Origin of the sequence: Anabaena sp. CS-542/02 (assembly GCF_028331085.1) — a bacterium.
In the GTDB taxonomy this organism is placed as follows: Bacteria; Cyanobacteriota; Cyanobacteriia; order Cyanobacteriales; family Nostocaceae; genus Anabaenopsis; species Anabaenopsis arnoldii.
On record NZ_JAQMTM010000143.1, the window covers coordinates 1 to 46036 of the forward strand.

Annotated in this window: 47 protein-coding genes; 20 read left to right on the forward strand and 27 right to left on the reverse strand. The window is 41.2% G+C overall.

The annotated features are described in order from the left end of the window. Positions 1-1446, forward strand: a 1446-nt coding sequence (locus tag PN447_RS14940) for a Calx-beta domain-containing protein (protein ID WP_271763822.1), incomplete at its 5' end; no start/stop codon positions are given. A gap of 189 nt (positions 1447-1635) precedes the next feature. Here the strand turns inward: PN447_RS14940 and PN447_RS14945 are convergent. Then, complete coding sequence (locus PN447_RS14945; protein WP_271763823.1) at positions 1636-3186, reverse strand: ATP-binding protein; 1551 nt, start codon at positions 3184-3186, stop codon at positions 1636-1638. Between the two features lie 190 nt (positions 3187-3376). Between PN447_RS14945 and ilvA the strand changes: the two genes are divergently transcribed. Then, positions 3377-4897, forward strand: coding sequence for a threonine ammonia-lyase, biosynthetic (gene ilvA, locus PN447_RS14950; protein ID WP_271763859.1), 1521 nt, complete (start codon positions 3377-3379; stop codon positions 4895-4897). A gap of 30 nt (positions 4898-4927) precedes the next feature. Here ilvA and PN447_RS14955 read toward each other — a convergent pair whose 3' ends face one another. Next, the gene (locus PN447_RS14955) at positions 4928-5701 is read right to left on the reverse strand and encodes an N-acetylmuramoyl-L-alanine amidase (RefSeq protein WP_271763824.1); all 774 of its coding nucleotides are present in this window, start codon (positions 5699-5701) and stop codon (positions 4928-4930) included. Between the two features lie 483 nt (positions 5702-6184). On the opposite strand from PN447_RS14955, the gene PN447_RS14960 reads away from it, so the two are divergent. Beyond that, a complete protein-coding gene (locus PN447_RS14960) occupies positions 6185-7165 on the forward strand; it encodes an aldo/keto reductase (protein ID WP_271763860.1) in 981 nt (326 codons plus the stop codon). Between the two features lie 70 nt (positions 7166-7235). Here PN447_RS14960 and PN447_RS14965 read toward each other — a convergent pair whose 3' ends face one another. Next, positions 7236-7439, reverse strand: coding sequence for a hypothetical protein (locus tag PN447_RS14965; RefSeq protein WP_200988967.1), 204 nt, complete (start codon positions 7437-7439; stop codon positions 7236-7238). Between the two features lie 94 nt (positions 7440-7533). Here PN447_RS14965 and mnmE point away from each other — a divergent pair, with 94 nt between their 5' ends. From mnmE to PN447_RS14985, 4 genes are all read left to right on the forward strand, one after another. Continuing rightward, the gene (gene mnmE / locus PN447_RS14970; protein ID WP_271763825.1) at positions 7534-8925 is read left to right on the forward strand and encodes a tRNA uridine-5-carboxymethylaminomethyl(34) synthesis GTPase MnmE; all 1392 of its coding nucleotides are present in this window, start codon (positions 7534-7536) and stop codon (positions 8923-8925) included. Between the two features lie 135 nt (positions 8926-9060). Continuing rightward, positions 9061-9831, forward strand: a complete 771-nt coding sequence (locus PN447_RS14975; protein WP_271763826.1) for an SDR family NAD(P)-dependent oxidoreductase — start codon at positions 9061-9063, stop codon at positions 9829-9831. A 29-nt stretch (positions 9832-9860) separates the two neighbouring features. Then, positions 9861-10193, forward strand: a complete 333-nt coding sequence (locus PN447_RS14980; RefSeq protein ID WP_271763827.1) for a hypothetical protein — start codon at positions 9861-9863, stop codon at positions 10191-10193. 94 nt (positions 10194-10287) lie between these two features. Further along, the gene (locus PN447_RS14985; RefSeq protein ID WP_271763828.1) at positions 10288-11193 is read left to right on the forward strand and encodes a lysophospholipid acyltransferase family protein; all 906 of its coding nucleotides are present in this window, start codon (positions 10288-10290) and stop codon (positions 11191-11193) included. Positions 11194-11205: 12 nt separating this feature from the next. Here the strand turns inward: PN447_RS14985 and PN447_RS14990 are convergent, their stop codons facing one another. After that, a complete protein-coding gene (locus tag PN447_RS14990) occupies positions 11206-12585 on the reverse strand; it encodes a hypothetical protein (protein ID WP_271763829.1) in 1380 nt (459 codons plus the stop codon). Positions 12586-12682: 97 nt separating this feature from the next. On the opposite strand from PN447_RS14990, the gene PN447_RS14995 reads away from it, so the two are divergent. Next, complete coding sequence (locus PN447_RS14995; RefSeq protein ID WP_271763831.1) at positions 12683-15811, forward strand: alpha-mannosidase; 3129 nt, start codon at positions 12683-12685, stop codon at positions 15809-15811. 32 nt (positions 15812-15843) lie between these two features. Here the strand turns inward: PN447_RS14995 and psbN are convergent, their stop codons facing one another. Next, positions 15844-15975, reverse strand: coding sequence for a photosystem II reaction center protein PsbN (gene psbN, locus PN447_RS15000; protein ID WP_200988972.1), 132 nt, complete (start codon positions 15973-15975; stop codon positions 15844-15846). A 191-nt stretch (positions 15976-16166) separates the two neighbouring features. On the opposite strand from psbN, the gene psbH reads away from it, so the two are divergent. The 3 genes from psbH (at position 16167) to pth (ending at position 17478) form a co-directional block, all read left to right on the forward strand. Next, positions 16167-16370: a photosystem II reaction center phosphoprotein PsbH gene (psbH, locus tag PN447_RS15005; protein WP_200988973.1), complete on the forward strand. Its 204-nt coding sequence runs from the start codon at positions 16167-16169 to the stop codon at positions 16368-16370. A 162-nt stretch (positions 16371-16532) separates the two neighbouring features. Continuing rightward, positions 16533-16805, forward strand: a complete 273-nt coding sequence (locus PN447_RS15010; protein WP_271732655.1) for a TatA/E family twin arginine-targeting protein translocase — start codon at positions 16533-16535, stop codon at positions 16803-16805. Positions 16806-16839: 34 nt separating this feature from the next. Then, entirely contained in the window at positions 16840-17478 is a 639-nt protein-coding gene (pth, locus tag PN447_RS15015; RefSeq protein WP_271763832.1) for an aminoacyl-tRNA hydrolase, read from the forward strand. A gap of 118 nt (positions 17479-17596) precedes the next feature. On the opposite strand, the gene rpsU is transcribed toward pth, so the two are convergent. Both rpsU and rsmI read right to left on the reverse strand, forming a co-directional pair. Beyond that, positions 17597-17773, reverse strand: coding sequence for a 30S ribosomal protein S21 (rpsU, locus tag PN447_RS15020; protein ID WP_200990068.1), 177 nt, complete (start codon positions 17771-17773; stop codon positions 17597-17599). A gap of 172 nt (positions 17774-17945) precedes the next feature. After that, positions 17946-18806, reverse strand: coding sequence for a 16S rRNA (cytidine(1402)-2'-O)-methyltransferase (gene rsmI, locus PN447_RS15025; protein WP_271763833.1), 861 nt, complete (start codon positions 18804-18806; stop codon positions 17946-17948). 33 nt (positions 18807-18839) lie between these two features. Between rsmI and PN447_RS15030 the strand changes: the two genes are divergently transcribed. The 4 genes from PN447_RS15030 to PN447_RS15045 all read left to right on the forward strand — a co-directional run bounded on the left by PN447_RS15030 (position 18840) and on the right by PN447_RS15045 (position 22194). Further along, positions 18840-19736 carry a sugar kinase gene (locus tag PN447_RS15030; RefSeq protein WP_271763834.1) on the forward strand — a complete coding sequence of 299 codons (897 nt, stop codon included), beginning with the start codon at positions 18840-18842 and terminating at the stop codon, positions 19734-19736. A gap of 20 nt (positions 19737-19756) precedes the next feature. Then, positions 19757-20608, forward strand: coding sequence for a 3'(2'),5'-bisphosphate nucleotidase CysQ family protein (locus PN447_RS15035; protein WP_271763861.1), 852 nt, complete (start codon positions 19757-19759; stop codon positions 20606-20608). Between the two features lie 201 nt (positions 20609-20809). Continuing rightward, complete coding sequence (locus PN447_RS15040; protein WP_271763835.1) at positions 20810-21142, forward strand: RNA recognition motif domain-containing protein; 333 nt, start codon at positions 20810-20812, stop codon at positions 21140-21142. A gap of 290 nt (positions 21143-21432) precedes the next feature. Next, positions 21433-22194 (forward strand): hypothetical protein, encoded by a 762-nt coding sequence (locus PN447_RS15045; RefSeq protein ID WP_271763836.1) that lies wholly within the window; start codon positions 21433-21435, stop codon positions 22192-22194. Positions 22195-22217: 23 nt separating this feature from the next. Here PN447_RS15045 and PN447_RS15050 read toward each other — a convergent pair whose 3' ends face one another. The 4 genes from PN447_RS15050 to PN447_RS15065 all read right to left on the reverse strand — a co-directional run bounded on the left by PN447_RS15050 (position 22218) and on the right by PN447_RS15065 (position 25562). Next, entirely contained in the window at positions 22218-23105 is an 888-nt protein-coding gene (locus tag PN447_RS15050; protein ID WP_271763837.1) for a hypothetical protein, read from the reverse strand. A gap of 9 nt (positions 23106-23114) precedes the next feature. Continuing rightward, entirely contained in the window at positions 23115-23627 is a 513-nt protein-coding gene (locus PN447_RS15055) for a hypothetical protein (protein WP_271763838.1), read from the reverse strand. A gap of 17 nt (positions 23628-23644) precedes the next feature. After that, on the reverse strand, positions 23645-24298 hold the full coding sequence (locus PN447_RS15060) for a class I SAM-dependent methyltransferase (RefSeq protein WP_271763839.1): 654 nt from the start codon (positions 24296-24298) through the stop codon (positions 23645-23647). A 127-nt stretch (positions 24299-24425) separates the two neighbouring features. Continuing rightward, positions 24426-25562: a cob(I)yrinic acid a,c-diamide adenosyltransferase gene (locus PN447_RS15065; protein WP_271763840.1), complete on the reverse strand. Its 1137-nt coding sequence runs from the start codon at positions 25560-25562 to the stop codon at positions 24426-24428. Positions 25563-25808: 246 nt separating this feature from the next. On the opposite strand from PN447_RS15065, the gene fraC reads away from it, so the two are divergent. Both fraC and fraD read left to right on the forward strand, forming a co-directional pair. Beyond that, positions 25809-26354: a filament integrity protein FraC gene (gene fraC, locus PN447_RS15070; RefSeq protein ID WP_271763841.1), complete on the forward strand. Its 546-nt coding sequence runs from the start codon at positions 25809-25811 to the stop codon at positions 26352-26354. Positions 26355-26399: 45 nt separating this feature from the next. After that, the gene (gene fraD / locus PN447_RS15075) at positions 26400-27443 is read left to right on the forward strand and encodes a septal junction protein FraD (protein ID WP_271763842.1); all 1044 of its coding nucleotides are present in this window, start codon (positions 26400-26402) and stop codon (positions 27441-27443) included. Positions 27444-27466: 23 nt separating this feature from the next. Here fraD and PN447_RS15080 read toward each other — a convergent pair whose 3' ends face one another. Continuing rightward, positions 27467-28348 carry a carbohydrate ABC transporter permease gene (locus PN447_RS15080; protein WP_271763843.1) on the reverse strand — a complete coding sequence of 294 codons (882 nt, stop codon included), beginning with the start codon at positions 28346-28348 and terminating at the stop codon, positions 27467-27469. Between the two features lie 24 nt (positions 28349-28372). Here PN447_RS15080 and purN point away from each other — a divergent pair, with 24 nt between their 5' ends. Then, a complete protein-coding gene (purN, locus tag PN447_RS15085; protein WP_271763844.1) occupies positions 28373-29014 on the forward strand; it encodes a phosphoribosylglycinamide formyltransferase in 642 nt (213 codons plus the stop codon). 87 nt (positions 29015-29101) lie between these two features. Here the strand turns inward: purN and PN447_RS15090 are convergent, their stop codons facing one another. The 6 genes from PN447_RS15090 to PN447_RS15115 all read right to left on the reverse strand — a co-directional run bounded on the left by PN447_RS15090 (position 29102) and on the right by PN447_RS15115 (position 33753). Next, positions 29102-29698: a CPBP family intramembrane glutamic endopeptidase gene (locus PN447_RS15090; protein ID WP_271763845.1), complete on the reverse strand. Its 597-nt coding sequence runs from the start codon at positions 29696-29698 to the stop codon at positions 29102-29104. Beyond that, positions 29691-30767: a DUF3326 domain-containing protein gene (locus PN447_RS15095; RefSeq protein WP_271763846.1), complete on the reverse strand. Its 1077-nt coding sequence runs from the start codon at positions 30765-30767 to the stop codon at positions 29691-29693. Before PN447_RS15095 ends, PN447_RS15090 begins: the two co-directional genes overlap by 8 nt. Continuing rightward, positions 30764-30952 (reverse strand): hypothetical protein, encoded by a 189-nt coding sequence (locus PN447_RS15100; RefSeq protein WP_271732676.1) that lies wholly within the window; start codon positions 30950-30952, stop codon positions 30764-30766. The genes PN447_RS15095 and PN447_RS15100 overlap by 4 nt, the downstream gene beginning before the upstream one ends. A 99-nt stretch (positions 30953-31051) precedes the next feature. Further along, complete coding sequence (locus PN447_RS15105; RefSeq protein ID WP_271763847.1) at positions 31052-31372, reverse strand: 2Fe-2S iron-sulfur cluster-binding protein; 321 nt, start codon at positions 31370-31372, stop codon at positions 31052-31054. A gap of 456 nt (positions 31373-31828) precedes the next feature. Beyond that, complete coding sequence (locus PN447_RS15110; RefSeq protein WP_271763848.1) at positions 31829-32716, reverse strand: hypothetical protein; 888 nt, start codon at positions 32714-32716, stop codon at positions 31829-31831. Between the two features lie 5 nt (positions 32717-32721). Then, entirely contained in the window at positions 32722-33753 is a 1032-nt protein-coding gene (locus PN447_RS15115) for a DGQHR domain-containing protein (RefSeq protein ID WP_271763849.1), read from the reverse strand. Positions 33754-33956: 203 nt separating this feature from the next. Here PN447_RS15115 and acnB point away from each other — a divergent pair, with 203 nt between their 5' ends. Beyond that, positions 33957-36566: a bifunctional aconitate hydratase 2/2-methylisocitrate dehydratase gene (gene acnB, locus PN447_RS15120; RefSeq protein ID WP_271763862.1), complete on the forward strand. Its 2610-nt coding sequence runs from the start codon at positions 33957-33959 to the stop codon at positions 36564-36566. A gap of 131 nt (positions 36567-36697) precedes the next feature. Here the strand turns inward: acnB and PN447_RS15125 are convergent, their stop codons facing one another. The 3 genes from PN447_RS15125 to PN447_RS15135 form a co-directional block, all read right to left on the reverse strand. Next, on the reverse strand, positions 36698-38533 hold the full coding sequence (locus PN447_RS15125; RefSeq protein WP_271763850.1) for an AAA family ATPase: 1836 nt from the start codon (positions 38531-38533) through the stop codon (positions 36698-36700). Between the two features lie 70 nt (positions 38534-38603). Next, entirely contained in the window at positions 38604-40487 is a 1884-nt protein-coding gene (locus PN447_RS15130; protein WP_271763851.1) for an ArsA family ATPase, read from the reverse strand. Between the two features lie 42 nt (positions 40488-40529). Next, on the reverse strand, positions 40530-41210 hold the full coding sequence (locus tag PN447_RS15135; RefSeq protein WP_271763852.1) for a GvpL/GvpF family gas vesicle protein: 681 nt from the start codon (positions 41208-41210) through the stop codon (positions 40530-40532). Between the two features lie 301 nt (positions 41211-41511). Between PN447_RS15135 and PN447_RS15140 the strand changes: the two genes are divergently transcribed. After that, positions 41512-41808: a hypothetical protein gene (locus PN447_RS15140; RefSeq protein ID WP_271763853.1), complete on the forward strand. Its 297-nt coding sequence runs from the start codon at positions 41512-41514 to the stop codon at positions 41806-41808. A 57-nt stretch (positions 41809-41865) separates the two neighbouring features. On the opposite strand, the gene PN447_RS15145 is transcribed toward PN447_RS15140, so the two are convergent. The 6 genes from PN447_RS15145 to gvpC all read right to left on the reverse strand — a co-directional run. After that, the gene (locus tag PN447_RS15145; RefSeq protein ID WP_006197963.1) at positions 41866-42165 is read right to left on the reverse strand and encodes a gas vesicle protein GvpG; all 300 of its coding nucleotides are present in this window, start codon (positions 42163-42165) and stop codon (positions 41866-41868) included. A gap of 80 nt (positions 42166-42245) precedes the next feature. Continuing rightward, positions 42246-42986 (reverse strand): GvpL/GvpF family gas vesicle protein, encoded by a 741-nt coding sequence (locus PN447_RS15150; protein ID WP_271763854.1) that lies wholly within the window; start codon positions 42984-42986, stop codon positions 42246-42248. A 44-nt stretch (positions 42987-43030) separates the two neighbouring features. Then, positions 43031-43495, reverse strand: coding sequence for a gas vesicle protein K (locus PN447_RS15155; RefSeq protein WP_271763855.1), 465 nt, complete (start codon positions 43493-43495; stop codon positions 43031-43033). A gap of 148 nt (positions 43496-43643) precedes the next feature. After that, complete coding sequence (locus PN447_RS15160; protein WP_271763856.1) at positions 43644-44063, reverse strand: gas vesicle protein; 420 nt, start codon at positions 44061-44063, stop codon at positions 43644-43646. A gap of 148 nt (positions 44064-44211) precedes the next feature. After that, a complete protein-coding gene (gene gvpN / locus PN447_RS15165) occupies positions 44212-45192 on the reverse strand; it encodes a gas vesicle protein GvpN (RefSeq protein ID WP_271763857.1) in 981 nt (326 codons plus the stop codon). A gap of 581 nt (positions 45193-45773) precedes the next feature. Continuing rightward, on the reverse strand, positions 45774-46036 hold a 263-nt coding region (gvpC, locus tag PN447_RS15170; protein ID WP_271763858.1), incomplete at its 5' end, for a gas vesicle protein GvpC.

Sequence of the window (46036 nt, forward strand, 5' to 3'; positions counted from 1 at the left end):
ATAGGGAACACTAATGTTACCAGCAATGCTAACTGGACGGTTACATATACAGGAACCAACCCCCCTAACGCCGCCGACTTTGGCGGAACTCTCCCCACAGGTAGAGTCACCTTTGCAGCGGGCGAAACATCTCAAGAAATTACAGTCAATGTCAGTGGTGATAGGGTAGTAGAACCGGACGAAACCTTTACCGTTACCCTATCCAACCCCAGCAACGCCACTATTACCACAGGTACTGCTACCGGGACAATCCTCAATGATGATGCGAGCCTAGACATCACCCCCACCAACGCCATCAGGTTAGAAGGTAACACGGGAACCACCCCCTTGACCTTCACAGTTACCCGCACAGGAAATACTAATATAATCAGCACTGCTAACTGGGCGGTAACAGGTACAGAATTCAACCCCGCCAACGCCGCCGACTTTGGGGGAAATCTTCCCACGGGTACTGTCACCTTTGCTGCAGGGGAAACATCTCAAGAAATTACAGTCAATGTCAGTGGTGATACCGTAGCAGAACCAAATGAAACCTTTACTGTTACCCTATCCAACCCCAGCAACGCCACCATTACCACTGCTACTGCTGCGGGGACAATTCTCGATGATGATTTAACAAATCCCCCTCAACTGGTGATTAACCCTGAAAGCAACAAGGTTACACCAGGAAGGGGAGATATCACCTTAAACTATCGTCTTGATAACTTTAACGATTCTCAGATATCTTTTGCCGGATTTTCAATTTACTTTGATAGTTCTGAACTGAATATTAACACTGGGGATGTTAATCTGTCTAGTTCTGTGGGGACTATAGTTAGCAAAACCATCATTGATGACACAGCAGATGCTGATAATGACCCTAACACTGATAAGGAATTGATTCTGACTATCAGCCCTCTTGAGTCTACTAACAGTGATAGCGTCTTTGTGAATATTCCCTTTACCACCACAGCTGGTTTTGATGGGGAAAGTAGAGTTAACTTTGCTGCTAGCAGTGGTAACCCTGGTGTGGATGTCTTAGGAGTACCTTCGGTCACAGTCAGTGGACTTGCTGCGGATATTGACGGTAACGGTAGGGTAACAGGTGCTGATTTATTGTTTATTAGCCAATATCTGCTGTTACGGAATAATCCGAATGTGGATGCGATTTTACAAAGTTCTTTTAATCTGTTTAGCACTGAAACCGTGGGAGCTACAAATACCACCGGTGCTGCTTTGAGGAATGCGATTACTAATGGGGTGAACAGATTAGCCTTTGACGTTGATAGTAATGGTCAAGTCACAGGGGGGGATATTTTCTTAATTAACCAAGGGTTGTTACTGAAGAATAACTCTAATGTCAATGCCATTCTGCAAACTACCTTTAATCTATTTACCAGTGAACTCACAGGACCGAGAAACACAGGAGCCGAAATTAATGCTTTTATCTCTGAGTTGCTGGGGTAAATAAGTAACTGTTGACGGTTGACGGTTCACGGTTGACGGTTGACGGTTGACTGTTGAGGGGTCAGGGTTTAAGAGCTACGACCACGGGGAGCCAGGGGTTAGAAACCCCTGTCTAATAGCTAAAGTCGGATAAATCCGACTGGGTGTTAACTGTTGACGGTTGACCCTCAACAGTCAACAAATCCAAACCTACCCCCGAATAACTGTAATATTTCTACCTTGAGGACTCACGGCTATTTCGGTGGTAGTGCGATCGCTAATGGGGGGTAAATCAGGGCGGCGGTCAAATATTACTAACCATCCTGTATTTAGATTGAGTCCTGATAAATACTTATCTAATTGTATCAATCCTTGGGGTAAGGGGTCTGGTTTACCCTGTTTCCATACCTTTAATTCCATCCCTAAGACTACATCCCCATACCTTAAACATATATCCATCCTCCCGGAGCCAGTGGCGTATTCCCGCTCTAAGCTACCACCACCATTGACGACACGGTGTAAAAATGCCATTAATACTAAATGAGGGGCTATTTCTGGGTAAGGGGTACTTTTAAATAATGGTTCCCCGTGTTGTCGCCAAAAGTCTAGAAATGACTCTAACAATGCTATTGCATCGAGTTTACCAGTAGGTGTTAACCAGGTGGGTTTAACAGATGTTAAGGAAGCAATTGTGACATTGGCTAAAGTTTTAGGAAAAACTTCTCTGTAAATAGGATTAGCAATTTCAATTCCACCACCTCTATCCCGGTTACATAAACCTAAATCTAGGACATAGCGTAAATCATCATCAGGAACATTGCCTAACTCGTCACCGGCTAACATGGGTTGAATAATTGCTTTTACCCTATCTTCTCGCAGTCGCTCGGCCAGACTATCTAGATGGGTGTCTTGCCTTTGAATTAGTATATCCTTGGCTTGATTGATTAAATCTACTGTGATGGGAATATTCACATCTTCTGCTAAATACTCTGTAACTTGACGGGCGATCGCATTAACTAACCAAGGTTGACCCTGGGTTAAATCATAGGCGTGGTGAATGGCTGCGGGGGTAAAGATTTGCCCTGTGGCTTGAGTATGTTGTTCGTATAGACTTTTGACATCTTCTAAAGTAAAATTACTTAAGGTTATAGACTCTACCTTGATATTAAAAGGGCTAGAGGTATTTAACCTATCACTACCACTAGAGGCTACCTTATAATCACGTACATCCCGCATCCCGATTAACGCCACACATTGGGGGAAACCTTGGGGACGATTGGGATAACCATCGCGAATTTGTCGTAATATAGCAATTAAGGTTTCATTAGCTAAAGCATCGATTTCATCAATAAACACCACTAAAGGAAGGGATGAAACCTTTGCCCATGATTCTAATGCTGCTCCAATCCGTCGCCCTACAGGAGCATCAGGCCATTTAGGGGGTTGTAATTCATTGGGTAGCCTGTAACTAATAGCGCCCCGCCAAGCGTCTAAAATGGCTAATTCGGCAATATCTGGTTTATCTGGAAAAGCCGCCCCCACCTCTACAGATACCATGACGGCGGTGTACTTACCACTGGCTGTTAATTCCTGTGCTAGGGTGAGCATGGCAGTAGTTTTACCGGTTTGTCTGGGTGCATGGATGACAAAGTAATTGCGCTGCGCAATCAGGCGTTTTAACTCTGGTAAGCGTTCACTGGTGGGTAGGGTATAGTGTATATCTGGTTGACAAGGGCCAGCAGTGTTAAACCATTTAGTCATAAAAGTTTAAGTATAGGTTGATTTGATTATAACTCCCATGATTGTTGACGGTTGACGGTTGACAGTTGACTGGGATAGATGACTAGGCTATCCGCTTCATAGAGAATTGGTATTAAACCTCAGAGTTTTCTGCCACCTAGGTACACAAGTAAAGGTAAAATTAAGAATCTATCTTCAAGTCACCGCATCTATAAGCCCCATGTATTGCGATTACCTGGTACAAATTCTGACTGCTCGTGTGTATGATGTTGCCCAGGAAACCCCCCTGGAATATGCCCCAAATCTCTCAAAACGACTGAATAATAATCTCTTGCTGAAGCGGGAAGATATGCAGTCAGTGTTTTCTTTTAAGCTGCGGGGTGCTTATAACAAGATGGTAAATCTGGCACCAGAACGGCTAGATCAAGGTGTAATTGCCGCATCTGCGGGTAATCATGCTCAGGGTGTGGCTTTGGCTGCTAGTCGGTTAGGTGCGCGAGCAATTATTGTCATGCCGGTGACTACCCCCCAAGTTAAAATAGATGCGGTGAAAGCTAGGGGGGGAGAGGTGGTATTATATGGTAATACCTATGATGATGCCTACGCTTATGCTCGTGAGTTGGAGGCAGAAAAAGGATTGACTTTTATTCATCCCTTTGATGATCCTGAAGTGATTGCTGGACAGGGGACAATTGGGATGGAGATTTTACGGCAATACCAGCAACCCATCCATGCAATTTTTGTGGCTATTGGTGGCGGTGGTTTGATTTCGGGAATTGCAGCTTATGTTAAACGATTGCGTCCGGAAATTAAAATCATCGGTGTTGAACCTGTGGATGCTGACGCTATGTCACAATCGCTGAAGGCGGGACATCGTGTACGTTTACCCCAGGTGGGTTTATTTGCTGATGGGGTGGCGGTACGAGAAGTGGGTGAAGAAACTTTTCGTTTATGTCAGAATTACGTAGATGAAGTTATTTTAGTAGATACAGATGATACCTGTGCGGCGATTAAAGATGTGTTTGAGGATACACGTTCAATTTTAGAGCCGGCGGGTGCATTAGCGATCGCAGCTGCTAAAGCTTACGCTGAACGAGAACAAATTCAGGGAAAAACCTTGATTGCTGTAGCTTGCGGTGCTAATATGAACTTTGACCGTCTGCGGTTTGTGGCGGAACGCGCCGAATTTGGCGAACGTCGTGAGGCTATTTTTGCAGTAGCTATTCCCGAAGAACAGGGTAGTCTGCGGAAATTTTGTCAATGTATAGGCGATCGCAATCTGACTGAATTTAATTATCGCATAGCCGACGAACAAGAAGCCCATATTTTTGTCGGTGTACAAATCCAAAACCGTGCTGATGCAGTCAAAATGGTAGAAACCTTTGAAACTTATGGTTTTAAAACCATTGACTTAACCGATGATGAACTGACAAAATTACACCTGCGCCACATGGTGGGTGGACATTCTCCCCTAGCTCATAATGAATTACTCTACCGGTTTGAATTTCCCGAACGTCCCGGCGCTTTAATGAAATTTGTCGGTTCTATGAGTCCTAACTGGAACATTAGTATGTTCCACTACCGTAACAATGGGGCAGATTACGGGCGAATTGTGGTAGGAATGCAAGTACCTCCCCAGGAAATGCAGGAATGGCAAGCATTTTTAGATACCCTTGGTTATCGTTATTGGGATGAAAGCCAGAATCTGGCGTATAAACTGTTTTTGGGGTAGCTTTCTGTCTACCCCAAATATAAGACAATTTTAGGCTTTTAATTCCGCGTGTTCTTCAAAGATAAAATGTTCATCTCGTCCCTTGATACTGTCGTCTGGCCATTTGACCCAATAATGTCTTTCTTCCAAACGAGCATCTAAAAAGGGATATTCCCCCGGAACAATATTTTCTAAAGTTTCTGGGAGTAAGTCTGAGGATTGATCTGTAGAAGGTTTGAGGATGGTTGGCTGTTTAATGATTAACGTACCAGGTAAACTGGTATCCTCTGGGGGAGGTGGAGGAGCATCTTTACCCACTAAGCCAACTTTGATCGCTTCGGCCATTTTTTCGGCATCAAACAGATCCATATCGGCTTTAGAATCAATAAAGCAACATTCTACTAGAATCGCCGGCATGGAAGTATTCCTGATGACAAAAAAAGCGGGTTTGCTTTTAACTCCTCTGTCCTTAAATCCTAGTTTGACAATTTCATTGAGCACTCGGCGAGCAATAGCTTGAGAAGCATTGCTAATGGCGAAAACTTCTGAACCTCTGGGAGCATTTGTAGGGGAAAACGCGTTGAAATGTATAGACACAAAGATGTCTACTTGATTGGCGTTAGCTTTATTAACTCGTTGACGAAGAGAATCACTTGATGAGGTGGCGGTACTAGGAGTGCAATTGATCACACTGTGACCCAATGCAGTTAATTTTTGCATCAGGCGAGTGCCTACATCTTTAGTTAGGACATCCTCTCTTTTTATACCTACTGCACCAGTATCACGGGGAGGGCAGTTGTGTCCTATGTCAATTCCAAATTTCATACGGGGATTTCTTTAAAGGCTAATCAATCACGGTTTATTGACACTCTCCGGGCTGAATCCGCAGAGATTCTTGGTTCAACGAGTGCAATTAGATTAGACACCTTGCGGTACTTAACCCAGAGGTGGTTCTCTCCTAAGCGCGTTAACTTTCCGAGTGCTCCTCGGTAGTTGGATTACTCCAAGAATTTGTTTGACTTAAATTCGCTTGTAGGCTTACTAGTATATGTAAATTTTTATCATACATATATTTTATTTTGAAGCCCGCCTTATACTTATAGCCATTAAAAAGACTAATGTCATCTATCTAAAGATAGATATTAGATAAATATTTTTCGTATCTAGGGTTACTATTTGATAGCATACCGTGACCTAAACCATAAAAAACTCAGTACACAGGCGACACAAGATAATCAATCGATCGCCTTTTCGGTGTTCTCCTCCATAATGAATTGTGATAGCCATAGAAGTTTAGAAACAGTCAATATGCACAGCAGCGAAAAACTATCTCTCCCCCTGATGGGTTGCGGTACTTGGGCATGGGGTAATCAACTACTCTGGGGATATAATCAAAGCATGGATGCACAGTTACAAGCTGTGTTTAACCTGTGTGTGAGCAGTGGTGTAACTTTGTTTGATACAGGTGATTCCTACGGAACTGGAAGATTAAACGGACGCAGTGAGTCACTCCTGGGACGATTTACCAAAGAATATCAAGGTGCAAATCAAGATCATATCTGCATTGCGACCAAGTTGGCGGCTTATCCTTGGAGATGGACAGCTCAATCAATGGTCAAAGCTTGTCAGTCATCGGCTCAACGCTTGGGTAAAAATGTTGATTTAGTGCAGATGCACTGGTCTACAGCTAATTATGCACCTTGGCAAGAATCAGGTTTGTTAGATGGTTTAGCTGATTTATACGCACAAGGATTAGTTAAGGGGGTGGGCTTATCTAATTATGGACCAAAACGTTTACAATTTGTCTATAAAAAATTTGCGGCGCGGGGCGTTCCCATTAAGACTTTACAAGTCCAGTATTCTTTACTATCTACCTATCCGGTGACGGAATTAGGTCTCAAAGATGTTTGTGATGAATTGGGGATAAAATTAATCGCCTATAGTCCTTTAGCATTGGGGATATTAACTGGAAAATATACAGAAACTGGGAATTTACCCCCTGGTATCCGGGGTTTATTATTCAGACAACTATTACCAGGAGTGCGATCGCTGGTGGAATGTTTGCGGGAAGTGGCAAAATCTAGAAATAAAACTATGTCTCAAGTAGCAATTAACTGGTGTATTTGTAAGGGAACCATTCCCATCCCCGGTGCGAAAAGTGTGGAACAAGCACAGGAGAATATTGGTGCTTTAGGATGGCGGTTAGACTCTGGCGAAATTACCGCATTAGATCAAGCTGCAGCCAGCACAGATAAAAAAATGGTACAAAATATATTTCAAACACGGTAAAAATATTGGTAGAGACGCACGTAATCACATCTCTACCCACAGGCTTAATTGCGGAATCTATGATTTACCCTCAGCTATCGCTATCAGGAAAAACCCATTGAGGTGGTTCCATGATTTTCTTGCGCAGGCGTTCTTCTGCGATCGCCAGCATTTGGTCTAGGGAAGTTTCTTGAATAAATTTGCTTGTGGCTTCTCTAAATTCGATATTGGGGCAATTATCCCCTAAAACGCAGCCGTTAACGCAGGCTTCGGCACAATTGATTTTTTGTTCCATAGTCAATTCCTCTCTAGTGAAAATATATGATCTAAAACTCTTGCTACTCTAAGAGCATATATATATATACAATTTTTTGCTAAAAAGGGCGCTTATGTCGGAACTCTTAGCTATTACTGGAACCATCGCCGCCATCGCTACGGCTGTGGTTCCCCAACAAGGTAGCGTTACTATTGTACGGGTATCTGGTTCCCAAGCAATGGCGATCGCTCAAACCCTATTTTACGCTCCTGGGGGTCAGGTTTGGGAGAGTCACCGCATTCTTTACGGTTATATTCGTCATCCCCAGACCCAACAATTAGTAGATGAAGCTTTGTTATTAATCATGACAGCACCCCGTTCTTATACTCGCGAGGATGTGGTAGAATTTCATTGTCATGGTGGTATGATTACAGTGCAGCAAGTCTTACAACTGTGTTTAGAACAGGGTGCTAGACTGGCTCACCCAGGAGAATTTACTCTCCGGGCTTTTTTAAATGGACGACTAGATTTAACCCAAGCCGAAAGTATAGCCGATTTAGTGGGAGCGCGATCGCCCCAAGCTGCTCAAACTGCTTTAGCTGGTTTACAGGGAAAATTGGCTCATCCCATCCGACAGTTACGCGCTGACTGTTTAGATATTCTCGCAGAAATTGAAGCCCGGATTGACTTTGAGGAAGACCTACCCCCTCTGGATGATAAAGGCATCATATCACAGATTAATCAAATTGCTGCCGAAATTAGTAAATTATTAGCCACTAAAGATCAAGGTGAACTGCTGCGAACAGGTTTAAAAGTGGCGATTGTGGGACGACCAAATGTGGGTAAGTCCAGCTTATTAAATGCTTGGAGTCAGAGCGATCGCGCTATTGTCACTGATTTACCAGGTACTACCAGGGATGTAGTGGAGTCCCAGCTTGTGGTGGGGGGGATACCTGTACAAGTCCTGGATACAGCTGGAATTAGGGAAACCGTAGACCAAGTAGAAAAAATTGGCGTTGAGCGATCGCGTCGTGCAGCTAGTGCTGCTGATTTGGTATTATTCACCATTGATGCTGCTGCAGGATGGACTGAGAATGATGAGGAAATTTACCAACAAGTAAAAGACCGTCCCTTGATTTTAGTGGTTAATAAAATTGACTTACTAGAAACTACATCTATTGTATCTAGTAACTATCCTGACAATCTTGAGGAAATTGTTACCACAGCAGCGGCTAAAAATCAAGGAATTGATGCTTTAGAAACAGCAATTTTAAAGATAGTTCAAACCGGAAAAATACAAGCTGCTAATTTAGATTTAGCGATCAACCAACGACAAGCCGCAGCTTTAACTAAAGCCAAAATATCTTTAGAACAAGTGCAAATGACAATAGCTGCACAATTACCCCTAGATTTCTGGACAATCGACTTACGAGGCGCAATTCAAGCATTAGGAGAAATTACCGGAGAGCAAGTTACAGAATCTGTATTGGATAGAATTTTTAGTAAATTCTGTATTGGTAAGTAAATCTTATGGTGTGGGTAGATTACCCCCTTTTACCCTACAGATTTAATCCCAGATAATCCTGAGAAAGTTACCAACGATAAACACAGATGGTGTAAAATACCTTATGTTAATCCTCCATTCATCAAGATGAAATAAATGGCTTTTGGAAATTATCTTAATGCTGCTAATGCCTTAATTGTTGGTGCTAGTCAGGGGATAGGTTTAGGTTTTGTGAAAAATTTATTGGAAGATAGTAGAATCAAAAAAATTTATGCAACCTATCGTCAAAGAGAAACAGCAGGGGAATTAATCGCTTTACAAAACCAATATCCTGATAAATTGACTTGTTTATCTATGGATATTACCCAAGAGTCCCAAATTGTCGCAGTTATCCAACACATCAAAGCCGAAGTCAACCGGTTACACTTAGTAATTAACTGTGTCGGAATATTACACGACGACACCTTACAACCTGAAAAAAGTTTAAGACAAATTAATTCAGAAAATTTACTGCGCTACTTCCAAGTTAATAGTATTGGTTCTATTCTACTGGCTAAACACCTGTTACCCTTATTCCGCCATCCTGAACCCAGCGTTTTTGCGAGTATTTCTGCTAAATTAGCTAGTATTGGCGACAACGAACTGGGTGGTTGGTATGGTTATCGTGCTTCTAAAACCGCACTGAATATGTTTATGCGGACAGCAGCAATTGAGTATGGGAGAAGTTCCCCTAAAACACTATTAGTTACTTTACATCCTGGGACAACAGATACAAGTCTATCCCGTCCGTTTCAAACAAATGTCACCAAAGACAAGTTATTCTCTGTAGAACGCACGGTTCAGCAACTATTACAAGTGATTTCACAACTGGAAGAAGGCGACAGCGGCCAATTTTTCTCTTGGGATGGAAGTAGGTTACCTTGGTAGCTGAAATTAACTGATGCTGAGGAAAACCCATGAAATTTTTTATTCCCGCTGCTAATGACCATACCAGAGCCGAGGATGTTTATCACAAGATTGCTCAATTCGCCCAAGCTCCAATTACTCAAAAGCGGATTTGGAAGTTAAGCTGGGTTGAGAACGGTGTCAAGATGGAATCTGAAGTGGGTAGACCTTTACCATTTCCATATCTCACCGGTCAAGAGCTAGTTTTAGCTATTTTTGATTGTGAAAACCTGTATAAAATTTGTACTCTCACTCATGGAGCAGTCAAGGGAACACCTGTGTTAGTGGTAAAAAACTCCCAATGCTCAGTAGTCTATTTTTCCCCTGATATCAATAGTAATTAAATCGGGAGGTTAACTTTTATTTGAATATCAAGAATTATGATCTATTCATGAATTCAAAGAGGGTTTTATTAAAATTCCTACTAACAAGTATTTTGTGCAAGACTCAGCTGATTTAACCCCCGCAACGATTGAGCGGGTAAAAGAAGGTGTAGCTGCTGCCAGCGATCGCGCTGTACGGGATATAATCAAAGAAGTTCTTCAGGGTCTGGAAGTTATTAGTCAAGGACATCCAGAAACTAGAGTTCATGCGCTGGTGCGTCGTTGCGTATTACGAACTTTCATCCATACTTTGTTTCGCGTACGGGTGGAAAACCTTGAGAGAATACCGGAAAAACCAGCTATCCTCGCAGCGAACCATCTCCACCATATCGACCCCTTACTACTGCTCGGGGAACTCCCCACCCATCCCCACTACTATGTCCTGGGTGATGCTCGGACTCTTTATAATAAGTGGTGGAAGCGTTTTATATTGGGCTTTGTGGGTGGTGTCATTCCTTTAGAACGTATCTGGAAAGAAGAAGTCGCAGTCATAGAAGCAAGCAAGCACCAACGACAAGACCTTTTAGAACTAGCTCAAGCAATTGAGGAGAATGTACCCACTGGGGAGGATATCCCCACCCTGCGAAAAATCAACCGCATTGTCCAGGGTTTGTTATCCCGTGGTAACGGACTAGTTGTATTTCCCGAAGGACGCTTAGGAAACATAGAGGGTCAGTTACATCCTCTGAAGCGAGGAACAGTAATTTATGCTTTGCGGGCTGGTGTACCTATAGTACCAGTCGTAATAATTGGTACACAAGACCTGTATTTAGGCAAAAAGTTAACTGTGCGCTTCGGGGAACCATTATATTTTGACCAAACTTCTAGAATCAAGCGTCAGGAAGTAGATACAGCATTAGAAACCTTACAAAACGCTTTACTGAGTCTGTTACCCACTGACTATGTAGAACCAAAAGGAATTAAGATTTTGCGTCATTTTCTCAATCATATGTTCTGGTAGTTCAGGAGAAGATCACTCCCCGCGCCATAAGTTTTGTAAAGACTGCAAAACTTTAACAATGATTTCCTCAATCCATAGTATAATTTTATCTAGCCACTCTAGTAGTTTCTCTAAAGGGTGCTTGTCATAACCAATAAAAGTTGCGGGAACTTCTATCCAGTCTGGCGCAAATTCCCGGTTATGGTACTGATTGTCAGTTGTAGCTGGGGAATTAACCCCTGGAGAGGTTTTTACAGACCTTTGCAACCAAGGAGATTTGGTATGGATCTGAATATCAGACCAACTTGGGGAGATCACTGTCGGATCATTACTAAACAAATCATGGAAATCTAACCAGGAATCTCCGACTAAATCTTCTGAACCAGGGTATTTTGCCAGGATTTTTTCCGGTGATTTTTCCAGTTTTTTATGTTTATTTTCCCCAAAAAAGTAATTAATTGCAGCTGCAATTAAATCCCTAATATTCAGTTTATTAGTTTCTAAACTATCAGCATTGACTGCTATATCCTCTGGTTTGCCATAAATCAATATTTTTAGCTCAGTTTGAGCAATTGCGACCATCTCTTGGCTGCGCTTTTGTATAGGTAACAAAGCCTTGGTTTCCCATTTAGCCACAGATGTATCCAACCAGGCGATTAATTTATTAGTTAGAAATGAATTATTTGGTCTACCTTCCGGCAACGCTGGTATATTTGCTTTACTTATGCCGGTAATTGTTGCTAAAATAGATTTTTTAATCTTGCTAATTAATTGACTCTGTGGTTGGTTTTCAGGTAACTGCCCTGGTTGTTGAGAATTTTCTAATTCAAAGATTATCCTGGCGGCTAATTTTGCTTGTTGGTCAGGTGTGAGAATATCTAAAATTTTATTCTCAGTAGTAACAATTACCAAATTACGACTTACCAAGTGTGTAGCAATTCCCAGAATAACCTGATAGGGTGGGGTGGTTATCCTCCTACTACCATTCCCTAGCCATATGTTACGTTCATTTATAGGTAACGCCACGCTATCGCCATCAGAAAATTTTATGGGTGGGGTAGGGAGATAACGCCCAAGTTCCGACCGGAAAAACCGGAAAAATCTCACAGGTGCAGATTCAGAGTCAGAAGGTAAACTTCTCACTGCTGCTAAGACTCGTTCAATGGGTGCGTCAGATTTAGGCTCTTGCGGTTGTAACTTCAGTCTGGGTGGTGATTTAGCCTCTAAAGTTTTATTTGCTAATTCTGTGGGATGAAATAATTGGTAGAGGGGGTAAAGCAATATTTCCAGACTCCACTTACTTGCAACTTGCAAATGTCGGAAGGTGTGATCCCACTTTTGTGTCAACCGCCGAGTTTGCAGGTGGACAAAATTTAGTAGTCTACTTTGATAACGACCCAGAGAACCAGACATAATAAATAATGGTGATTTGCTTTTTTTGAGTCTTGTTGAGTGGTGAGACTCCCCCCCCAAGAATAATATATGTAGTTAACCTGATTTTATCGAAAATATGACCCTCCCCATGTCAAAATCTCACACTGAATTTATTTTGGCAACTATTGAGCAACTGCGCTCTTATTCTCAGGTAAATGTCCAGTCAGGTTGGGTAGGTTGGGAATGTGACTGTCAGATTACTGAAATTGATATATCTAAACTCTCAGATGGGAACCCTGTAAATCTCAATGCTAAAGCCCATATTGCTTGGACAAGGGGTAAAAAGGTGCTGTGGTTGCTGCAAAAGTTTGTAGTTCCCGAAAAGTTACAGGGTTATTCTGTAGCGGGTTTGTCTTTACGCTTGGCTTTGGTGTGGTGGGCCGATGTGGCTGAGATTTATGTGAATGGGGAGTTAGTGCTACAGGGAGATTTATTTGATTGTTCCCCCAGGGTGCTGCTAAGTCAAGGGGTGAAGGCTGGGGATGAATTTGTTGTGACTATACGTTTAGTCAGTCCGGGACATGATGATGGTGCTTTGGTGCGATCGCATCTAATTTATGAGTCTAATGATCATGATCATCCAGATCCGGGTTTTATGGCTGATGAGTTGGCGGTGGTACAGCTGTGTTTAACAAAGTTAGCGCCGGAACGGTTGGTTACTTTGGCTGAAGAATTGGCAACGGTAACAAAAGGCACATTATGCCCACACTTGCCCCTAGAGGAGTTACGGGAAGTTTATGGGCATTTAGCAGGGTTTATCAGCAGTTTAAATCCTAAAATCTATTTATTAGGTCATGCTCATTTAGATTTAGCATGGCTTTGGCCTGTGAGGGACACTTGGAAAGCGGCGCAAAATACTTTTGAGTCGGTTTTGCGGTTACAGGCTGATTTTCCAGAGTTGATTTTTTGTCATTCTACCCCAGCCCTTTATGCTTGGGTAGAGGAACATCGCCCAGATTTGTTTAGGCAAATTCAAGCCCAGGTAGCAGCTGGACGCTGGGAGGTTGTGGGGGGTTTGTGGGTGGAACCGGAATTAAATTTGATTTCCGGTGAGTCTATTGTACGTCAGCTGTTGTATGGTCAGCGTTATATCCAAGCTAAGTTTGGTAAGTTGTCCCCGGTAGCTTGGTTACCGGATACTTTTGGTTTTTGTGCGACTTTACCCCAGTTTCTAGTAAATGCTGGTGTTGAGTTTTTTGTAACTCAAAAGTTACGCTGGAATGATACTAGCCAATTTGATTATGACGCTTTTTGGTGGCGATCGCCTGATGGTAGTCAAATCTTTAGTATGATGTCCGCACTTATCGGTCAAGGTATTGACCCGGTACAAATGGCAACATACGCTGATGAATGGCAAAGCAAAACCGGTTTTAAACAGTCCCTGTGGCTTCCCGGTGTGGGTGACCATGGCGGCGGTCCTACCCGTGATATGCTAGAAACTGCCCAACGCTGGCAAAGGTCTGATGTTTTCCCAGATTTAGAGTTTACCACCTCAGAAAAGTATTTACAGCAAATCCAGGAGCAATCTAGCAATTTCCTACCTACTTGGAATGACGAACTATATTTAGAATTTCATCGCGGTTGCTACACTACCCATGCAGACCAAAAACGGTACAATAGACGTTGTGAAGATTTATTATACCAAGCGGAATTATTTGCTACTTTAGCCTCCCTTAGCTGTGGGGTGACCTATCCCCTTGACATCGAAAGGGCTTGGAAACAAGTTTTATTTAACCAGTTTCACGATATTTTACCTGGTTCCTCCATTACCCAAGTTTATCAAGATGCACTCCCAGAATGGCAGCAAGTAGAAACAGTAGGAACAAAGATATTACAAGAATCTTTATTAGCGATCGCCTGCCAAACCATTCTACCCCCTCCCCCACATCCCGAATCACAACCGATATTTATATTCAATGCTCTCAATTGGCAACGTTCTGAGGTTGTCTGTGTCACACTACCTGAATCTCACCCACAATGGCAAGTCTACAACCTTTCAGGACAGCCAATTACTTCTCAAATATCAGCAGACAGAAAACTGCTGTTTCTAGCTCCTGAAATTCCCCCCGTAGGTTACCGCATTTTTTGGCTTTCCCCCACATCCCTAACACCCCAACACCCCAACACCCCCGACTGGACTTTAGAAAATGAATTTCTGCGGGTGATAATTAATCCCGACACCGGAGATTTATCTAGTGTATTTGATAAAATGCATCAACGAGAAATTCTAAATGGAGCCGGTAATCAACTACAAGCCTTTAAAGATAGCGGACAATATTGGGATGCTTGGAATATTGACCCCAATTATGCCCAACATCCCCTACCACCCACACAACTAAAATCTTTAGAATGGTTAGACCAAGGCCTAGTACAAAGTCGTGTCCGGGTGGTGCGTCAATTAGGTAAATCGGAATTTTGCCAAGATTATATTTTACAAGCTGGTTCGCCATTGCTAAAAATTGCCAGCACCGTTAATTGGCAAGAAAATCAGGTAATGGTAAAAGCAGCCTTTCCTGTAAATGTAGAAGCTGATTTTGCAACTTATGAAATTCCCTGCGGTGTCATTCGTCGCCCTACTCACCCCCAAACACCCGCAGAACAGGCTAAATGGGAGGTTCCCGCCTTGCGTTGGGCTGATTTAACTGGGGAAACTCAGGTAAATGTAAATAATGTAAATAATGTAAATATTTATGGTGTCAGCTTGCTTAATGACTGTAAATATGGTTACGATGGTAAAACCAATCAATTACGTCTTACCCTGCTACGCAGTCCCAACTGGCCTGACCCAAAAACAGACAGAGGACTACATAAATTTACCTACGCCCTATATCCCCACGTCGGTAGTTGGGAAACAGCCCAGACAGTTCACCGTGGGTATGAGTTGAATATTCCCTTACAAGTAGTTATCAATCCCCCCACTACTCAGGATGCTACACCCTCACCCGGTGAAAGTGTCAGTTTCCTCAATTTATCCGCAGCCAATTTAATCTTAATGGCCTTCAAGCCCTCTGAGGACAACCCCCAGCAATTCATCCTCCGGTGTTATGAATGTCAGGGAGACACAGCGCAGTTAAGTTTACAGAGTCGTTTAGGGCTAAGTTTGGGAAATGCTGTAGATTTGTTAGAAGCGAAATCATCCCAGCCGCAACACTCAATCATAGAACCTTGGAAAATTGCCAGTTTTGAGGTGAACAGTGAACAGTGAACAGTGAACAGCCTGCGCACTGTTCCCTCACTCTAGTCTTCGTGGTCTTCAAAGGGGTCTGCTAACTGCTTACTAGGAGGACCGAAGGAAATGTAAATGGCATAACCCGTGATGGCAACTAAGGCAGCGCCAACGGAAATACTAACAATTGTTGCGGTGTCCATAAATGAAGGATTAATTATGAGTGCTATTATGGTTAAATTTGGCCTGAGTCGGCACTGTTTATTTTAACATTTGTTTCGCTGTCACTAAAATTATTTTCCCCATGGCAAGTTATGACTCGGACGCTTCATGGTAATAGTAGAATATTACAGAAGATGAAAAAAAGCTTTGGTAACTGAATCTTAGGTGAACTATGGCACAACGCACTAGGTTGGGAGATATACTCAAACCTTTAAATTCTGAGTACGGTAAAGTTGCCCCTGGTTGGGGGACTACGCCTTTAATGGGTGTTTTTATGCTCCTATTTTTCGTGTTTCTGCTGATTATTTTGCAAGTTTACAACAAGTCTCTGTTGATTCAGGACGTAATGGTTGATTGGCGCTCTTTGGGCGGCTAAGTCAATACAGCGCACCTGTACCCGGCTTGTCCGGGTTTTTTTTTGGTTTTATACCAAAAACGTTAGCCTTAAATAAGTCAGCATGATATACATAAGGAGAGTTTTGATTTCGATTCTCCCCAGCCTCACTTGACCGCATTGTCTATTTATAGGAGAAAGGGCGTGAATATATTTGGTATCGGTCTGCCGGAAATGGGTCTCATTATGGTAGTGGCTTTGTTGATTTTTGGTCCCAAGAAGTTACCAGAAATTGGTCGTAGTCTCGGTAAAGCAGTGCGGGGTTTTCAAGAAGCTTCTAGTGAGTTTCAAAACGAGTTTAAACGGGAAGCTGAACAAATAGAACAGGCTGTGAAAACTTCCGCACAAATCGAACCCAAGCAACTCGAAGCCACTAAATCTGAACAGGATGCGGCCGGTTCCTCCCCAATCAGTTAGGGAAGGACTAGCCAAAAAATTGATTTAAGGCATAATGACAGAAAGTGTTACGAAACCATCTCTGGTGATTCCCCAACTAATTGTCGGGTTGGGAAATCCTGAGCCTAAGTACGACCAAACACGCCATAATGTTGGCTTTGCTGCTATAGATGCACTGTCTCGTGCTTGGCAAATTCCTTTAGGGGAAAATCGCAAGTTTCAGGGTGAGTATGGCGAGGGAATAGCCCCGGGTAGGGGTAAAGTCCGCTTACTCAAACCTTTAACTTATATGAATCGCTCTGGACAGTCCATTCAAGCTGTGACTAGTTGGTATAAATTACCTCCTGAGTCTGTGCTGGTGATTTATGACGATATGGATTTACCTTTGGGTAAAACTCGTTTGCGCTTGTCTGGTTCGGCCGGGGGACACAATGGGATGAAGAGTACAATTTCCCACCTTAACACCCAAAACTTCCCGCGTTTACGCATCGGCATTGGTAAACCCAATGATGGTAGTAATAGCGATAAGTCTGAATCAATCTCTCATGTTTTAGGCAAGTTTTCTGCAGATGAAAGTCAACTGATATCTCTTGTGCTTCAGTTTGTGGTTGAGTGTGTAGAATTTAGCCTGAAACAGGGAGTAGAAAAGGCCATGAATCGTTGTAATAGCCACAATATCCCAGTCTATCCATAAACTCCGTGAAAATAATATACCCTCACCTCTGAGATGTGGTGGGGTATATCCAAAAATTTTATGTAATAATTAAGGCAATGTATTATTGCTGATGTTAGGTCAAGCCTAAATAGGTTTATTAAAACCTTCGCTTACGTCTAGCTGATACCGCCTTACGTTTGCGCTTTTCTAGAGGTGTTTCAAAGTGGCGATGAAACTTGACATCAGCTAATATACCAGCTTTAGACACCTGACGTTTAAACCGACGCAAAGCTGAATCAATACCTTCGTTTTCTCCTAGAACGACTTGGGTCATTCTTACCGCATCCTCATAATCAATACTTTCCACTGCAATTTTAGCCTCAAACTCAGGCAAACATCCCAAGGTACAGTCGGCATTAGGGGCAATTTATTAAATTTGTATTTGAGTTAATTAATTGTAATTACACTGAATATACAGTTGTTAAATCACCAAATCTATGGTATGATCATTGCTCGTTATCATTGCCCAGAGAAAGGGCTAGTTGATACAGCTGACGGCGAGGAAGAGAGGTAATTTTTGCTAATTGCCGGCTAGCTTGCGATCGCGATATTCCCTGAGTCATGATCTGAAGTAATTCAGCTTTGAGTTGTTCCTCTGTTAATTGGGGATGGACGGGGGGATTTCCGGCCAAAACTAGGGTATATTCGCCTTGGGGTTCACGCTGGCTGTAATGGGCGATAGCTTCGGCAATGGTTCCCCGCCAAAATTCTTCGTATAATTTAGTTAACTCCCGTGCCAGCACAATCTGGCGATCGCCACCCCAAACTGTTGCCAAGTCTTGTAAACTTTCTTGCAACCGATAGGGAGATTCATAGAAAATTAGGGTGCGGGATTCCGTCTGAAGAGACTCTAAATACTCCCGCCGTTTTGCTGCTTTAGCTGGAAGAAAGCCTTCAAACACAAATCTATCTGTAGGTAGCCCAGCTGCACTTAAAGCGGTAATCACCGCACTGGCCCCTGGAATTGGCACGACTGTTATTCCTGCATCAATACAAGCTATCACCAGTTCATAACCAGGATCAGAAATGCCCGGCATTCCCGCATCACTCACCAGAGCTATGGCCTGGCCATTTGCCATATACTCTAATAATTCCGGGATACGGCTTTGGCGATTGTGTTCATGGTAACTTATTTGAGGGGTTTTAATTTGAAAATGCTGTAATAGTTTCCCAGTGTGGCGAGTGTCTTCAGCTGCGATTAAATTTACTGTTTGCAAAATGCGCACCCCCCGAAAAGTCATATCTTCCAGGTTGCCAATGGGTGTAGCAACAATGTAAAGTGTTCCTGGTTTGGGTTCAGTCTGCATGAGTAAAAAAAAAATTAGCGTTAGGTGACACACATGAATAATCTCAGATCCCACCGGGGTTTATTTGTGGGTTTAATGACTTTGGATTTAATTTACCTCGCTGATTCTACCCCTAGAAATAATCAGAAAATTGTCGCTACTGACTATACTTTAGCAGCTGGTGGACCGGCTACCAATGCAGCTGTCACCTTTAGTTATTTAGGTAATCAAACTCAAGTTTTGGGGGTGCTGGGTTGTCATCCCATGACCCAACTGATTCGGGGAGATTTGGCAAAGTATCAAGTGGCGATCGCTGATCTTCAGCCTAGTATGACTACAGCACCACCTGTATCTTCCATTATTATCACCCAAAGCACAGGTGAAAGAGCTGTAATTTCTCTCAATGCAGCCAAAACTCAAGCTAATAGTGGATCTATCCCAGCAAATATTTTACAAGATATTGATATTGTATTAATTGATGGGCATCAAATGGCCGTCGGTCTAAGCATAGCGGCAATGGCTAAAGCTGAAAATATCCCAGTAGTCATTGATGGTGGTAGTTGGAAACCAGGATTTGAGGAAGTTTTACCTTTTGTTGATTATGCCCTGTGTTCGGCTAATTTCTATCCCCCTGACTCCAACACCGAGGCTGAGGTGTTGACTTACCTGAGTAAATTTAATATTCCCTACATTGCTATTACTCACGGGGAGAAACCCATTACATATTTATGTTCTACTGGAATGGGTGTTGTGGATGTCCCTCAGGTTCCATCTGTTGATACGCTGGGAGCGGGAGATATTTTTCACGGTGCTTTCTGTCATTATATTTTAGAGGGCAGTTTTATGGATGCGCTGGCAGTATCTGCGACAATTTCGGCTGATTCTTGTCGTTTTTTTGGTACTCGTCGGTGGATGGATGTTTCGGAATTGTCCACAGATGAACACAGATGAACACAGATGAAGAGGGGGGAATGAAGGACTTACAAGCAATATTGGCGATCGCTCTTGAAGTTAGTTGGGGTGCTTGTGATCTACTCAGGTCTTATTATCATGGCACTGCCAAAAATACCGATCTTGATATACAGTACAAACACAATGAGCCTGTAACTGTTGCAGATGTGGCAGTGAGTCGATATATTATCCAGGAGCTACAAGGGGCTTTAGGTAATCAAGATTTTGCCTATATCAGCGAGGAGACCTATCAATCACCGCTCACTAAGCAATCATCTCCATGGGTTTGGATTATTGACCCCTTAGATGGTACTCGAGATTTTATTCAAAAAACTGGCGATTATGCGATTCACATCGCCTTAGTCCAGGAATCACGTCCAGTTTTAGCTGTAGTTGCGATTCCGGAAGCTGAAAAGTTATACTTTGCGACTAAGGGAGGGGGTACTTTTGTCGCCACCCGTGACCAATGTTTTCCTATACAGGTCTCTTCCGGTAAGCCTATAGAAGATTTAACTGTAGTTGTCAGTCGCTCTCACCGCAATGAACCTTTAGATTATTTATTACAAAATTTACCTTGTCAAAATCAGAAATCTGTTGGTAGTGTAGGTTGCAAAATTGCCACAATCCTCGAAAAACAGGCGGATATTTATATTTCCCTTTCCGGTAAATCGGCCCCTAAGGACTGGGATATAGCAGCCCCTGAACTAATTTTAACAGAAGCTGGTGGTAAGTTTACTCACTTCGATGGCAGTTTGTTGCAATACAACACCCAAGATATTAATCAGTGGGGTGGTTTGCTGGCGAGTAATGGCGAACATCATCAACAGCTATGTGAGACGGCAGAAAAGTTAATGACAGACTGTCAAAGTTAAGTTTTTACTACCCTCTGTGAGTAAAAAAGTACCATTCTTAAACTTAAAAGCTATGAACTGAATGAACCTGAGAAGATTTAAAAATGCTGTGCTATATTCGTGGGTATAAAGATTATTTTCGGTGGAGTAACTCCTTTTGGTTTCTAAAAAGCGCCTCTCCGAATCTAACTCTCTACACTTCTCGGAATTCGGAGACATTCTATGTCAATTTACGTCGGCAATTTATCCTATCAGGTGACAGAAGAAGACCTGAAGCAGGCTTTTCAGGAATATGGAAAGGTTAATCGTGTTCAGTTACCCACCGACCGGGAAACAGGTCGTCCCCGTGGCTTTGCCTTTGTAGAGATGGAATCAGACGCAGAGGAAACAGCCGCCATCGAGGCTCTTGATGGTGCTGAGTGGATGGGACGTGATTTAAAAGTGAACAAAGCTAAACCCCGTGAGGAAAGAAGTTCCCCTCGTGGTGGTGGCGGCGGTAACTGGGGGGGTAACCGTCGTGGCGGTGGCGGTGGCGGTGGCGGTGGACGCTACTAATCCCTAACATTGCCTTAGTAGTTCCCAAATGACCCTAAGTCCCCCCCCATTGTAAATTTACTTTATGTTGGGGGGGATATGATTATTATGGTAATGTATATATATTTTTGTATCACTTTGGCAAAGTGATTAGACTGATAATATGATTTTTGCTCAACCTATAAGATGATTAGACATCTTTAAGCATTGGCGGAACTAATAGCCATAAATATATATATATATCTTTTATATTTACAAGGTGTGGTGAATATAATTACTCGGCAAGTTTTGGCTCAAGATTATCAGGAAAAATGTTGCGCGTTTATCATCTTGTTCTCGGTGCTATTTTATTAGCTTTAACCCCGGTGGGAGTAAAAACTATTCTCCCTAATTTTTCTACTGAGGTAGTAGAAAATCCCAATTCTGTAGTACAGACAACTCACAGCACTCCTTCTCAAACCACTACTGGAATTACTTCTAGTACCATGGAAGGAAATACTTGGCAGAAAATTTTGGGTAAAACACCTACACCCAAGGGCTGGGAAGTTGTCCCTTGTCAGGTAAACCCCTCCCTGCTGTGCGTTTCTTCCCAAGGGAAACTTTTGGGTACTGTGGAAATCGGAGTTTATCCGGTGAAAGAAAATCAAAAATTTCAAAAAAATCTCACAGACGCGGGTATTCCCCTGGGTTCTCAGCTAGATTACCAAAGTCCTGATTACCAAAACAAGTTATTAATTGCACTCCAGACTTGGGTGGCTGATTTCAACGCTAGTTTTGTCAAAGACCGCAGGGATATCTATGGAAACAAAATTATTTTCTCAGCTTACCCACCACAACCCGCATTAGTTGGTAAGCTCCAGGGAATACGCTACGGGTTTGTGGGACTCAGTCCAGAGGGTGGAGTGGAAGAGTTACATATTAGTCATGTCACCTTCGACGGTACGGCTATTTACGTGATGACTACAGCTTTTGGCGCTGACTCTGTTACAGGTAAATTTGAGCAACTGGAAAATTTAGCAATTTTTCAAGCTTACTTTTCGGCCATCGCTTCCAATTTAAAATTACCGATGTGAGGGACTCCACCCGATGGAATGGGTTAAATCTCGGCTACAGCGCGGGAAATCAATCGTCTTGCCAAGGTTTGAGTACCTGTGTGTTCATAGTAATTGGTAGCTACATCTAGAAAAGCTGCCAGATAATCTAACTTATCATCGGCCAGTTGCACAAAATTTTGCAAATTGCCAACTATTGTTTGTGGCGTTAAATTATTTTGGGTAACTAACCCACCCATCCAACCTTTAACGGAGTCAAAGCTTTCGCCAATGAAGTTTAACTTACTACCAACATTGTTACCGGGAATCGCATCTTGAATACCTTGGAAAGTCGAGTTTTGCGCTAATTCCTGGGGATTCATTTGATTGAGTGCAGATAATGCTTTGTAAATGAAGTCTGGACCTAGGGGTAATAACCCATCGACACAAACTAAAGCTACCATGCGAATCAGGGACTCACCAGCATACTCACCCAAAGAAGCGACAAAATCGCCGATGCTGTCCCCCGGAATCCCATTAATTTGGCAGAATGCTACTAACTCTACTACTAATTTTAGGCACAAATCAATAGTTTGGGCTTTATCGGCTTTGGGGGTGATCTTGTTTAAAAAACCCAACAGAGGTATTTTTTCACCGACCTTGTTAGCTAATGCTGCTGTACCTAGGGCTGTATCTGTCCTGTCCACAGTTTGATAAAGCCACATAGCCCGTTGGTATCCTTGGGATCTGTCATTGTACAGGTATATCGCCCTTTCCCCAATTTGTTGAATTAAATCTTCATCAGTTTCCCCAGTCACATTTTTAATGGTATTGACAAACCCCACAGTATTTTGCCACTCACCAGGAACTACAAAATCTAGGGAATTTAACATGGAAACCGTTAACCCGCTAGTTGGAAGTTCATCAACTAACTCAAAAATTGGTTTGTTCACAAAAATCTCCTAGTTCAATTTAGCTAGACCATCAAGATTAAATTTCTCTATCCAATCTGCGCGATCGCTGGCGGTAAATGATGGATCGCGGGATAATACTTTTACTTGGTAACGATTATTTATCAATATTGCTGTTTGAGTCTGGCCAATTTCCCGCCCGGGATAACCAGCAATTGTCATAGTGCTATTAGAGTAGCTGGCCGCTGTTGCTGGTGTGCTGCTGGTGTCAGAAATAGCTAACATAGCTACATCTTGACCATCTTTCTTTAATTTAGCTTCAGCAAAACCTTTTTTCTCCTGGGTAAATACTCTTTGGTAACCATCACTAGGTACGGGAAAGAATTTATTAAATTCTCCCCCTTGAGTAGCAGTTTCTAGAACTGCTTGACCTCGTTTTTGCTGAGTACTTTCCTGCTGTACCTGGTCAAAACGTCCGGGTTCTGCGGGAGTACAGGCTGTCGCTAGTATTAATACTGATATTAACAACCCAGCAAAAATTTTAGACACGCGAGGGAAATTCATTGTTTGTTCCTGATGTTTCAAATTTCAGCAATGCGGTGTGCTATGACAGCATAAAATGGATCTCCACCACCAGCACCTAACCACTGTAAAAAATCTGGCACTGTGGATTTATTCACAATTACCTCTGGAACTGTAAATCCCGGTACTGAGGTGAAGTACTGCTTCACTAATTCAACCCTAGCGGGTTCGGAAGCATCTCGCCAAGCTTGAATCGCTTTTTGAAAAAACATCCGGTTAGAAAAGCTGATAATTGCTACACCACTAGGTTTAAGGATACGATAAATTTCTGAAAATATGGCCTCTGGATATTGTATATATTGCACAGAAACACAATTGAGAACCGCATCAAAACTTTGGTCTGGTAGGGGTAGTTGGGGATGCTGATTCAAATTTTGGACAAAGTAATGATTTAAACGACGATTACGTGCTAATTCCTCGGCGTTGAGTCCATGTCCCTCAATATGGCTAAATTCCATCTCTGCTGGTAGGTGGGATACCCAACTGCTCATCATGTCCAATATACGCGTGTCAGGGCGCAGGCGATCGCGATATAAATCCGTTAGCTGTTGAATAAATCCCTCATCTACATGGGTGACGAAGCGGGGATAGTCGTAAAATACCTGGTCGTCTGTGTTGTCTAATTTTTGCCTTTCTTCGGGTTTGAGGAGCATAATGACCCTATTTTTTACCTTTCTTAGTGGTAAATACCGTAGTAAACATCATTAACATACCACCCAACAGAATAGCGATCGCAACTCCTCCGGTGATTAAATCCAGTAAATTGCTGTTCTCCATGACTTAAAAATCTACCCCCCGCTTTAGTTCTACACCTTGATTCGCATAATGTTTGTGACAGTATACCTCAGAGTGAACGCTAGCTAAATCAAAGTAGGCGGGTTGTTGTTGACAGCGACCAGTAATAATAACCTCGGTATCCCGGGGTTTGCGAAGTAATGCTTGAACTATGGGTTCAACCGGAAGTAATTCTAGGTCTACTGTGGGGTTAAGTTCATCAAGAATGATGGTTTTGTAGAGTCCCGAAGCGATGGCGGTTTTAGCAATTTCCCATCCTCTTTCTGCTTCTACATAGTCCAATTCCTGGCGAGAATTGCGCCACACGATTGCATCTCGACCGCAGCGTTGATGATCTACTACTTCTGGATATGATTGCTGTAAAGCTGCGATGGCCGAGTCTTCCGTGTAGCCACTTCCACCTTTGAGCCATTGCATAATTAATACACGTGTAGAGCCTGGGTGATTAATTCCCCTACCTATTGCCTGTAATGCTTTACCTAATGCGCTCGTAGATTTACCCTTGCCAGCGCCGGTATAAATTTCAATACCATCCAGAAAAAGTTCTTTGGCTATGGGGTGGTCTTGGGGTTTCATTTCCGAGTGTAAATCGGCAATATCAAGTAAAGCTTGGGGTGCAGCGCGTCCAGTAGCGATGATTTCTAATTCTTGGGGTTTAGATTTCAATGTCCGTACTACCTCATCCACCCCTAGTAAACCCAAATCTAAAACCGGGTTAATTTCATCTAATACTACAACGGAATATAAACCAGAGGCAATGGCTCCTTTGGCTACATCCCAACCCCGCGCCGCTTCTTCTCGGTCGAAAGAGATGATTTCCTCATGTCCAAAAAATTCGGCTCTCCCGGTGCGAACCTGATCAATTAAATGGGGAAAACCCCTCTGTAAAGCTGCGATCGCTCCGTCCTCGTCATAATCCCGTTCTGGCCCTTTTAAAAACCGCAACAGTAAAACGCGGCTGGAATCCCCCGGTGTATTGATTCCCAAGCCAATTGAGCGCAAAACTACCCCTAAAGCTGCTTGGGACTTACCTTTACCCACACCGTCGTAGATGTGAATTTGACCTGTGAGCCGTTCAGGACGCACTTGCGCTGTGCGAATACCGATGCCGTTCCTTGTCATTTCTTGAAAAGCTGTAACGTGGGAATATCCAAAATTTTACCATAACGCTGCTCTACTTATATTAAAGTACAATTTAATACTAACCACTCTTGTATGCCTGGTGATTCTTGCTGCATAGGTATTCCTACTTTATCCACTCTCAAATTGCATAGGACTTACCTACTCCAGAATAAATCAGGTTATACTGGCAGACCAGGATAACTACCGGATCATTGCCCTAATTACACCTATCCAAATCGATAATTTATGCTTGGACTTGAAAATCTCACAACTCCTAAAATCCTACCCCTCGGTGCAGTTTTGTTTGGATTTTTATTTTTACTAACCGCCATTCCTATAGAAGCATACGTTTTCAACCAAAGGCTAAAATTCGACAAAAAAACTAGTACTTTTTACGCCATATCTATAAATCTCCTTTCCAGTACTATTGGTTGGGTGATATTTTTTTTACTAGAACCAGTATTACCCATCAATTTAAAGTCAGAATTAATAAGTTACATATTTTTTAATACTTTTAGATCAGAAGCTAGTCAGGGCGTTCTTATTTTCACGGCTTTTACAATCTTCTTCTTTACCTTTTTCATGAAGTTCTTTCTTTTGAGGTTTCTCATACTCTCATTAAAAGAAGACTTGATAAATATCTATACAAAAACACAAGATAATAGTCGCTTAAAATGGCGGGTGACCAGCATTGCTAGATTACAAAATACAAATCTAGTTACCAGTATATTAATCGCGAACTCACTGAGTTACAGTGTCATTACCATCATTATATTTTTGAGCAGGAAGTAAAACTCAAGCAGTTGTATAATTTTGAACATATAAGAGGAGTGAAGGATGCAAACCTTATTTAAAGATGTTTTACTACTTTTTCAATTTATTGTCGGGATTTTTGAGGGAACTAGAAAGTTATTTGTGCCAAAGAAAGCTTATTCCTGGCAGACATTAATTTACTTGAGTTTTTATTCTTGGGGACTTTCACTGCTAGCTGTAGGTTATGTGCAAATTATAATTGCATTTTTAGGGTGGTTGTTTTTAATTGCTGGTACTGCCTGGTATACAACTGATGATCCTTTAAGAGTTCCTGGTACTTTTATGCCAGTGGGAGCAGTAATAACCGGGTTTTTAGTTAGTACTTTCGCCTTTGGTCATCCAGAGGATGTAATTACACCTAGAACTGTTGTTCTCTGGCCAACAATATCGGGAATAATTACAGCGATTCCAGAGTTTATTGAAGGTACAGAAACCAAGACTACAGCAAAAATTCCTAAACCAGAAGTTCGGGAAAAAATCATAGTTCTGGTGGCTAGTTGTATGTTAATTAGTTGCTGGATTCAGTTTTACTTTGTCATGGATAATTGGTTAACACAATATCCTACCCTACTGACAGATAATTTTGAGCGTAGTAGCTTTGTGGTGAGAATTGCAGAAGCAGAAACAACAGAAAAAAACCGGATACCAGAAAATGGTGTAAATATACTCGATGGTATACAAATAAAAGTAGAACAACAATTAAATAAAACACCTTGGTCACAAGTGGAAAGATGGTTACTAGATGCAACAAATGAAGTAAGCAACTTAGGTAATCAAGTCATCAATGAGAAACTAGGACAATATGAGGAAAGTAAATTATGGAGTACGGATGCGCGCGTAGCTAATATTCCATCTGGATATAGATTAGATTTACTCAGTATCTGGCTCGGACCTAGTTCAGACCCCAAGGGCTATTTTTTACAAAAATCTTGTCGGATTGAACCAATAGCAGTATCTACCAGAACTCCCGTGAGTCTCGGACAGGTAGAGGTAAAAAATACAGTTGCAGAAATTGAATGCGATCGCCTGAGTAAATTTATTGCGGATGAAGTACCAGCCAAGCGTTGAGGGAATGGGGTTTTGGCTGTGGTTTAATCATCCCCCCAAGTTCGTAACTGCAAATAAACGAACACCAAAGTAAAAGCTAACAATACTGTAGCTGCGGCTGCAGCGTAGCCAAAATCAAATTGAGCGAAAGCTTCTTGGTAAATGTAGTAAACCAACAAGTTAGTAGTATTGAGGGGACCACCGCCGGTAATTACATAAACCTGCTCAAAACTTCGCAATGTAAAAATTGCTGTAGTAACTATGGCAAATATTATAGTAGGTTGTAGTCCCGGTAGGGTAACGTGCCGGAACTGTTGCCAAGCATTAGCCCCATCTAGTTCTGCTGCTTCATAGCGACTGCGGGGGATTGCTTGCAACCCGGCTAAAAATACTACCATATTAAAACCGAGTTGTTTCCAGATACTCAAAATAATTAATACTGGCATAGCCCAAACTGTGCTACTTAACCAGGGAATGGGTACAATGCCCAGTAAGTCTAAAAATCCGTTGACGGGGCCAGTTGTTTGAAATAACCAGCGAAAACCTAAACCAGCGGCGACAAGAGAGATAATGGAAGGCAGAAAATAGGCACTCCTGAGCAGTCCCCGCAGCGCCAGGGATTTGTCTAATAGTACTGCTAGCCCCAAAGGAATAACTAAACTGGGAATGACCGTGGCAACGGTAAAATAAATTGTGTTACCTAAGACTTGCCAAAAATCTTGGGTCAGTAGCAAGCGCCAATAATTCCTTAAACCTACCCAAGTAGTACCTGCGGAGGTGAAACTACCAGCAGTAAAACTGAGGTAGAACAAATAAGCGATGGGCCAAATGATGAAGATGGTCAGTAAAATCAGGGCGGGAGACAAAAAAATCCAAGCCGCAAAGGTATCATTATCTAACCAGGACTTAGTATATGTTTTTGGCATTTATCATTTTTCCTCTTTGCTGTTATGACTCTTGGCCTTGATTCTACCTTTAGCCTGGTTGCTCCCAGTATTAGTAAACGCCTTTTATCACTCAGTCAGCCTTTAAAATTAGGGATTATGGCTTCTGGTAGTGGCAGTAATTTTGAAGCGATTGCCCAAGCGATCGCAGATGAGCAATTAAACGCTCAAATTGAGGTTTTAATTTATAATAACCCCTTAGCCAAAGCTGCCATACGGGCGGCTAATCGGGGGGTGGACGCTGTATTATTAAATCACCGTGACTACCGCAACCGCGAAGCATTTGATGGTGCAATTGTCAAGACTTTGCAGCAGTATGATATCGATTGGGTGATTATGGCTGGCTGGATGCGTTTGGTGACACCAGTGTTAATTGATGCTTTTACAGACAAAATTATTAATATTCACCCCAGTTTACTGCCTAGTTTTAAAGGCATTAATGCCGTAGAACAGGCTTTAGCATCTGGAGTAAAAATTACTGGCTGTACTGTACATTTAGTTTGTTTGGAAGTAGACAGTGGTCCGATATTAATCCAAGCCGCGGTGCCAGTATTACCTGAGGATACAGTGGAAACACTCCACGCTAGGATTCAAATTCAGGAACATATTATTTTACCACAGGCGATCGCACTGGCGGCGCAAAGGTAGGTAACTGGTACAAGCGCCACACGTAATATCTTAACTTAGGTCGAATTGAACCACAGATGAACACAGATAAATACTCATTTGAGTAGATTATGTTTGATCCATTTTGGTTTGGCGGAATTTCCAGAAAAAGCCAGAAATCCAATTTGTGATCATGTGGGCAATAATTGGCACTAACAAGTTACCAGTAAGCAAGGCGCTAAACCCCAGCATTAAGCCAATGATAGTTGCCCAAATTACATAGGGCCATTGTTGGGGTCCACTTAGATGTAAAATACCAAAGGCCAGACTAGATACAATTACGGCTACATTATCTAAGCCTAGGGCTGGTAGCATCACTCCCCGAAATAAAAGTTCTTCACTTAAGGCCGGGAGTAAGCCTAGCCAGATTAGGTCGGGTAAAGCTAAGGGCTTGATGACTATGTTGAGGTAATAGTCTGCGCTTTCACGGTAGGGAGGATAAATGCGATAAGCTAAAGCACTTAAGGCCGCGATGATTAAACCTAGCCCTAAGCCTAAGAGTAAATCTTTTGCTGACCAGTACCATCTTAATAAGTAAACATCGCCATAGGTTAACCACACTCTGGCGACTATCCACAACACAATTGCAGTCACCCCCATAGCTACTAATACTTGGGTGCGTGTTAAGTATGGAATTTCTGGTTCTTGATTTTGTTGTTCAACCACGATTTGTAATTACTGGCTTCAATGAGGATATTTCGGGACTGAGGGCGGCGGGATTGATGCCGGCTTTATGGGCTACTATTACACCTACTGCCTCTAAATATGAGTTTACCTGTATGGCTGTGATTCCTAAAGCTTGGGCAGGAACCTGGATCAGGGTTTGATTTTCTGCCACGGTAATAATTTGGCATGGCTTTTGATTTAAGCTGATTAAGGCACTACTACCACAAGCATTTGCAGGTACGATGGCTGCATCTACTTCATCAGCCCAAATATCATCTGGTAAAGATGTAGTTGGCTGTTTTTCTGTAATAAATTGGGGGGCGCGACTTAAACCCACAAGTACACATGGTAAAAAAGTATAACCTAATTCTTCGGCTGCAGAACGAGGTGATAAATAGGGGTCTGGGGGTGCGGTTGCTAAGGCTGGAGCGTGGGCGCAGGGTATTTGGAAGGTGCGCACGATTAAATGGCTAATTACTGCTTCCGCACCCGCTAAGGGGTCTACTCCTTTGCCATGACGGTAGTTTTGTACTGCTTCCTCATCCATGTCATCGGGGAAACGGGCGACAACGGCGATCGCTTCTGCGCCGGCTTTGTTAATTAATATTTCTGCCCCTCTGAGGAGACTGTCAGGGTTGCCAATAGTTCCCCAACTGGCTCCTGACTTAGATATCCGTAATTCTATTTTCAGTGGTGCGTCAGTAATTACATATTCTGTAAGGGTTAAACCCAGGGTAGCTCTGGCTGCATCGGCTGCTTGTAGGTGTCTGAGCCGTAACTCTGGTTCAATCCCTTGGTCTAAAAGTAACCCTATCTTATTATTACGCACGGGACGTAAACCCCAGCATCCAGAGGCGAATTTGTCAAGTCCGTAACCTTCCACATACAGGGTGTTGGGGAAGTTCCAATACAAACTTGCACCGTTGAGGACATTGGGGTGAGTGATGAGGCGATCGCACACCTGTGATATAACTCTAGCTACAGGTAAACCATCACCAGCATAACCGCCAATGGCTGCCCCCACCCCAGTAGGTATAATTAAAATTGCTGTATAGGGTCGTTGATTCACTCGACTGATGCACAGTCCAAAGTGACAACAGCTTCAACAACAGCTTTTTGCTGTGCTTGATCTACAGAAGTAATCGCCCAACGCAGGGGTTCACCTTGTTTTTGCAATTCCGCTGTAATTGCTGTTTCCAACTCAGTAGGAGTTGCTTGTAAATCAACTTCTGCGGTAATAAAATGGGTTGTCATTGTGCTAAATCTTTGATATTTCCAGTTTCTATAATAACTGATATCAGTTACCAGTTATCAAATAAGTTCATAGTACTGATAACTGATAACATAACTTATCTATTGGTCTTTACCAAATTGCAGCTGATAAACTATTTCTTCCTTTTCGGTTTCCACTTTCAAGTCAGAACGGGGATAAGCAACACATAGCAAGGCGTAACCTTGTTGTTGTAGTTCTGGACTCACGCCCATCCCATCTGTTTGATCTACGATTCCTTCAGTAATTTGACCAGCGCAAGTAGTACAAACTCCTGCATGACAAGAACTAGGCAAATCTAGACCAGCAGCATCGGCTACTGATAAGATTGTTTGATTTTCAGGAACTTGTAAAGTATGAGTTTTGCCTTGGTGGTGAATTTCAACGTTGTAAGTGTTGGACATATAGAAAATCAGGGGATGCAACGGACAAGTTATTTATTTTATCTGATAAATAGACTCACCGGACAACCAAAAAAAATTCAAAGGTTCCTATTGTAGTCTAGCGAATCCATCATCAGAGCCAGATTGATCATACCTCAAAGAACGAACTCGCCTCACACAAACCCAAATAAAAAAGTGATTTACGCTATAATTTTAACAAAATATGATAGAGTTCTTTATGAAGAAAGCATAAATTCGTCAACGGATCAAACAATATGTTAATCAACTGTCACCTGAAAGACTATTAGTGGCGGCTGATTTGTTGGCATATTTAGCAGAAAGAGAAGATAATCATGACACAGTGGAATCATTGATAATTTCTGGTTTTAAAGAATAATTTTCTAAAGCGAAAAACAATATAGAGTCAGGTAAGGTAATTTTTGTTGCCCAACTCAAACGAAAATATTAGTATTTTGATTAAACTTCATCTTTGTCTACAAGTTCTGAGTCAAAAATCAACCAGTTCTGAAATTCTCTCTGAATCCATTGGCTAACATGAGGATATTTTAGTTCAATAGCTTTTAATCTATTTTTCATGTTCCTTTGATAATAACTTTGATATTCTCTATTTCTGATAGCAATAATATTTAAAATATAAGTTAACATTCTTAATCTTGCCATAGCTAACTTTAAATTTTGGCGAGAATAATTAATTATTCTTGATTTTTGGTTATCTTGCTTAAATGGAGATATTTCATTTTCTTGAATAATTTTATTAAAATCTTGAACATCTAAATCTAGCTCATAAAAAGCATCAGGATAAATTTCGTAATTAATTTTATTTCTTATTTCAGATTCATTTCCTAATTCAAAAGGTTGAATTCCTATATTCCAAAACCTATCAATTCCACTACGACTTCTAAAATGCTTAAAGTTTTCAAAGAATCGTTGGAACTGTCTTTGATGTTCATCTGTTGAATTAGCAATAGCTTTTATATAGATATTTTTCTTGAGATAATCTTTACCATGACAATTTACAGACCTAGAGACCCAAGTTGTAAAGCTAAGTTGTGTTCTATTTAAACCTTGGACTAAAAAAAAGTTAGCATAATATGAAGTAACAAAACCCCAACTAAAATAGCCTTGTTTTATCAAATTGTCACTACTACAAATATTTAAAACTGCTTTGGATAAAAGTTTTTCAATATCCGTCAATATATAATTATTAACATCGGAAATTATAAATCCTGTTTCATAATCTTCTTTAGATTTATATAAATTAGTCAAATAGTCTTTAAAAGAGACTTTAGCATCACCATTACATTTAGTAAAAGCAATCGCAATTTCTTCAAAATTTAACGACACCCTTTCTAATCTCCAATCATCACCCCAAAATCTTCTCTAACGGCATTTTTGAGGCGGCTAACCATTATTTCACCGACTTTTTCTTGCGCCTTAAATCCTCCCCCACTTGGTAAGTTATCTCTATCAAATTTAAAATCTTGAATTAGTTGAAGGAGTTTAATTGTATTTTCAGTATTAAAAATTTGATTTTTTTGCACAACCAAATTAAAAATTTCATAAAATGCTTTCATGAGACCACCAAATCCAACTGTTTTTAAAATGTATGATTTAGGATCATCCCATTGATCCAAAAATACTGCTTTAACAGAACGGAAATAAATTTCAAAAGCTTTATATTGTTGTTCAAAACCTAAGTTAGCAAGTTTTCCTGTTCTGGGTTCTACATAATCCTTAGCTTGAGTAACAAATTCACTTAAAGATATCCCGATTCCTGCATCTCCTGTTCTTCTGATTAATTCATATAAAGGACTTTCGTCTGTTTCATTTAATCTAGTCGCAATTTCTGTTGCTCTTCTTTCTGCTGTAACTCCTTCTTCATCAAAATTTTGAATATCTCCTTCTAACAAATTAAGTAAGTCTAAATAAAGAGATGCAGGAACACCTTTTTGAGTTTTATTAATTTTGATAAAAAGTCGAGCCTGATCTTTAACAGATAATCCCAAAGTTGCAACTACCATTAATGGAAAGTCAGGGTCAGCGTCATAACAACCTTTGACTCGATGCTGACCATCTATAATCAGCCCTAGAGATCCTGTATTTTCTAAATTTAGTAAATTCTCATTTTCTATATAAGAAAATTTACCTTCATCAATGTTGACCAGAATTGAATTAGGTATAATACCTTGTTCTTGTTCAATATAATTTTTTATTTCTTTGATTCGGGGTTTAGAAAATGAGCGTTGGTATCCTAATGTTTTATCAGATATTCTGCGAGACACATCAAAACGCTCATAAATCATTTGAGCAGTAGTGATAAATAAAAGCATTTTTATATTGTTTTGAGTTACTTGAAATGCTGAGAGTTGTATATTGGACATAAATAGTACACTTGTTAATAACGCATATTCTTTATATTATATAACCAATCTTGTAATGTTGAGTTGATAATTTTGGTGAAATTATTGAAAAGGATTTAACAGTCATGCTTTCAGCCATCAGACTAAGGTAAACTTTTATAACCAAGATTTGCGGAAAAATATTTCATAATTAAGGGGAGAACATCCCAATGGAGAACACCAAAATGCTAGAACAATACCGTCATCATGTTGCGGAACGCGCCCAACTCGGTATTCCCCCTTTACCATTGGATGGGAAGCAAACCGCAGAACTTGGCGAATTGTTGCAAAATCCGCCAGCAGGTGAAGAAGACACATTATTACATTTATTGCGCGATCGCGTCCCCCCCGGTGTAGATGCAGCAGCTTATGTGAAAGCGGGATTTATCACAGCCATTGCTAAAGGCGAAATTACCAGTCCTTTAGTTTCCCCCATCGCCGCAGTAGAATTACTGGGAACTATGGTAGGAGGATACAATGTTCAATCCTTAATTGATTTACTGCAAATTACCGGAGATGAAGCGATCGCAGCCCACGCTGCTACTGCCCTGAGTAAAATTCTCTTGGTGTATGATGCCTTTCATGATGTTTTGGAATTATCCCAAAGTAATCCTTACGCCAAGCAGGTAATTGACTCCTGGGCTAATGCCGAATGGTTTACCAGTCGTGAGAAACTAGCAGAAGCGATTACGGTGACAGTATTTAAAGTCCCTGGGGAAACCAACACCGATGACCTATCCCCCGCCACCCACGCCACCACCCGCCCGGATATTCCCTTACACGCCTTAGCCATGCTAGAATCAAGGCAACCAGGGAGTTTAGAAACCATTGCCGAATTAAAGCAAAAAGGACATCCTGTGGCTTATGTGGGCGATGTGGTGGGTACTGGTTCCTCGCGCAAATCTGCCATTAACTCGGTATTGTGGCATTTAGGAAATGATATCCCCTATGTACCCAACAAACGCGCCGGGGGTTATATTTTAGGTAGTGCGATCGCACCGATTTTCTTTAACACTGCTGAAGATGCAGGTGCTTTGCCCATTCAATGCGATGTCAGCAACTTAGAAACCGGTATGGTAATTACCATCCATCCCTACAAAGGCGAAATTACCAACCAAGCAGGCCAAGTCATTTCCACCTTCACCCTCAAACCGGAAACCATCTTAGATGAAGTCCGCGCTGGTGGACGTATCCCCCTACTCATTGGGCGTACCCTCACCGACAAAACCCGGGAAGCCTTGGGTTTATCACCAAGCACTTTATTTATTCGTCCCCAACCACCCCATGATACGGGCAAAGGTTATACCCTCGCCCAGAAAATGGTGGGTAAAGCTTGCGGTTTACCCGGTGTCCGTCCGGGGACATCTTGCGAACCCCTGATGACTACCGTTGGTTCTCAGGATACCACAGGCCCCATGACCAGGGACGAATTAAAAGAACTAGCCTGTCTGGGTTTTAGTGCTGACCTAGTTATGCAGAGTTTCTGTCACACTGCGGCTTATCCCAAACCCGTAGACATTAAAACTCACCAAGAACTACCAGATTTCTTTGCCCAGCGTGGTGGTGTGGCCTTACGTCCTGGTGATGGTATTATTCACTCTTGGTTAAACCGGATGCTGTTACCTGACACCGTGGGAACAGGGGGCGACTCCCATACCCGCTTCCCCTTGGGTATTTCCTTCCCCGCAGGTTCTGGGTTAGTAGCCTTTGCGGGTGCGTTGGGTGTCATGCCCCTGGATATGCCAGAATCAGTATTAGTCAGGTTCAAAGGTGAATTACAACCGGGTATCACCTTACGGGATATTGTCAATGCTATTCCTTACGTGGCCATTCAAAAAGGTTTGCTGACCGTAGAAAAGAAAAACAAGAAAAACATCTTTTCTGGGCGCATTCTGGAAATGGAAGGCTTACCCAATTTGAAAGTAGAACAAGCCTTTGAACTTACCGATGCTTCCGCAGAACGTTCTTGTGCTGGTTGCACAATTAAGCTGAGTGTTGAGACAATTTCGGAATATCTGCGTTCTAATGTTACCCTGTTAAAGAATATGGTAGCTAGGGGTTACACCGATGCACGTACCATTATGCGCCGGGTGGCGAAAATGGAAGAATGGTTAGCTAACCCCACGCTCATGGAAGCTGATGGAGATGCAGAGTATGCAGAAATCATTGACATTGATTTGAATGAAATCACAGAACCCATTGTGGCTGCACCTAATGACCCTGATAATGTGAAATTATTATCAGAGGTTGCCAATGACCCGGTACAAGAAGTTTTTGTTGGTTCTTGTATGACCAATATCGGTCATTATCGCGCCACTGGTAAAGTGTTAGAAGGTGCAGGTGTTGTGAAAACTCGCCTCTGGATTTGTCCGCCTACCCGTATGGATGAACACCAACTCAAACAAGAGGGTGTGTATAACATCTTTGAAGGGGCGAATGCACGTACAGAAATGCCTGGATGTAGTTTATGTATGGGTAATCAGGCGCGAGTTGCAGATGGGACAACTGTTTTTTCAACCTCGACTCGTAACTTCAATAATCGCATGGGTAAAGATGCGCGAGTTTACCTTGGTTCTGCGGAGTTAGCCGCCGTTTGTGCGTTGCTGGGGCGCATTCCTACAGTGCCGGAATATTTAGATATTGTGGCAAAAAAGATTCATCCTTTTGCTGATGATTTGTATCGGTATTTGAACTTTGATCAAATTGCTGGTTTTGAGGATGAAGGGCGAGTTATTGCTGTGGAAGATATGCCCAAACTTGAGGATATTTTAGGTATGTCAGCAGCGACGAGGTAGATTATTAATTGGGGTGGGCGTTGCTCACCTGATGGTACAGGAGTCAAAAGATAGTTTTTTACCTCCTGTGCAGTTCTTTAAGCAGAGGGTTGGGGCAATTCATTTATTTATTGCCCCTGGCTAAGGTTGAATTAAACTGTACGTTGCTGGATTAAAGCTTCATAAGAAGCTTGGAAATCACCAACAGTAATCTTGATGGCAGAAGTATCTGTTTCACCTTGAGACCTAAAGCGGCGAATTGCTTCTACAGCGGCCTGATTGCAGAGTAATACTAAATCCGCACCATTCCAACCTTCTGTCACCTTAGCCCAGTGTTCCAAATCTACATTTAAAAGAGGTCTGCCTTGATTGTAAACTTGCAAAATCTTGCACCGACTATCTAAGTTCGGTAAATCTACTTTTAATTGTAAATCTAACCGCCCTGCCCGTAACAGAGCAGGATCTATGGCATCAGGACGATTTGTAGCCCCAATTACCAAAATATTTGCGCCAGTTCCTAAACCATCTAATTCCGTGAGTAATTGTCCTACTACCCGGTTACTGACTCCCGAATCACCGGTGTAAGTCCCCCGTGCTGGAGCTAATGTATCAAGTTCATCGATAAATATTACACAGGGATCTGCTTGTCGCGCCTTAGCAAATAACTCCCTAACTGCTTGTTCACTGGCTCCCACCCAACGGCTGAGTAAATCTGGTCCATTAATACCAATAAAGTTAGCTCGGGCTTGGGAAGCCACAGCCTTGGCTAATAATGTTTTCCCAGTACCCGGAGGACCCCACAAGAGTATTCCCTTGGGCGCTCTGGCTTTTGTTTCTTTGTAAAGTTCTGGGTACAACAAAGCCCCTTCCACAGATTCCCGCAAGGTCTGTTTTATGGTTTCCAAGCCACCAATATCTTCCCATTCCACATGAGGAACTTCAACTTCCATGCTACGAAGTACTGCTGGTTTGATTTCCTTAAGAGCCTGCAAGAAATCAGATTGCTGTACCGCGATATCTTCTGGAATTTGCATATCAATGGAAGGAACCTGACGCCGTAAAGCCGTGTATGCTGCTTTTTGACAGACAGCTTTTAAGTCAGCCCCCACAAATCCCACGGTGCGATCGGCAATAAACTCCAGATCAACTGAATCATCTAAGGGCATAGCACGAGTCAGGACTTGCAGAATTTCTTTGCGCCCATTGATATCTGGAACTCGAAACTGAATTTCTCTGTCGAATCTTCCAGGACGGCGTAGAGCTGGGTCAAGATGATCAGGGCGATTAGTAGCCCCCAGTAAAATCACCCCTTTGTTTTGGGAGAAACCATCCATGAGGCTCAATAGTTGGGCAACTAAACGCTTTTCTACTTCCCCTTCTACTGCACTACGGTCTGGGGCCAAGCTATCGATTTCGTCAATAAAGATAATACAGGGAGCATTTTTAGCAGCTTTTTCAAAAATAGCCCGCAGTTTTTGCTCTGCTTCACCATAATATTTGGTGATGACTTCAGGGCCAACAAGGGCAATGTAGTTAACCCCCAGTTCTTCAGCTAACGCACGGGCTGTGAGTGTTTTGCCAGTACCGGGAGGACCTACTAATAATACCCCATGTGTAGGTTCGAGTCCTAACTTAACTAGCAGGTCAGGGCGTTTTAAAGGAATAGCAATCAGTTCTTTGAGTTCTTTGAGTTCTTGGTTCAATCCCCCAATATCTTTGAGGGTTATACCTAAATTACCTTCAGGTTGTACATTTGGGTCAGATGCACCTGTATCACGTGCTGGGGAAGATGGGGTACGAATGGAAGTAGTACCAACATTACTAGTTGTATTATTATTAGTACGGGGAATGTTACCCGTTCTGGGAATACTGCTTAATGAACGTGAGTTAAACTGCACATCAGTTTTAATTTCTCCATTTTCCACTTTTTCTTCTAGAGTTTTCACCAACTCTATAAACTGCTCAAATCCCTTGAATAAATCACTCATAAAATTCCTCGAAAAATGAATTGAGAAAATATATCTTTTTAGGATATATACAGCTTAAATTTGATATTGATTAATCAAAGTCAAATAAAAGATTTGCAGCTGCTTGAATACGGGCAATTGGCTCTACTGATCTAGGTAAATTGGGTAAGCGGATGATTGTTTGTTCGGGAAATAAGCTGGAGTCAATTCCTATTTCTTGAGTATAGCGATTTTGCACTACATAACGTTGTTGGATTCCCATATCTTTCAGGGATGCTGTTAGGCGTATATGTTCAGATATAATCGCACCTTCTGCCTGAATTACTCCCACAAATTGCGTATGCTTTGGGTTTTTTAATTTCTTTTGGGCTTGGACAACTTGTTGACGTAAATTCCGCAACCGCCCAATTAAATCAAGTCTACCTAGAACGTTCTGGTATTTTATCCATAACTTAAATATCCACGATAACCAATCTCCTAAAGCAGATGGCATTGCCAAAAATTGTAGCAGATGACCTGTGGGAGCAGTATCTAAAATAATCAAGTCTTGCTGGTTACTATCCAATAAGTCCATAATAGTGATTAGGGACAGTATCTCATCAATACCTGGTAAAGCTTGAGACATAATTTGTCGCCAAGCTCCCGGAAGATAAGCAATATCTATTGTGCTATCAGTTTCTGTTCCTTCACCACTAATCATATCCGCTAATTCCCAAAGATAATCCGTACGAAACTGATCTAATATTTCATCAGCATCAATTTCTTGTCCGGTCAAATTAGTTGCCAATGATGAGGCTTGATGTCCCAATTTTTGTCCAAATGCATCGCCCAAGGAATGAGCAGGATCTATGGAAATTATCCGAATTTTTTGTTGAGGATGACGATTAGCTAAACCCCAGCCTAAAGCTCCTGCAACTGTTGTTTTACCAACTCCTCCTTTACCCCCCACAATAATTAGTTGACATCCTTCGGCTACAAAGTCACTGAAGCTTGGGAGGATTCTACTTGGCCACTGAATTGCTGGCGGGGCAGAAAGTTCGACGCTGTCAATTTTTTGAATTTGTCGTGCCAGGTCATCCAATGCCAAGGAACCTAATGGTTCTTTTGCTTGTTGTGGTACAATGAAAACGGGTTGATTGCCGGCAATTTTTAAGAATTTATCGGTCAAATTTTGTTGTTCTGCATAGCGGTCTAAATTTATATCGCTATCTGTGATGATGCGATTGATCACAATTCCGGTATAGTGAATCTTGAGAGTTTTTAAATTATCTAAAAATCTTTCAGTTTCTGCTAAACACATGGGTTCAGCAATTGTGACTACCAAGCAACCTGTAAATGTCTGATCTTGTAGCAGTCGTCTACCTTCTGCTAATTGAGATTTCATATCCTCCAGAAAATCATCTACTTCATCAGATTTATAGCTCCCTCTGAAACTCTCTGTGATCACACGATGTTTTTGTTGAAATAATTCAAAGGAATTTAAAATTACATCGAAGAAATCTTCTAATTGCAACAAATTTAATGTATGACCTGAAGGAGCCATATCAAGCACTATCCGGTCTACGGTTTTTTCTGAAAGTAGACGCTGAATTTCTAGCAATCCCATTAGTTCATTTAAGCCAGGCCAATTTAAATCCCAAACAGGGGCTAAATCTTCTCCGTCAGCTAAACTTCCTCGCTCAACTAGCAGTTCTAAGAATCGACTATATTTGGCCCTAAATTCCAGTAATAGTTTTTCAGCATCTAATGCTCGAACACTCAAATTAGGTAAATCTTCTACCTGTGAACCATCATCTGTGACTTTTGAAAGTAATATATCCCCTAAGGAATGTGCTGGGTCTGTAGAAAGTAACAAAATTTTTTCTTCTGGAAACTTTGTCGCCCAGTAGCGAGCAAAACTGCAAGAGATAGTAGTTTTACCAACTCCGCCTTTGCCGCTAAACATAACCAAGTTAAGTGAGTCGTACTGCTTCATAACAAATTTAAAAGAATTAGGAAAAGAATAAATAAACTTTAATTAAATAAAGTGGTAAGGAGGAAGAGAATCTCCTAACAATAAGTTCCAACGAGGACAAGCTTTTTGCCAATTTAAAGTTTGTTCTAAAAACAAATTTTTATCTTCAAGATTAACCAGCATATGAATGCTTACTTCTTGCTCTTTTTCTTTAACAACAACCGGATAATTATTGGTCGTGGTTATTAAATCAATGAGATACTCTTTTTCTGCTGCTTGTGCAATAATAAAGTCTTTTTGGTTTTGATACTGTTGCTTTTTAGCTAAAAAGTAATCTTTTCCCCTGGCCTTTACTGGTGCTACTTCCTCTAGTATTACAGGAATCAATTTCAAAGTAAATTCAGTTTTACCATGAATTTTTTGTAGCTGCTGGCGATATTTTTCGGTATTTGATTCTAGGTGAATTAGCAGATTTTTCTGACAATTAAAGCATATTCCAAACTGCACAGGTAAAACTGTAATCTGCTGGAAAAGCTCACAAATAACTCGGTCATGGCATAAAGCCATCTCGATAATTTTCTGCTCATTATCTTGGAATGACTCTAAAGATATTCCAGGCTCAACAATAGCCGAAAGATTAGTACTCTTAATCAGCACTACTTGACTAGCAGCACCTTGTGGTAAAATTAAGGGCAAGCTAGGTGTTTCTAAAAAGGCATAACTATAGAGGTTTTCTGATTCCATATACTGCACCTAGATAGTTGTATAATTTTAACTAATTCAGTTTCCGCTCCCACATTGTAAGAATATTAAATTATCATCCTCGATTTGGTAAAAATTATACCATATTTTTATATTTTTGGTGATCGTGCCAGATTTTGAAGACTTATAGAGTTAATTTAAACTATTGCTGAAAATATTTACATATTCTTGAAAGATTTACAATGACACCTTAGTTAGTTATAATTAATAATTAATAACAATTCAGACATTGTTCATGAAAAATACTCCTAAGCGTAGTGTTATCAGACCTAAGATTAGTACAATGCCTCGCAACAAAAACGAGGCATCCTGCCAACTGGAACTGTATCAAATGGTGACTGAAAAGGAACGTCTTCAAAGGGAACTATATTTCATCAGAGAGCGAACAAGTTTACTAAACAGGCGTTTAACTACCCTGAATCACCAAATAGAAGAAACCGAGAAAACGATTAAGAAACTCCGTCAAAATGATCCTGAGTTAACACATACTCAAGATATAGGCTCTCGAAAAAATATATATGTTGAGTCTATTGAATCGTTGCAATCTAAGAACTACAATGTTCTGGAAATTGAATATTAAGTCGGTCATATTGCCGAAAATTTGACAACTCCCGGTTGGATCTTGATCTAGTTAAGTCTATGCTCTCACCTGAGTTTGTTCTTCCAAGGCTTCGTATTCTTCAGATTCTGCTTCCAGTCGGGCTTCTTCTTCCAATTCTTGGAGTTTTAAAAGAATTTCTTCTTCTTGAGCGTCATACTCTTCTTCGGTAATATCGCCCATGTCTAGGGAAAGCTGCAGGGTCAATAATTGTTTGTTCAGGTTTTCTTGATCATCAAATTCGGTATTAGCACGCTCTTCAATTTTCTCTGCAATCCATACAACTCCATTAATTGGACCCATTATTGGAGATAGTAAAAGTTTCATCAGCATAGTCATAAATCCTTGGTAGTTGATATTGCATTTTTAAAGCTATTATTACATACAAGAGGGATGGTAATAAATAGCTGCAATTGGGTCTATGGTTCAGCCAGTTGTGCAAATGTGTAGGGAGCAGTGAAATTGTTGTAGCGAATACGTAGGCGATCGCCAAATTTCATATCAATTGCTTCTACGATTTCACCGAATTTAGATTCACTTTCCCAAGGAATCAAAAATGCGGTGTTGTAAATCATGTCCTCTGTCATAAGTTCACCCTCTATAACCTCTGTAGCTAAAGGATTTAGCTCATTAGAGAAAACTTCAATCACAGATTGTTTCCGAGCGGATAAATTACTTTCAATTAATTGTCCAATGTGAATCACCTCCTCTATACTTAATTTTCTACCTTCCATATTGTCACGCTCCTGTTTCAAAGCGAGATTAGATTCCATCATGGATTGCAATTCAGACTTGCTATCCCAAAAAATCTTAACGCTCACCTCTCTTTGTCCGGCCAGTTTTTGAAATAAGTTGTGCAATTGCTCTTTATATGGTTCGATGAGTTGTGTGGTTATTGCGTCCCAGTCTTTAATAACTAACCCGAACTGGAGAGGAAGAAGGACATGAAATCCTGCTTGCATTGTCTCCTCTAACACTTTTTCATGAGTTAATAAATTGCGTCGAGAAGCCAAATATTTCTCTTTAGATGCTTCTGAATATAAAAAAGTCAATCCATCAACCACTTGACTATAAACAGGTTTCCCGTCCAATCCTGCAATAGAAACAGAGCTAGGAATTATATCAGGGAAAATACCATACAAATAAAGACCAAAATTCATTAATTTAACCCATTGAGTTGGAACTTACAACTGATCACTTTTGATTACATTGTTTTGGCGGTCAAAACTAACCGTAACTTAGCATGAATCAGGTCTAGTTGAGCTAAACCGATATCTATCTCACCGTCTACAACAACTCCAGTATTTAAAAGCCGGTCTAATAACTCTACCACTGAAGCCTGATTGCTAGCTTCCCCTGGATAATAAGAACCAGAGGGAGGTAAAAGACTACCAAAATCTCCTAAATTTACATTGAGGTCTGATGGCTCAATTTCAAATATCTGACAAAAATCTAAAATTTGTGACTCTAACTTTTGCAAACTTTCCGCTGCTCGGTCTAAATCAGATTCACACAGCAACTCCTGTTCCATACGCCGAATTACTTGCGCTTCCATTAGCTGACGCAGCAATTCTAATACAGTCAATAATAAAGGAGCTAAACCTGCTTCGTTATTTTTAGAAGCCTTGGTTGGTAAATCCTTAAAGTCTTCCAATGGATTACAAACCATTTCTATAAATGTGACCTAAACTTTCGGTTTCTTTGAATGCAATTCAATCAGTCATTTTTCAATAGTTATTAACCGTCCCAGTCTGTTTGACTTTCGTTGGTTCAAACAGAAATTTTAACCAATTACTGATCTACTGGGAATCTCGTGATCAAATAATTTCCTGGTTACTTATATCCACATCATGTTGAATATTCTCTCCTAATGGAGTTTGATCTTGCATACTCGCAGACTTAAGTAACTTTATTTCGGATTCTAGACTCTCCAGGCGATTTTGAAGCTGTTGATTTTCTTCAATTAATCGTTGGGCTTTACTGCTCAGATAAGGGTCATTTTCCCACCAATTAATGCCCATTTCCTTGGCTTTATCAACGGAGGAAATTAACAAGCGAATGCGAATATGTAAAAGTTCAGTTGAGGCGATAGATACAGAAATATCGCCAGCAATAACAACACCCTTATCTAAGACTCTTTCGAGAATGTCCGCTAAGTTTGAGCTTTGAGTAGATGTGTTAATAGTTCGACTTGAGTTTGTCTGATGACGTGTTGGTAGTATGGGGGTAGAAGTCACGAATAATTCAACTCTTGAATAGTATAAAGACGATAATTTTGCTCACAAACAATTTGTGTTCCAAAGAACCAGAAGCATTTAGTATTAGATGCAATCTGGAGCTAAGTCTTTGAAAATTCTAGTTATTACTTGACTTTTTGGTATGAGTTTAGTGATTGTAAACTTCTTTATCAAAAAGATCAGCATTTTCTAAATCTGTCTTTGGCTGTGAAAGTTCTGTTTGGAAACTAGTCTGGCTAAGTAATTCAATTAAAATATTTGTCGCTTCGCTCATCGCTAAATTACTGCGGTTGCACAGAACATCGATAGCAATATCCTGAAAGTCTGGATTTTCTACTTCTGCTAGAATGTTATTGTCCGCACATACTTTAGCAATCATCAAACAAGACCGTAAACCTGAAGTTTTCTCTGCTTCTATAGCCAGACGAAACGATCTTACCAACTGCACTATTAAGTAAGCAGATTCTCGAGATATGTTTGTTTTCTGAATTAATATTTCGCATTGAGTTATCTCATCCGGTTCTGGCATATTAATAGTTACTAACCGATCCATCAAAGCATCTTGGGTTGAATGAACTCCACAGTACTCTTCGGGATTGGATGTAAATATAGCGCGAAATTTCGGATTAACGTGTAGATACTCTGGCTGATTACTACTAGGAGGTAGACTGAGAATTTTTTCTTCTAAAGCTGAAAGTAAGACGTTATTAACTTCGGGTCGTGAACGGTTAAATTCATCATAGACTAATGTAAAACCTTCGCGACAAGCCAAAGTCAGTCTAGAATCAACCCAGTTCTGTTGTAATTGGTCTTCTACTTTAACGACGTTGTGAATATAATTGTCCAGTAATTTCTTGCGGGTATAACCAGTTTCACTACCAATCAAATCCGAACTTTTAAATTCGTCATCGCCAAACAGTAACATTACTGGGCTCTCGAGACAGTGCGCTATGTGGAGTGCTAAAGTTGTTTTACCTGTTCCCGCAGGTCCTCGCAAGTGAACGGGAAACCCTGATTTGAGATAACGCAATGCTCTAGCTGCTACTTTCTCAATCGCAGGTGTCATGACAAATTGTCCTGGACGGACACGAATAACTGCTCTTTTGTGATTCGTATTGGTGATAGCCATAAATTGAAGCTGGTAATAAATTGAAGGTGTGTGAGACTATAGACTGAAAGATTTCAAGTGTTACTGTCAGTTGGGATTTGCCAAGGGACACTCTGCACTTTAAAGGTGTGTAGTGATATCAAATTTTTCTAGCGGTCTAGTTTTGCAAGTAGCAGGCTAGGTTTTGATTTTTTCTATTCACTTGATGATCTTAACATTTCTGACGCTAACTAAAACCAGGATTGGTGATCCAAATCCCAGTTATAAGTTGAGAAAGCATGGAACTATCTTTATATTCAATCAGGGGGAAATTAAGATGCGATTATTGATTTAATGTGATAGAGTTCCTCTCTATCCTACTATATAAAGGTAAATAAATCTAAAACTCTAGTTAAATAACACTATTGACTTTATGCCTCAACCAAGTATTGGAATTAGTGCGTTAGGGATACAGTCGCATCTTACTAACTAAAGTCTCGTAACACAAGTTTAATTTTATTAATTAACCCCTTGTATTAGCAGTTTTGCAACTGAAAGATAAAGGGGGTTTATTATTTAGCCCAATTGTGAAACAGATGAGATGTGTTTATTGCGAATCTTGATTAAAGTCCAGACCCACCAATAACACTCATAAACAAATCCTGACGGAATTGACGCAGTTCTGCTGCTTGGGCGTTGGCCTTAGCAAGACGTTCTTGAGCTGTGGTGGCTAAAAACTGCTCAGTTTCTTGCTGCAGGTTTTGTTGGAACTGATATAGTTCTGCTGCTTGGGCTTTTCCCTGAGCAATACGCTCTTTAGCTGTGGTGGCTAAAAACTGCTCAGTTTCTTGCTGTAGGTTTTGTTGGAACTGATATAGTTCTGCTG

What these genes read in the sequence shown, in the direction of transcription:
- fraC (WP_271763841.1), top strand. Translation starts at nt 25,809, where the DNA reads ATGCTTGGACTTGAAAATCTCACAACTCCTAAAATCCTACCCCTCGGT.
- psbH (WP_200988973.1), top strand. Translation starts at nt 16,167, where the DNA reads ATGGCACAACGCACTAGGTTGGGAGATATACTCAAACCTTTAAATTCT.
- PN447_RS15140 (WP_271763853.1), top strand. Translation starts at nt 41,512, where the DNA reads ATGCCTCGCAACAAAAACGAGGCATCCTGCCAACTGGAACTGTATCAA.
- pth (WP_271763832.1), top strand. Translation starts at nt 16,840, where the DNA reads ATGACAGAAAGTGTTACGAAACCATCTCTGGTGATTCCCCAACTAATT.
- PN447_RS15100 (WP_271732676.1), bottom strand. Translation starts at nt 30,952, where the DNA reads ATGACAACCCATTTTATTACCGCAGAAGTTGATTTACAAGCAACTCCT.
- PN447_RS14945 (WP_271763823.1), bottom strand. Translation starts at nt 3,186, where the DNA reads ATGACTAAATGGTTTAACACTGCTGGCCCTTGTCAACCAGATATACAC.
- PN447_RS15035 (WP_271763861.1), top strand. Translation starts at nt 19,757, where the DNA reads ATGAAGGACTTACAAGCAATATTGGCGATCGCTCTTGAAGTTAGTTGG.
- PN447_RS15115 (WP_271763849.1), bottom strand. Translation starts at nt 33,753, where the DNA reads ATGTCCAATATACAACTCTCAGCATTTCAAGTAACTCAAAACAATATA.
- PN447_RS14955 (WP_271763824.1), bottom strand. Translation starts at nt 5,701, where the DNA reads ATGAAATTTGGAATTGACATAGGACACAACTGCCCTCCCCGTGATACT.
- gvpN (WP_271763857.1), bottom strand. Translation starts at nt 45,192, where the DNA reads ATGGCTATCACCAATACGAATCACAAAAGAGCAGTTATTCGTGTCCGT.
- PN447_RS15040 (WP_271763835.1), top strand. Translation starts at nt 20,810, where the DNA reads ATGTCAATTTACGTCGGCAATTTATCCTATCAGGTGACAGAAGAAGAC.
- PN447_RS15060 (WP_271763839.1), bottom strand. Translation starts at nt 24,298, where the DNA reads ATGCTCCTCAAACCCGAAGAAAGGCAAAAATTAGACAACACAGACGAC.
- mnmE (WP_271763825.1), top strand. Translation starts at nt 7,534, where the DNA reads ATGTCGGAACTCTTAGCTATTACTGGAACCATCGCCGCCATCGCTACG.
- PN447_RS15030 (WP_271763834.1), top strand. Translation starts at nt 18,840, where the DNA reads ATGAATAATCTCAGATCCCACCGGGGTTTATTTGTGGGTTTAATGACT.
- PN447_RS15080 (WP_271763843.1), bottom strand. Translation starts at nt 28,348, where the DNA reads ATGCCAAAAACATATACTAAGTCCTGGTTAGATAATGATACCTTTGCG.
- PN447_RS14960 (WP_271763860.1), top strand. Translation starts at nt 6,185, where the DNA reads ATGCACAGCAGCGAAAAACTATCTCTCCCCCTGATGGGTTGCGGTACT.
- PN447_RS15125 (WP_271763850.1), bottom strand. Translation starts at nt 38,533, where the DNA reads ATGAGTGATTTATTCAAGGGATTTGAGCAGTTTATAGAGTTGGTGAAA.
- PN447_RS14965 (WP_200988967.1), bottom strand. Translation starts at nt 7,439, where the DNA reads ATGGAACAAAAAATCAATTGTGCCGAAGCCTGCGTTAACGGCTGCGTT.
- PN447_RS15105 (WP_271763847.1), bottom strand. Translation starts at nt 31,372, where the DNA reads ATGTCCAACACTTACAACGTTGAAATTCACCACCAAGGCAAAACTCAT.
- fraD (WP_271763842.1), top strand. Translation starts at nt 26,400, where the DNA reads ATGCAAACCTTATTTAAAGATGTTTTACTACTTTTTCAATTTATTGTC.
- PN447_RS15135 (WP_271763852.1), bottom strand. Translation starts at nt 41,210, where the DNA reads ATGGAATCAGAAAACCTCTATAGTTATGCCTTTTTAGAAACACCTAGC.
- PN447_RS14980 (WP_271763827.1), top strand. Translation starts at nt 9,861, where the DNA reads ATGAAATTTTTTATTCCCGCTGCTAATGACCATACCAGAGCCGAGGAT.
- psbN (WP_200988972.1), bottom strand. Translation starts at nt 15,975, where the DNA reads ATGGACACCGCAACAATTGTTAGTATTTCCGTTGGCGCTGCCTTAGTT.
- PN447_RS14990 (WP_271763829.1), bottom strand. Translation starts at nt 12,585, where the DNA reads ATGTCTGGTTCTCTGGGTCGTTATCAAAGTAGACTACTAAATTTTGTC.
- PN447_RS15045 (WP_271763836.1), top strand. Translation starts at nt 21,433, where the DNA reads ATGTTGCGCGTTTATCATCTTGTTCTCGGTGCTATTTTATTAGCTTTA.
- PN447_RS15130 (WP_271763851.1), bottom strand. Translation starts at nt 40,487, where the DNA reads ATGAAGCAGTACGACTCACTTAACTTGGTTATGTTTAGCGGCAAAGGC.
- PN447_RS15155 (WP_271763855.1), bottom strand. Translation starts at nt 43,495, where the DNA reads ATGGTTTGTAATCCATTGGAAGACTTTAAGGATTTACCAACCAAGGCT.
- rsmI (WP_271763833.1), bottom strand. Translation starts at nt 18,806, where the DNA reads ATGCAGACTGAACCCAAACCAGGAACACTTTACATTGTTGCTACACCC.
- PN447_RS15055 (WP_271763838.1), bottom strand. Translation starts at nt 23,627, where the DNA reads ATGAATTTCCCTCGCGTGTCTAAAATTTTTGCTGGGTTGTTAATATCA.
- purN (WP_271763844.1), top strand. Translation starts at nt 28,373, where the DNA reads ATGACTCTTGGCCTTGATTCTACCTTTAGCCTGGTTGCTCCCAGTATT.
- PN447_RS15150 (WP_271763854.1), bottom strand. Translation starts at nt 42,986, where the DNA reads ATGAATTTTGGTCTTTATTTGTATGGTATTTTCCCTGATATAATTCCT.
- PN447_RS15145 (WP_006197963.1), bottom strand. Translation starts at nt 42,165, where the DNA reads ATGACTATGCTGATGAAACTTTTACTATCTCCAATAATGGGTCCAATT.
- acnB (WP_271763862.1), top strand. Translation starts at nt 33,957, where the DNA reads ATGCTAGAACAATACCGTCATCATGTTGCGGAACGCGCCCAACTCGGT.
- PN447_RS14975 (WP_271763826.1), top strand. Translation starts at nt 9,061, where the DNA reads ATGGCTTTTGGAAATTATCTTAATGCTGCTAATGCCTTAATTGTTGGT.
- PN447_RS14995 (WP_271763831.1), top strand. Translation starts at nt 12,683, where the DNA reads ATGACCCTCCCCATGTCAAAATCTCACACTGAATTTATTTTGGCAACT.
- PN447_RS15065 (WP_271763840.1), bottom strand. Translation starts at nt 25,562, where the DNA reads ATGACAAGGAACGGCATCGGTATTCGCACAGCGCAAGTGCGTCCTGAA.
- rpsU (WP_200990068.1), bottom strand. Translation starts at nt 17,773, where the DNA reads ATGACCCAAGTCGTTCTAGGAGAAAACGAAGGTATTGATTCAGCTTTG.